Here is a 56611-nt window from a genome sequence, read left to right as displayed (position 1 = left end):
CATCTGGGCGGCGACGAGATGGCGCTGCAATATTCTGACTACGATAAAATCGCGCTGGGGCAGGCACAGTACATCGATTTTGCGGTGAAATACGCTAACAAGGTCGCTTTTATCGATACCGATTTTGTGACCACTCAGGCGTTCTGTAAAAAGTATGAAGGGCGCGAGCATCCGTTCGTGCAGGCGCTGATTGATGAATACCGTTTCGATCTGGTGATCCTGGTTGAAAACAACGTGCCCTGGATAGCGGACGGCCTGCGTAGCCTGGGCAGTTCGGTAGATCGCAAGGAGTTTCAGGCGCTGCTGGTGTCTATGCTGAAAGCGAACAATATCGAGTTCGTGCACGTCGAGCAGGATAACTACGATGAACGTTTCCTGCGCTGTGTCGAGCTGGTACAGGAGATGCTGGGCACGAAATCCACGGCCAGCCAGGGATAGCGAGAATATCGGGAGCGCCGCAGCGCTCCCGGTTTGGCGCTTATGCCAGCGCCCGTAGCGCGTTTACGCTGCGCTGATGCACAAACAGTCCCAGCAGCGCCATACCGGTTAAAGCCAGCACGCTGGCCAGCAGGAAGGCCGAGGAGTAGCCGCCGCCGTACTGGATCAAAAAGCCGGTAATACCCGGCGATAAAATCCCCGCCAGATTTGCCAGCAGATGCACAAAGCCGCCAGCGGTGCCGATACGCTCGGCAGGCACAATATCCTGCAGCAGCGACCAGCACGCCTGCGGCGTCATATAGGCGAAGACGCTGGCCAGAGTAATCAGCGAGACGGCAATAGTCACGCTGCTCGCCCAGGCAGTCAGCATTACGCAAACGGCCGCTACCGCCAGCCCGAAGAAAATCACCAGTTTACGCGACAGCAGAAAATTGCCGGTGCGGCGGAACAGCGCGTCGGAGATCACGCCGCCGCCGATAAAGCCGACGGTAGCGCCCAGCCAGGGCAGAATGCCGATTAAACTCATGCTTTTGATATCCAGATGCTGAAAATCAGTCAGATAGCTGGGCAGCCATGACAGAAAGAAGAACTGGATATAGTTAAAGCAGAAAAAGGCCGCCGCCACGCCAAGCACCGGTAGGGAAAGCACATAATGCCAGAGCGGCGTTTTGCTGGCGTCGCCCGTTTTGGTTACGCGCGTGGCGGGACGCTGGGCGGCAATCATCTGCCGTTCCGGCTCGCCAACGCGCGGATGCTGTTCCGGCCGGTCGCGAAACAACCATAGCCAGAAAGCCAGCCAGACGAAGCCCAGCGCGGCAATTACCATGAAAGAGACACGCCAGCCGAAATGCAGCCCGACCAGCCCAACCACGGGCGCGGCAATAGCAGCACCCAGCGGCTGGCCTGCGTTAGTGAAGCCAACGGCGCGGCCCACTTCCTTACGGGGAAACCAGTTAGAGATAGATTTATTGGTAGTGGTGCCCATTGGCCCTTCGCCAATGCCGAACAGCACGCGCACAATCAGCAGATGGGCGAAGCTGCCTGCCAGCGCGGTCGCGCCGCAAAACAGCGACCAGATAGCCGCTGCCCAGCCGAATACCTTGCGCGGGCCGTAACGGTCAGCCGCCCAGCCGCCCAGAAAGCAGAACAGGCAGTAACCAATAAAAAAGCAGCTGAACAGGATGCCCATCTGCGCATCGTCAATCTGCAAATCTTTTTTTACCAGCGGCGCCATCACCGACAGCGCGGCGCGATCCAGATAATTCAGCACACCGGCGAAAAAGAGCAGCAGGGCCACAACGCTACGATAGTTTTTAAACATGATTTGCCTCCGTGCTTAAAGTGATGTGGCTGAGCGTGTACTCTTTCAGCACATCGGCGTCCGGCTGGAAACCCAAGCCTGGCGTGGCGGGTAGCTGCATTGTTGGTTTGAAATCCAGCTGCGGATAAAGCAGCGGCGAGAAGCGGATATAGGGTACTTCCAGCTGAATGTCAGCGGGCAAAGCGGCGACCAGATGTGCCGTCGCCAGTAAGCCCGCGCCGTAGTAGAAGCAGTGCGGCACCACTTTGATACCGTAGCTGGCGGCCTGCTCCATTACGCGCAGCGCGGCTGTAATACCGCCGACTTTGGCTACGCTGGGCTGCAGAACATCCACAGCACCAGCGCTATAGTAAGTCTCGAATCCCCATTCGCCGGAAATGTTTTCGCCTGCGGCTATTGGCGTGCCCGCGCGGCGCACTTCCGCCAGGCCTGCTATATCATCCGGCGGCCAGATCGGCTCTTCCAGCCAGCCCAGCTTCAGCTCAGCCAGCTGGCGAGCGCGGCTACTGGCTTCCGCGACCGTCCACGGGCAGTTTACATCCACCATTAGCCTTGCCTCTGCGGGCAGCGCGGCTTTAGCGGCGGCAATGGCGGCATATTCGGTTTCGTGCAGTTTCAGCGTGCGGAATCCTGCCTGCCATGCGCGTTTTACCTGGTGGGCAACTTCTTCGGGCTGGTTGTTATAGCTGACCAGGCTGGCGTACAAACCGATTTCGCTGCGCGTGGCGCCCAGCAGTTGCCAGAGCGGCTGTTGCAAATGTTGCCCCAGCAAATCCCACAGCGCGATATCTATTGCTGACAGCGCGTAGCGTACAGGCCCGCTGCGGCCAAAGGCATGCAGGGCTTTTTCCGCCTCGCTGACCAATGCCGCCAGCGCTTCACGGCTTTCGGGCACCTTCTTACCCAGGAAAAGCGGGATCGCCAGCGATTCCAGCGCCTGCGCCGTTACCGGATTACACAAGTGGCCGAAGCCTTCTCCCCAGCCCTGGTGACCGTCGTCGGTGGTGATGCGCACCAGCAGCGTTTCCATCCTGGTTAACGCGGGCGAAGCGGCGTTCCATGCCGTTTCCGCCACTGGCGTCTGGCGATCGCTGGCGAAAGGAATAGCGAGGCGAATCACCTCAATGTGACTGATTTTCATGCCATAAACCTCTTTTGTAGGAGGGCCGGCGGCTTATAATCGGCTATAGGAGCGCCGCTGGCCGGACAGGATAAGCATGCTGCCGGTTCAGTATAAAAAGGCGTTCGGGCTGCGGCATCGTACAGCCGCCCAGGGATGGCGGAAGAAGTTGAGTTAAAATTTGGCAACTGGCTAAGCGGCTGAGGGATGGGTCACAGAAGCGGGCCGCCGCAGACAGCGGCGGCCCTGAGGCTGGTAACTACAATCAGTAAACCATTACCACTTTGCCGCGCATATGGCCTTCCAGCACCAACCGGTGGGCTTCGGTCAGCGTTTCCACGCTCAGGCCGTGTAGCGTTTTGCTCAGTGAAGTCGTGACTTTGCCTTCGTCCAGCAATTTCGCGGTCGCCGCCAGAACCTCTCCCTGACGGGCGATATCCGGCGTGTTGTACATGCTGCGGGTATACATAAATTCCCAGTGCAGCGCGGCGCTTTTCAGCTTGAGCTGATCCATATTAAGCGGCTTCTCGTTTTCCACGATGGTGCAGATCTGGCCCTGTGGCGCAATCAGCTGCGCCAGCGTTTCCCAGTGGCCGTCGGTGTCGTTCAGGCAAAAGATATAGTCCACCTGCTTCAGGTTATGCTTTTCCAGTTCCGCAGGCATATCTTTGTAATCGATCACCAGGTCGGCGCCGCGATCTTTACACCACTGCGCCGAATCAGGACGCGAAGCGGTAGCGATGATTTTAACCTTGCTGTGCAGCTTAGCGAACGGGATCGCCAGCGAGCCGACGCCGCCCGCGCCGCCCACTATTAACAAAGTTTTGCCTTCTTCAGCCTTATCAATATGCAGACGGTCGAAAAGACCTTCCCAGGCCGTCAGCGCGGTAAGCGGAATAGCTGCGGCTTCCGCCCAGTTCAGCGAGGCAGGTTTATGACCGACAATGCGGGAATCGATAAGTTGCTGAGTCGCATTGCTGCCCGGACGGGTAATATCGCCCGCATAGTAAACCTCGTCGCCTGGCTTAAAGCCGCTGGCCTGGCTGCCCACTTCCAGCACCACGCCGCTGGCGTCCCAGCCCAGGATACGTGGCTCATCGAGACCCTTTTTCTGCGCGCCTTTATGTACTTTCGTATCAACCGGGTTTACCGAGGCGGCTTTTACCTCAACCAGCAGATCGTAGCCTTCAGGTCCACGCTTATCTGTTTGTATTTCAATAAATTGATCCGGTTTTTCTGGATTAACGGCAATAGCTCGGATTGTCATAGCGCATCTCCTTTAAGTTGTGCTATTGAGTGTAGAAGCTAAGCAGGCTAATGATAAGCCGTACAATTACTAATTCAGTGTTCGTTTCAGGTGAACAATTATGTTTAAGCAGCTACAGGACATGGCTCTTTTTGCCATGGTAGCCGAGTGCGGTAGTTTTACCGGCGCGGCGAAACGCGCGGGGCTTCCTAAATCAAGCGTCAGCCAGCGCATTAGTCAGCTTGAGCAGGCGCTGGGATTGCGCCTGATTAACCGCACCACCCGTCAGCTCAATCTGACCTTTGCCGGCGAGCGTTATCTGGTGCATTGCCGGGAGATGCTACAGGCCAGCGAAAGGGCTGGCATGACCATAGATCGGCTGCGGGACAATCCCAGCGGGCGATTGCGTATTACTTCACCCGCTGGCATTGGCGCTACGCTGCTGGCGCGCTTCAATGCCGCTTTTCAGAAGACTTATCCGGATGTCACGCTGGAAGTTTCCGTCTCCGATCAGGTGCACGACATCGTACAAGAGGGTTTTGATATTGCGTTGCGCACCGGACAGCCACAGGAATCGTCGTTGATTGGGCGGCGGGTCGGCTACTGCAAGCGTCTGCTGGTGGCTTCGCCAGCCTATCTGGCGCGCTATGAGGCTTTGACGCATCCGCAGCAGCTGGCCGATCATCGCTGTATCGCTCATCGGGTATGGAACGAGTGGCCGCTAAGAAAAGAAGATGAATATTACCGCTGGCAGCTCCCGCCGGTGCACACCACGGATAATCTGCTCTATGCGCGGGAGTGCGCGCTGGCCGACGCAGGTATTACGCTGCTGCCGGAAATGCTGGCTAAAGAGATGCTGGCCGAAGGCAAGCTGGTAGAGGTATTACAGGAGTGGAAAGCGCTGGGTAGTGAACTGTGGCTGGTGTACCCAAGCCGCAAACTGAATTCGCCTGCGCTGGTGCGCTTTGTGGATTTTGCGCTGGAGTCAGAGATATTCAGAGAGTTTTATAAATAGGAAAATGCCGCGCCCGTAATGAACTGGGCGCGGTGCAGGCTTTTACTTGGTCATACGCTTGTACTTGATGCGTTTTGGCTCCAGGGCTTCGGCGCCCAGGGTACGCTTCTTGTACTCTTCGTATTCGGTAAAGTTACCTTCAAAGAACTCGATCTTGCCTTCGTCCTGGTAATCCAGGATATGGGTAGCGATACGGTCCAGGAACCAGCGGTCATGCGAGATCACCATCGCGCAGCCCGGGAATTCCAGCAGGGCGTTTTCCAGCGCGCGCAGGGTTTCGATATCCAGGTCGTTGGTTGGCTCATCAAGCAGCAGCATGTTGCCGCCAACCTGCAGCAGCTTGGCCAGATGCAGACGACCGCGCTCGCCGCCGGAAAGTTCGCCCACGCGTTTGCCCTGATCGACGCCTTTAAAGTTAAAGCGGCCAACATAGGCGCGGCTTGGCATCTCGGTGTTGCCGATACGCATAATATCCTGGCCGCCGGAAACTTCTTCCCAAACGGTTTTGGAATTATCCATGCTGTCGCGGAACTGATCGACCGAGGCCAGCTTCACGGTATCGCCCAGCACGATGCTGCCGGAATCCGGCTGTTCCTGACCGGACATCATGCGGAACAGCGTGGATTTACCCGCGCCGTTCGGGCCGATGATGCCGACAATAGCGCCTTTCGGTACTGAGAAGGAAAGATCGTCAATCAACACGCGATCGCCATAAGATTTGCGCAGGTTGCTGACCTCCAGCACTTTATCGCCCAGGCGCGCGCCTGGCGGAATAAACAGCTCGTTGGTCTCGTTACGCTTCTGGTAATCGGTGTTGTTCAGCTCTTCAAAGCGTGCCAGACGGGCTTTGCCTTTAGACTGACGGCCTTTGGTGCCGGCGCGCACCCACTCCAGCTCTTTCTCAATCGATTTACGGCGGGCCGCTTCGCTTGAGGCTTCCTGCGCCAGACGAGCATCTTTCTGCTCCAGCCAGGAAGAGTAGTTGCCTTCCCACGGAATGCCTTCACCACGGTCCAGCTCCAGGATCCAGCCTGCCACATTGTCCAGGAAGTAACGGTCGTGGGTAATCGCAACCACGGTGCCTTCGAAGTCGTGCAGGAAACGCTCCAGCCAGGCCACGGATTCCGCATCCAGGTGGTTGGTTGGTTCGTCCAGCAGCAGCATATCTGGTTTTTCCAGCAGCAGACGGCAGAGCGCGACGCGGCGGCGCTCACCACCGGAAAGATTCGCAACTTTGGCATCCCAGTCCGGCAGACGCAGCGCATCGGCGGCGCGTTCCAGCTGAGTATTCAGGTTGTGACCGTCGTGCGCCTGGATAATCTCTTCCAGACGGCCCTGTTCAGCGGCCAGCTTGTCGAAGTCCGCATCTTCTTCTGCGTAGAGCGCGTAGACCTCGTCCAGGCGCTTCAGCGCGCCGACGACTTCGGCCAGCGCTTCCTCTACCGATTCACGAACGGTGTGCTCCAGGTTGAGCTGCGGCTCCTGCGGCAGATAGCCGATTTTGATGCCGGGCTGCGGGCGAGCTTCCCCTTCGATATCTTTATCGATGCCGGCCATAATGCGCAGCAGCGTTGATTTACCCGCGCCGTTTAAACCCAGTACGCCGATTTTCGCGCCCGGGAAAAAGCTCAGGGAGATATTTTTCAGGATATGACGCTTCGGCGGAACCACTTTGCCGACGCGATGCATGCTATAGACGAATTGAGCCACGTAGGATGAGCCTCTTGGTGTCTGTGTAATAACCGGGCAGTCGCTGCCCTTTCAGATAGCGAAGTTTAGCTGGTTTCACCCGGCAATCACAGACGCAGACGGCAGATTATGCTCAGAGTGTCGGGTAGCGCAGCGCGACGTCCGCCTGTGCCAGCTGGCTTGCAAGCGCTTCCGGCGCGGCTGCGTCGCTGATTAACATATCAAACAAAGCGAGATCGCCGATGCGCGCAGGCAGCACTTTGCCGAATTTGCTGCTGTCCGCCACCAGGATTTTTTGGCTGGCGCGCTGTAAAGCCTGATGCTTCATCGGCAGCTCGTTAAGGTTGAAGCAGGTAACCCCTTGTTCGGTATCGATGCCCGCCGCGGAGATAAATGCTTTTTCCGGGCAGAGATTATCGATAACCGATCCCTGGCCAAGCGGCGTAAAAATCGCATTGTCGGCATGAAACTCGCCGCCGTTGAGGATCACTTTGCAGCGAGGCTTCTCCTTGAGCGCCAGGAAGGTATTGACCGCGCAGCAGATAGCGATAAATTCCAGTTCATTATCAATAGCATCAATAATCCACGGCATCGTGGTGCCGCAATCGAAGAAAACAGTGTCGCCAGGCTGGATCAGCGTAGCCGCCAGCTGGCCCAGCAGCCGCTTTTTCTCTACGTTGTGCGTCTGCTGGTCGGTAACGAAATAGTGACGCTGGCTGCTTTTGGGATCGTTAACGATATAGCCGCCAAGCAGCGCCACGGAAGAAGGCTGCTCGCCCAGATCGCGGCGAATAGTCATTTCGGAAACGCCCAGCAGCGCCGCCGCCTCTTTCAGATGGATCTTGTCGGTACGCTTTAATGCGTGAGCCAGTTTTTTTACTCGCTCGCTGCTGCGGGTTTCCATAAGAAGTTGTTCCTGCATGGCAATGTCGAAGGCCGCTTTCTCGCATAAAAAGCTGCTATTTTAGTAGGTTGCGCAAAGAAGCGGGCAGATAGGCTATCTTACCCGCATTGGGAAAAGGCCGCAAACGGCAGCGCCTGCGAATCTGCCGCCAGACTATTTTTTAAGCTCTCGTCTTAACAGCAATTTCTCCAGCTCAAACGCGGTAAAGAGCAGTGCGCCAGAGGCCAGCGCAATCAGCCAGAAATCCAGCGGCAGCGGCGTGGTGCCAAAAAGTTTGTTCATTGGCGGCCAGGCGGTTACGGCCAGCTGAAGCAGTACCAGCAGGCCGCCGGTCAGCCAGATACAGTGGCTTTTCAGCAGTCCGGTATGCAGCGGGAAACCTTCTGGTTCATGGCAGCTGACTATCCAGGCGATCTGCGCCACTACTATGACCTGCAGCAGTAGGGTATGGATAAATGCTGGCTCGTGGCCGTATGCCTGCAGCCAGTCTTCTACGGCGAATGCGAACAACATAATCAGCACGCCAACCAGACAGCTCTGCCAAAACAGACGGCTCTTCTCCGAAGAGGTCGTTTCGCACCGTCCGGTACGCATTGCTTGCGCATCGGTTTTTCTAAAAATCAGGCTAAGGGCAAGCGTAATCGACGCGATAATATTTATCCAAAGGATCTGTAGCGGCATCAGCGGCGTCATTTTTCCCGCCATCGTGGCGAAGATAAACAACAGCGTCTGCGCCAGGCAAACTGGCAGAACAAACCGCACAATTTTTTTCAGGCTATCACGAATGCGCTGGCCTTCCTGAACGGCATCCGCGAGAGAGGCAAAGCTGCCGTTGCCCGTTATTATATCGGCGACTTCTTTTGCCGCTTCGGCGCTGTTATCGCCCAGAGCGATGCCGACGTCGGCCTGTTTCAGCGCTGGCGTATCGTAAACGCCATGCCCGGTTATGGCGACTGTTTCGCCCTGGCTTTGCAGCGCTTCGACCAGGCGCCGTTTATGCTGAGGCTGGAAATTCAGAAAGATATCGTGACGGCTTGCCGCCAGCGCCAGTTCGGCGTCGGTCATTGCCTCCAGATGGCGGCTATCAAGCGCGCTGCGGCCATCGCCGATGCCCAACATTCGGCCCATTACCAGCGCCGTCGCTGGTCGCTCGTCGGCAAACATTTTGACCTGAACGCCAGCCCGGTGGCAGCGAGCAATTGCCTCGGTCACCTCCTGGCGTGGCGGGTCGATCAGGGTTGCCATCCCGCAAAAAATCAGGCCTTGTTGCAGGTAGTCGTGATCAAGGCCTGGCTGATTTTCATCAGCCAGGCGCCAGGCGCTGGCGATCGCCTGTAGCCCTTCGCCAGCATGCTGCGCCAGCCGCTGCCGCCAGAAGTCGATATCCAGCGGCGCCAGGCCCTGCGCGGTTTGTTGAAAGTCGCACAGCGATAAAAGCGCTTCTGGTTCACCGGTTGCCAGCAGATAGTCGACACCGTTAATCAGATGGCGCGTTGCCTGATATTTTCTGGCGTTGTCGAACGGAAGCTTAGCCAGCAGCCGTACTTCGGATCCCGGTATATGCGCTTTAGCTGCCGCTACCTTAAGCGCGCCCAGTTCCGGATTGCCGGTAATGCGCCATTTTCCTTGTTTATCCTGCAATAGCGCACTGTCGTTGCACAGGTCCAGATTTTGCAGCAGGCGGCTAAGCTGAGCATGCGCCGCAGGTTCCACTACACTATAGCCCTTTTCCTGCAGGAAACGTCCTTCCGGTCTGTAGCCGTTTCCCTCCACGCGGATCGTCTCGTTGTGCAGTATCAGCGCTTTAACCGTCATTTCGTTGCTTGTCAGCACGCCTTTTTTATCGCTACAAATCACGCTTACTGCTCCCAGCTTCTCTGTCGCAGGCAGCTTGCGGATAAGGATATTTTTCTTCGCCATCGTGCGTGCGCCCATCATTAACGTCAGGACGATAATTGTGGGCAATCCCGCAGGGATGGCGGCAAGAATCAGGCCGGATAGCCTCGGCAACAGCTCGATTAAGGGCAAGCCATGTCTTAGCAGTGAGTAAAAAAACAGAAAAGCGATCGTCGTCGTAACCGTCAACAAAAAGCCTTTGCAAAGCCGTTTTAATAGCGGGCCTGGCGATGGCTTAATAGCTGTCAGCATGCAACAAATTTTGCCCAATTCCATTTTACTGCCGGTTGCCACCGCAATCCCGGTGGCGCTGCCAGAAACGATCGTCGAGCCGGAAAAAAGCATATTGCTGCACTGGCCCGCAGGCGTTTCGCTAATGATTGCGGCCGCCTGTTTGGCGACGAAGCCGCATCTGCCGGTCAGGAGAGTTTCGTCTACCTGTAAATCGTGCGTGGTGATCAACCGGAGATCGGCAGGCGCTTTATCGCCTGCATTTAATATAACTATGTCGCCCGGCACCAGTTCGCTGGTAGCCAGCAGCGCGACTATGCCGTCACGCCTTACCAGCGTTTGCTCAGGAAGCAGCCCCGCAAGGTTTTTTAACGCGTTCTCTTCGTCGCTGTGCTGCAGCCAGCCAGCGAGCGCGTTTATCGTAATAACGGCAAGGATAATGGCGGTCTCCAGCCAGCGTTCAGCCGTAGCTGTTAATGTTGCAGCTAGCAGCAAGCTGCAGCTCAGCGCATCGGTAGAGTGGGCCAGAAAGCGGACTGGCACGTTTTTCCTTTTGCGCGAGGGCAGCTTATTAGGGCCGATGCCGCTCAAACGTTTGCGCGCCTCTTCTGTGGAAAGGCCGGACTCATGGCTTTGCATTCTTCTTATTACGCCAGCCGCATCGTAGCGATGCCAGGCGGGCGCCTGGTTTATTTTTTGCGTCACTGGTAATCCTTGCAGAAAAAATAACAACGGAAGCTCTTTGCAAACGGCCAGAAACCCTGGGTTAACTAACCGCCATTTTGTTGGTGATGCATAAAACGACTAACGTTGGCGTGAGCAGAGGGAGGTCATGCTGAAGGAAAGCGCAGCGGAGGAAATTGATCTTAATTAACCTTTAAATGAGAAAAATCAGCTACCTGCGCATAATTTAATAACAGTTTAAAAAGGTCAGGCTACGTAAATTTACGGGCCTGACATAGCGGGAGTCGCCAGGCCTGGTTAGCATGTTAAGAGCTTAAGTGTTGAGAACAGGACAAAGAGAGGCGTTAACGTGGGAAAAGTCATGGCGGACAAGTGGCAGGTTTGGATTGCGGGCGCCTGCCTGGCGATAGTAGCAGGCACGGCACAGGCGGACTCGCTGGATGCGCAGCGTACGCGCTATCTGCAAATCAAACAGGCCTGGGATAATAAACAAATGGATCAGGTTGCGGAGCTGATGCCCACGCTGCGCGATTACCCGCTTTATCCTTATCTTGAATATCGCGAGCTGGCGCAAAATCTCGATCAGCAAAGCAGCTTTGTGATTAACGACTTCATTAAAAAATATCCGACGCTGCCGCCGGTACGCACGCTTTCATCTCGCTTTATCAACGAGCTGGCACGGCGGGAAGACTGGCGCGGGCTGCTGGTATTCAGCCCTACTGAACCGAAGCCGGTAGCCGCCCGCTGTAACTGGTACTATGCCAAATGGGCTACTGGCGAGCAGCAGGTCGCCTGGCAAGGTGCTAAATCGATCTGGCTGCGCGGCACCTCGCTGCCTTCTGCCTGCGATAAATTGTTTACAGTCTGGCAGGCGGCAGGCGAACAGACACCGATTACCACGCTGGAACGCATTCGCCTGGCGATGGTAGCCGGTGACAGTAACCTGGTGAACTTCCTGGCTAAACAACTACCGGAGGATTACCAGACCATCGCCAACGCGGTGATGGATCTACAAAACAATCCGCAGAACGTAGAGGCGTTTGCCCGCATCGCAGGCCCCACTGACTTTACCCGCCAGGCAACGGCTATCGCCTTCGCCCGCGTCGCGCGCGAAGATGCTGAAAACGCCCGTGCGATGATCCCGTCGCTGGTGCGGCTACAGAAGCTGAGCGAGCAGGAAGAGCAATCTTTAAAAGAGGCCGTTGCCTGGCGGCTGATGGGCAACGATGTGACCACAGAGCAGGGCCGCTGGCGGGATGATGTCATCATGCGCAGCGATTCGGATTCGCTGATTGAGCGCCGCGTAAGGATGTCGCTGGGCAATAACGATCGGCGCGGGCTAAATACCTGGATTGCGCGCCTGCCGGTCGAAAGCAAACAGAAAGATGAATGGCAATACTGGCAGGCCGATCTGCTGCTGGAGAAAGGCCGTAAAGAAGAGGCCGATAAGATCCTGCGCCGCCTGATGCAGGAGCGCGGCTTCTATCCAATGGTTGCGGCTCAGCGCCTTGGCGTCGCTTTCCCTTTGCAGGTTGATGAGGCGCCAGCGGTCGACAGCAGTTTGACGCAGGGACCGGAAATCGCCCGCGTGCGTGAGCTGATGTACTGGAATATGGATAACCTGGCGCGCACCGAATGGAGCTATCTGGTCGGCAGCAAAAATCGTAGCCAGCAACAGCAGCTGGCGCGCTACGCCTACGAGCAAAACTGGTGGGTACTTAGCGTGCAGGCGACTATTTCAGGCAAACTATGGAACAGCCTGAAAGAGCGTTTCCCGCTGGCTTACCAGGAGCAGTTCAGGCGCTATACGCAGGGCAAAGCCATCCCGATCAGCTATGCCATGGCGATCGCCCGCCAGGAAAGCGCCTGGAATCCTAAAGCCCGTTCGCCGGTCGGCGCGTCTGGCCTGATGCAGGTTATGCCTGCCACCGCGCAGCACACCGTTAAAACCTATAGCCTGCCGGGCTACGGCAACAGCAGCCAATTACTGGATGCGGAAACCAACATCCAGATTGGCACGCAGTACCTGGAATCTGTCTACCAGCAGTTCGGCCAGAACCGTATTTTCTCTTCGGCTGCCTATAACGCCGGGCCGTCGCGGGTAAGGACCTGGCTGGGCAACAGCGCCGGACGGCTGGACGCGGTAGCCTTTATCGAAACCATCCCTTTTTCGGAAACGCGTAACTACGTTAAAAACGTGCTGGCTTATGATGCCTACTACCGACACTTTATGCAGCAGTCGGATAATATCCTCTCTGACGGCGAGTGGCAGCGGCGCTATTGATTCGGCCCGGCCTGTGCTATGCTGCTGTACTAGTTAAAGAGTATGGGCTGACTATGACCGAACCTTCCGTTCCCGTAACCATGGAACCGCACAATGAAGAGTGGCAGCGCTTTGTGGCGCTGCTGCAGCACGCCTTTGACAAGGGGCTGCATCTGCCGCTGCTGCAATTGATGATGACGCCGGACGAGCGCGAGGCTCTGGGCACGCGTCTGCGCATTATTGAAGAGCTGATGCGCGGCGAGATGAGCCAGCGCGAGCTGAAAAACGATCTGGGCGTGGGCATTGCTACCATCACGCGGGGATCCAATAGCCTGAAAAGCGCACCGCCAGCGTTAAAAAGCTGGCTGGAAGCGCAGTTGCTAAGCGGTTCAGATAAGCGCTGAGTCGTCCGCGTCCTGCTGGTAGACGGCATTATGAAAAGGACAGAGCGCCAGGATTAGCGCCTGATGATAAACGCTGGTACGGCTCAGGCGGCCTGCGGTAAAAGCACCAATAGCGCCGCCTTTTTGCTTGATATTCTCGATGCCGGTCAGGCTTGCCATCACTTCGCCCAGCTCGCGTCCGGCCGCGATGCCTTTTACCACTACCGGCGGCAGCGTAAAGCTGGCCGAGCGCGATTCACCACGCTGCTGCCGGTTTTCAATCACCATCCAGGCGAAAGCGCTTTCGCCTTCAATCCCGGCTTCAACGGCTACCCAAAAATCCGCTTCTGGCCGAAGCTGCCGGGCATTCTGTACGCGCTGGCGTGCGCCAGTTCTCGTTTCTGCATCAGTAAGGGGCTGGGCAGCCACGCCACTGTCGACCTCAATGCCTTCCATATGGCAGGATCCCTCACCGAAAATATCGCTGAACGCCTGAGAAATTGCCTTAATTTTTGCCGGATTAATGGTTGCAGCGACAACATGGTACATAATTATTTGAACCCCTTACGCAAATTTGCCGCAGTATAACGGAAAAAAGCAATGTTACAGGTCTATCTTGTTCGCCACGGAGAAACGCTTTGGAATGCAGCGAGACGCATTCAGGGACAGTCGGACAGCGCGCTGACGGCTAAAGGAGAGCACCAGGCGAGACAGGTGGGTGAGCGGATGAAACATCTGGGCATCACTCACGTTATCGCCAGTGACCTGGGCCGCACCAGGCGGACGGCGGAAATCATCGCCGACGCCTGCGGCTGCGATGTCGCGCTGGATCCACGCCTGCGCGAGCTGAATATGGGCGTGCTGGAGCAGCGTCCGCTGGACTCGCTGACGCCGGAAGAAGAGGGCTGGCGCGCTACGCTGGTTAACGGCACGGAAAATGGGCGTATCCCAAACGGCGAGTCGATGACGGAGATGGCCGCCCGCATGCAAGAGGCGCTGAATGCCTGCCTGAAGCTGCCTGCCGGAAGCCGTCCGCTGCTGGTCAGCCACGGCATGGCGCTGGGCGTGCTGGTCAGCACCTTACTGGGCTTGCCGGCCCATGCCGAACGGCGGCTGCGGCTGCGTAACTGCTCGATCTCCCGCGTTGATCACCAGCAGAGCGCGTGGCTGGCGTCCGGCTGGGTCGTGGAAACGGCAGGAGATATCTCGCATCTGGACGAGCCGTCGCTGGACGAGCTGCAGCGCTAGCGGCTGGTTACTCGGGCTGGCGGCGGATCGGAATCAGATACTCACAGCGGATATCTTTTGGCGGCTCCGGCAGCTTTTTGCCGCCGTGCGTGTAAAAGCGCTCGATGTCCTGGCCGTGTCGGCGCGTTAGCTGCAGCGTCGGCATACAGGTGCCGTAAATCTGTAGGATAAACTCCTGCAGGTTGGTTCTTGGCCCTTCGTAGGTAAACTGCACGTACTCGCCGCCTTCCAGCAGCACCGTCTGCGTGGCGGGTACGGGCTGAAACAGCTTGTCGGACGGCACGGCGGTGGTATAGAGGATCTCCTGCTCGTCGTCTTTCTCCAGGCTCGGGCGTGACTGGTGCAGGCCGTACAGCACCGGCGGAATCATATCCGTTTCGGTCAGAAACTGGCGCCAGAAATGCAGCCGCATCTCATCGCGATAGCTGGAGATCTGCTCCAGCGTACAGGTATAGCTCTGCGTTTGCCCCACCAGCACCGTTTCCGGCAGGCTGACGTAGGTTGCTTCCGGTAGCTGAACATCATCCAGCCGAATTGGCGGACGCAGCCCAAAAGAGTGCCAGTCGGAAGCGCGGCGGTACCAGGCTGGCGTTTGGTTAAACTGCTTCTTGAAAGCGCGCGTAAAGGTTTGCTGAGAGTCAAAGCGGTACTGTAGGGCGATATCCAGAATCGGACGACTGGTAAGACGCAGTGCAACCGCTGCCTTTGACAGCCTGCGCGCACGAATATAGGCGCCGATGGCATGACCCGTGACCTCTTTAAACATCCTTTGTAAATGCCATTTTGAGTAGCCCGCTCGGGCGGCGACATGGTCCAAAGAGAGCGGCTGGTCAAGGTGGCTTTCAAGCCAGACAAGCAAATCGCGAATGATACCGGCTTGATCCATAAATCGTCCTCATCCTGGTTAATGTTGATCAGTAACAGTTCGACAAAATGCTGATGGCGCACGAACCTTTTTCAGTGCTGTATGCTATACCAGGGCGCGCCAGGGCCGCCAGTGTAAAAACGCTAAGCGGGTTAACTTACAATGTCAGCTATTTTCTTTGCAATGGTAACGTTATGATAATGAAAAAATTGTTAATAGTCACAGCCGTGATTTTTGCCTCTGTTGCCGCACGCGCTGAGGTAGTAGGCTCGGTAGATACTACCTTTAAAGTGTTCGGGCCGGATCACAAAATTGTGGTCGAAGCTTTCGACGATCCCGATGTACAGAACGTGACCTGCTATCTTAGCCGCGCCAAAACCGGCGGAATCAAAGGGGGATTAGGGCTGGCGGAAGATACCTCAGATGCGGCGATATCCTGTCAGCAGGTTGGGCCAATAACGCTCAGCGATAAAATCGCCCAGGGAAAAGCGGAAGGCGAAGTGGTTTTTCGCAAGCGCACGTCGCTGGTATTTAAAAAGCTGCAGGTGGTGCGTTTTTACGATCGTAAACGCAACGCGCTCATTTACCTTAGCTACTCAGACAAGGTTGTAGACGGCTCGCCTAAAAACGCTCTGAGTGCCGTGCCGATTATGCCGTGGAACCGCTAAGGAAAAACGGAACAGGGCCGCGGTAAGCGGCCCTTTAGCGCGGCACTGGCTATTCCTGCAGGTCGCCGCAGAAGCGGTAACCCTCGCCGTGAATAGTAGCGATGATTTCCGGTGTATCCGGCGTAGACTCAAAATGCTTACGAATACGACGGATAGTAACGTCCACGGTGCGATCGTGTGGCTTCAGCTCGCGGCCGGTCATCTTCTTCAGCAGATCGGCGCGGGTCTGGATCTTGCCCGGATTCTCGCAGAAGTGCAGCATGGCACGAAACTCGCTGCGCGGCAGTTTATACTGCTCGCCCTGCGGGCTGATCAGAGAGCGGCTGTTGATATCCAGTTCCCAACCGTTGAAGCGATAGCTTTCAACCAGCTTGCGCTCTTCGCTGTGCGGTGCCAGGTTCATGGTACGTGACAGCAGGTTACGGGCGCGAATAGTCAGCTCGCGTGGATTAAAAGGCTTGGTTATGTAGTCATCCGCACCGATTTCGAGGCCAAGAATTTTGTCGACTTCATTATCTCTGCCAGTCAGGAACATCAGCGCCACGTTGGCCTGCTCGCGCAGCTCGCGCGCCAGCAGCAGGCCGTTTTTGCCGGGAAGGTTGATGTCCATAATGACCAGATTGACGTCGTTCTCGGTCAAAACCTGATGCATCTCTGCACCGTCCGTAGCTTCATAAACCATGTAGCCTTCGGCCTCAAAAATACTTTTGAGAGTATTGCGAGTAACTAATTCGTCTTCAACGATAAGTATGTGCGGGGTCTGCATGTGTTTGCTACCTAAAATTGCCAAAAAACGATATGGGCATACAGCGGTTACCGTATTGATAATACGCAGGCATCAGCTGATGCGTAACGCGGGCTGTACGGAATATGTTCACAAGCCATTCATGGACCGGAACATCCCAGGTAAAAAGGGTATATTCCCTGTCTCGGCAAGGTCAAAAATGGCGTATATCCTAACCTCATTAACAGCAACATAACAGCACAAGCCACGGCCAACAGCCAATAAATAAAGCTTAATTGACTTATATCAAACCAATTGTAGCACGTTGAGGTGCTGTTGAAAAATGCCTCACGGCAGGGCGGTTTAGCGCAGAAAGCACCGTCTGTTGATGGAGTATTTAGGGCAATTATCTGAGAAGAGTATAGCTAAATTTTAACATTTCTTAATTGACTGAAGTAAATGAGTTTATCTGTAGATAAATGTTTTTATCACTAAAATTTACCGATCGGCGCCGTAGTTTTCAATTATGGCTGGTCAGATTCACTGTTATTATGTTGTTGATTTGTTAAAATCAGCATAAGGGTTTCGCGACCACTTTATGCCGTAGTCATTGTAAAAATTCCGTTCATTAGCACTTAAGAAGGCCGTTATGCGTTTTTCCCTGATACTTGTTGCACCCGCCCGACCAGAAAACGTCGGGGCGGCGGCTCGCGCCATGAAAACCATGGGATTTGAAGAATTAAGGATCGTGGAGAGTCAGGCGCATCTGGATCCGGCTGCGCGCCGGGTAGCCCACGGTGCTGGCGAGATCCTGGATAAAGCGACGCAATGGCCGTCGCTGGCTGCGGCGCTGGAGGATATTGATTTTAGCATCGCCACAACCGCGCGCAGCCGGGCAAAATTTCGCTACTACGCTACGCCACAACAGGTAGAAAGCCAGCTGGCCGAAAAACAGCAGTGGCTAGGCAGCGCGGCGCTGGTGTTTGGCCGGGAAGATACCGGACTGACCAATGAAGAACTTGAACTGGTGGATTTACTAACCGGCATCCCGATGGCGGCGGATTACCCTTCGCTCAATTTGGGACAGGCGGTGATGGTTTACTGCTATCAGCTCTCCGCGCTGCGTCAGGTTACCGCGGCGCAGGCGACGCCAGCGGATGGGCAGCAGCTTGCCGCGCTGCGCCAGCGGGTAAATTTGCTGGTCGCCAGGCTTGAAGTCAGCGATGACCAGAAGCTGGTTGACTGGCTGGATCAGCGTCTTGGCCTGCTGCAACAGCGGGATACCGCTATGCTGCACCGTCTGCTGCATGACATAGAAAAAAAACTTATAGATAAAAACGCCTGATAATAACTTAATTCCAGGGATAAATGCTAAGGATAAGCGGGTTTCACCCTGATTAAGATCTGTTTTTAGCGTGGATCCCTGGCAACCGTTTTGCTGGCGGTTTTTCGCCAGCGGATAAAAAAATTGACTTAGCAGAGGCTTTGCTTTACTTCTGAAAGCGGACAAATTCGAGACAGACAGTAAAATCTAAAATGCGTACTCACAGCCTGATGACAACAATCATTATTACCACCACCACCATTACCACAGGTAAAGGTGCGGGCTGACGCATACAGGAAAAAATAAAAAAAGCCCGCACCTTAAACAGTGCGGGCTTTTTTTTCGGCAAAAATTCAGGAGATGATTATGCGAGTGCTGAAATTCGGTGGAACCTCAGTCGCCAACGCGGAAAGATTTTTGCGCGTGGCAGATATTCTGGAGAGCAATGCTAAGCAGGGACAGGTCGCTACCGTATTGTCCGCGCCAGCGAAAATCACCAACCATCTGGTGGCGATGATCGAAAAAACCATCAGCGGGCAGGATGCCCAGGCTAACCTGCTTGATGCCGAGACCATTTTCGACGCCCTGCTGAAAGGCCTGGCCGCAGCAGAGCCTGATTTTGGCTATGACCGTCTGAAAGCGGTAGTGGATGCGGAGTTCGCCCAGCTAAAACAGGTGCTGCACGGTATCAGCCTGCTGGGCCAGTGTCCGGACAGTGTCAATGCCGCTATTATCTGCCGTGGCGAAAAGCTCTCCATCGCCATTATGGAAGAACTGCTGCGCGCTCGCGGCTACGGCGTCAGCGTAATCGATCCTGTAGAGAAACTGCTGGCCGTAGGTCACTATCTTGAATCTACAGTAGATATTCCTGAATCTACTCGCCGCATTGCTGCCGGACAGATCCCGGTGGAAAATATGATCCTGATGGCGGGCTTTACCGCTGGCAACGATAAGGGCGAACTGGTGGTGTTGGGCCGTAACGGTTCCGATTATTCCGCTGCCGTGCTGGCCGCCTGTCTGCGCGCCGACTGCTGCGAAATCTGGACGGATGTCGATGGCGTGTATACCTGCGATCCCCGTCAGGTTCCCGATGCCCGCCTGCTTAAAACTATGTCCTATCAGGAGGCGATGGAGCTTTCCTACTTTGGTGCCAAAGTGCTGCATCCGCGCACTATCGCGCCAATCGCCCAGTTCCAGATCCCCTGTCTGATCAAAAACACTGCTAATCCGCAGGCGCCCGGCACGCTGATCGGCGGCGACAGCGGCGATGATGATAATCCGGTAAAAGGCATCACCAACCTGAACAATATGGCGATGTTTAACGTCTCCGGGCCGGGCATGAAAGGGATGATCGGCATGGCAGCCCGCGTTTTTGCGGCGATGTCCCGCAGCGGCATCTCCGTAGTGCTGATTACGCAATCCTCTTCTGAATACAGCATTAGTTTCTGTGTGCCACAGAGCGACCAGCTACGCGCTCGCCGCGTGCTGGAAGATGAGTTTTTCCTTGAGCTGAAAGATGGCCTGCTGGAGCCGCTGGACGTGATGGAAAACCTGGCCGTTATCTCCGTGGTAGGCGACGGCATGCGCACGCTACGCGGCCTTTCAGCGAAGTTTTTCTCCGCGCTGGCGCGAGCCAATATCAATATCGTCGCCATCGCGCAGGGCTCTTCTGAGCGCTCTATTTCAGTTGTTGTGAACAATGACGACGCCACTACCGGCGTGCGCGTGGTGCATCAGATGCTGTTCGCCACCGATCAGGTGATTGAAGTCTTTGTAATCGGTGTCGGCGGCGTTGGCGCGGCGCTTATCGATCAGCTTTCCCGTCAGCAGGCGTGGCTGAAAAACAAGCATATCGATCTGCGCGTCTGCGGCATCGCCAATTCCAAAGCGCTGCTGACCAACGTACACGGCATCCCGCTGGATAACTGGCAGGCGGCACTGAAAGAAGCGAAAGAGCCTTTTAACCTTGCGCGCCTGAACCGGCTGGTGAAAGAGTATCATCTGCTGAACCCGGTGATCGTTGACTGCACCTCCAGCCAGGCCGTGGCCGATCAATACGCAGATTTCCTGGCGGATGGTTTCCACGTAGTTACGCCAAACAAAAAGGCCAACACTTCTTCGTGGCATTACTATCAGCAAATGCGCGCGGCGGCGGCGAAATCGCGCCGCAAATTCCTGTACGATACCAATGTTGGCGCAGGCCTGCCGGTAATTGAAAATCTGCAAAACTTGCTCAACGCTGGCGACGAGCTGCTGCGCTTCTCCGGCATTCTTTCCGGCTCGCTGTCGTTTATTTTCGGCAAGCTGGACGAGGGCGTCTCGCTTTCGGAAGCGACGCGCATGGCGCGCGATATGGGCTTTACCGAGCCGGATCCGCGCGACGATCTCTCTGGTATGGATGTGGCACGCAAGCTGCTAATCCTGGCGCGTGAGGCGGGCCACCAGTTAGAGCTGAGCGATATTGAAATTGAGGCCGTGCTGCCGTCAGAATTCACCTCGCTGGATGTAGAAACCTTTATGCAGCGTTTGCCAGAGCTGGACAATGCCTTTGCTACGCGGGTACGCAGCGCGGCAGAAGAGGGCAAGGTGCTGCGTTTTGTCGGCGTAATTGAAGAGGGCGGACGCTGCCGCGTAAAAATCGATGCCGTCGACGGCAACGATCCGCTGTATAAAGTGAAAAACGGCGAAAACGCACTGGCGTTTTACAGCCGCTACTATCAGCCTATTCCGCTGGTACTGCGCGGTTACGGTGCCGGTAACGATGTGACCGCCGCAGGCGTGTTCGCCGATCTGTTACGCACCTTGTCATGGAAGTTGGGAGTTTAAACATGGTTAAGATCTATGCCCCTGCCTCAATCGGCAATGTCAGCGTGGGCTTTGACGTGCTGGGCGCGGCAGTGTCGCCCGTAGATGGTTCACTATTGGGCGACTGCGTAACGGTGGAGGCGGCCAGCGAATTTAGCCTGCGCAACGAGGGGCGCTTTGTCAGCAAACTGCCTGCCGATCCGCAGGAAAATATTGTCTGGCAGTGCTGGGATCGTTTCTGCGAAGCGATTGGCAAACGCGTGCCGGTCGCCATTACGCTGGAAAAAAATATGCCGATCGGCTCCGGGCTGGGCTCAAGCGCCTGTTCGGTGGTAGCCGGGCTGATGGCGATGAATGAATATTGCGACAGGCCGTTAAGCGATAATGAGCTGCTGGCGCTGATGGGCGAGCTGGAAGGCCGGGTTTCCGGCAGCGTCCACTTTGATAACGTAGCGCCCTGTTTTCTCGGCGGTCTTCAGCTGATGCTGGAAGAAAACGGCATCATCAGCCAGTCGGTGCCAGGCTTTGACGACTGGCTATGGGTGATGGCCTATCCGGGGATCAAAGTCTCTACCGCTGAGGCAAGAGCGATCCTGCCTGCGCAATATCGTAAAGAGGATATCGTTAAACATGGCCGCTATCTGGGCGGCTTTATTCACGCCTGCCACACGCAGCAGCCGGAGCTGGCGGCAAAACTGATGCGCGACGTGGTGGCGGAACCCTATCGTACCAAACTGCTGCCGGGCTTTGCCGAGGCGCGCCGGGCTGCGCAGGATATCGGCGCGCTGGCGTGCGGTATTTCCGGCTCCGGGCCGACGCTGTTCGCCGTCTGCAATCAGGCAGGCACGGCGCAGCGCATGGCGGACTGGCTCCGTCAGCATTACCTGCAAAACGAAGAAGGCTTCGTCCATATTTGCCGCTTAGACACGGCTGGCGCACGTAAACTGGGATAACGCATGAAACTTTATAATCTGAAAGATCACAACGAGCAGGTCAGCTTTTCGCAGGCGGTTAAACAGGGCCTGGGTAAACAGCAGGGGCTGTTTTTTCCGCTGGAGCTGCCGGAGTTTGAGCTGACCGATATCGACGCCATGCTGGAGATGGATTTCGTCAGCCGCAGCAGCAAAATTCTCTCCGCTTTTATCGGCGATGAAATCGACGCGCACCATCTGCACGAGCGCGTAAAAAACGCTTTTGCGTTTCCGGCACCGGTAGCTAAGGTTACCGATGACATCTCCTCACTGGAGCTGTTTCACGGGCCGACGCTGGCTTTTAAAGACTTCGGCGGCCGCTTTATGGCGCAGATGCTCTCTTACGTCAGCGGCGCAGATGAGAAAATTACCATTCTGACCGCCACTTCCGGCGATACAGGCGCCGCCGTAGCCCATGCGTTTTACGGTATGGAGAACGTGCGCGTCGTGATCCTCTACCCGCAAGGCAAAATCAGCCCGCTACAGGAAAAACTTTTCTGCACGCTGGGCGGCAATATCCAGACCATCGCTATCGACGGCGATTTCGATACCTGCCAGTCGCTGGTTAAGCAGGCTTTCGACGACGAGCTGTTGAAAAAAGCTATTGGCCTGAACTCGGCCAACTCGATCAATATCAGCCGCCTGCTGGCACAGATCTGCTACTACTTCGAAGCGGTAGCGCAGCTACCGCAGGAGAAGCGCAACCAGCTGGTGGTTTCCGTACCAAGCGGTAACTTTGGCGATCTGACCGCTGGCCTGCTGGCAAAATCGCTGGGCCTGCCGGTAAAACGTTTTATCGCTGCGACCAACGCCAACGATACCGTACCGCGCTTCCTGAAAGGCGGCGAGTGGCTGCCAGCGGCCACGGTATCCACGTTGTCTAACGCCATGGACGTCAGCCAGCCGAACAACTGGCCGCGCGTTGAGGAGCTGTTCCGCCGCAAAACCTGGCGTCTGACCGACCTGGGCTTCGGCGCAGTCGATGATGAAACCACCCGCGCCACTATGCGCGAGCTGGCGGATCTGGGCTATATCTCCGAGCCGCACGCCGCCATCGCTTACCGTCTGCTGCGCGATCAGCTGCAGGAAGGCGAATTCGGCCTGTTCCTGGGCACGGCGCATCCTGCCAAGTTCAAAGAGAGCGTAGAAGAAATTCTGGGCCAGCAGCTACCGTTGCCGAAAGAGCTGGCGGATCGGGCGGAACTGCCGTTGCTGTCGCACAAAATGGCAGCCGATTTTGCCGAGCTGCGCGAATTCCTGCTCTATAAATAATGCTGCCGGCCCTTATTCCTTAAGGGCCGTATTTTCTCCCCGCTGTTACCCGGAAGCGCCTCCGGCATTATTCGTTGCCTGCTGTGACCCTGAAGGCTGCTGGCTTTGCGTAGTTGCGGCTTGCTGTGCTGGCGCGGGCGGCGCGGTGATAGCCTGCTGTCCCTGTATGGCTGCCGCCGGATTGGGTTGCCCCGCTGCGGTAATATTCGCTGGCCCGTTTGTGGCAGCGGCCACCGCGCCGCGTACTTTGCTGTGTGCCTGATAGATCTGATTCACCATCTTGTAAGTCAGGCCAAAAGCGGCCGCGGTGCCAGCGTTGTTTAACAAACTGGAGAGCAGCGGCGAGATGTTGCCTTTGGTCGCTGCGTTCAGCACCTGCTGTGCGGCCAGGGTGCTGCCGTTGGCGAAGTTATTCCAGCTTAGTCGGGCAATGGAGTGATCCAGCAGGCGGCCGTAATCCTTCATCGGCAACGAAGGCGAGAATTTTTGCGAGTCGCCTGCGCGTTTGGCGTCGTAGTGTTTGCCGAGAAACGCATCGCCCGTTTCAATCACGGTATTGCAGGCGGCGCGGATCCCCGACACCAGCGCGCCCATCTGGTGCAGCTCTTTGCCGCTAAGCCGCTGGCCGGAGGCATCGCGAATTTCCGGCCCGGAAACGGTATAGCCCTGCGGCAGCGCTTTTTGGATCAGGGCATCCTGCAGCATGCCCATCGCCAGCGTATTCAGCGTGTACCAGGCGCCATTGGTGCTCATATCGCCATCGCTGACGCCGTGGCTGGCTTTGCCGTCGCGTGAGGCGACCATGCTTCCGGTAGCCTGCAAAGACTCGCGAGAAACGGCGTAGAGCACGTTGCGTAGCTGGGTGCTGAGCACGCGAGCCGTTAAACCCGAATTGCCGGTTAGCGCGCCTGCTGCCGACATGCCGACGTTCAGTAGCTCGGCCATAACCTGCTGTCCACTCACACGCTTTGAATCACTCTGGTGCTGGTCTACCAGGCTTTGCCACTCCTGAGGTTTATCGCGCTTCATAACAGCACCCTGACTGGGGCTCAGGCCGAACTGGCCACGCACGGCGACGTCATTCTGTAGCGGATCGCGGGCCAGGCGCGGTTCCCTGACACGGCTATGGGCGGCGATATTGACCAGGGAGGCGGCGACCTGTAAGCCAACGGCTGCCGCCGGATGTTTCTCTGCCAGGTGCGGTAACATCATGTTATAGGCTTCGATAAAAGCTTCTTCGCGCATCAGCGTCGGCAGGCCGCAGGTGATCATCTGCTGCAGCGCATGCCCGCCCAGCGCACCCCATGCCTTGTTTTGCAGCGGCGCAGAGGCGAATTTCCCCAACGTGACGGCGGAGTGTTTGGTTTCATCCCAGCCCGCTTTTCCGACGACTTTCGCGCCCTGCCAGCTTTTGTTGCCGACATATTTTGTGCCCTGCCAGCCCGCTTTGCCAGCCACGTTCAGCTTATCGCCAGCATAGCTGCCGCCGGTTTTCAGGCCATTCCAGGTTGTATTGCCCAAGGTTTGCAGTCCGCCGGAAGCGCTTTTTAAGCCTGATTTTGCGCCGTCGGCCATGCCGGAAAAAAATTGACCGGCGTTATGGCTGACTCTGGCTGCACGTGCCGGATTTGCATCGGGCAGTGGGCCGCTTTCGATATCGCCCCGGCTGTTCTGCACCGTCATTTGCTGACGCACGGGCGCGCGCTGAATTGGATCGCTCATAAAGTGCCTCGCTGGTTGTCGTTATTGAATGCCTGGGTCAGCGTCATAAAATTTGCCAGCCATTCGGCGAAATCAATGCCGTCCAGACCGAACGAATCCCAGCGCGAAAGCAGGCTGACCTGCTCATCGTATAAACCCAGCGAGCAGTGCGTCAGCAGCTGTAAATCGCCATTGGCGAGCAAAAACTGCCTGGCTGAATCAGGATTTAAATCGAGCGGTGTAGCCAGGAAAAGATGGCGGCCATTGCCGTCGGCAGTCACAGCAATATCGCGTTCGGGGAAACGCAGTGAACAAAGGCAACCGTTCAAACTGTATTGTGCCGCGGGCAACTGTAGCGCGGTGATGGTCTGCTGCATCAGCGGATAGTGCCACTGAGCGGCCAGTGCTTTTTCCGCCAGCGCGTCGATTTTCAGTGCCGTTTGCTGTTGCCAGCCAGCGACCCAATCGGGCGGCGAAGGCTCTTCACTGGCTTCCTGCGTGGCATCGGGTTGGCCAGGTGAAAATAGTAGATCGATCAGGCTGGCAGCCAGCGCGTCGAGATCGTTCATTATCTCCGCCAACGCCACGGCGTTATCGATTGCGTCGAAAGCCAGCCGCCGGGTCAGTAGCGTGGTGCCTTGCTCATCCAGCGAGAGACTAATGCCGTTCATCGCCATAGCGATGCCGTTGGCGCGCAACAAGAGCTGTTGCCAGGTTTCAGGATGAATGGCCTGCGGCGTTCGCAGATAGCCTACAGCCAGCCACAGCGGCACAGGTTCTTCGCTCTGACAGATCACGACTACATGTAACGCGTCGAGTTGCAGCAGACCCGTTTCGGCGAATTGCTGTTGTGCTGGTTCGTCTGCATCAAATTGCGCCGCCGCCGCCCGTAGCCAGGCATGTGAGGCTACCGGCAGCGGGTTTTGCAGCGTGGGCGTTACAGGCGATTCTGCTGACGGATGCGAGGCCTGCCAGGCCCGTTCCGCCACGGTTTTTAGAAGTGTTTGCCGATCCATACTTACCTCGCGGCTGATTGAGACAGGCCTTGAGTGGTGTGGCGGGAGTCATGGTTCTGTTACTGCGGGTTTTATAACAAAAAGCTATGGCTGGAGAGGAAACAGGCGGCCAGCCAGAGGCCGCCAGCGGGGTCAGGCGATTTCGCGGCGTTTAAACACCAGTTCGCGCTCGCTGCTTTCGTCGGCGGCAAAGAAGTAGCCGTCAACGTCAAAGGCTTTTAGCTGTTCTGGCTGAGTTAAGCGTTTCTCAATGATATAGCGGCTCATCAGGCCGCGCGCCTTTTTGGCATAGAAGCTGATGATTTTGAACTTGCCGTTTTTCTCATCCAGAAACACCGGCTTAACAATGCGGCCCTGAATTTTTGCTGGTTTTACCGCTTTAAAATATTCATCGGAAGCCAGATTGATCAGCACGTCGTCGCCCTGATCCGCCAGCGCCGCATTCAATGCTTCGGTCAGCTTATCGCCCCAGAAGGCATAGAGATCTTTACCGGCAGGATTAGCCAGCTTCGTGCCCATCTCCAGACGGTAAGGCTGCATTAAATCCAGCGGTCGCAGCAGGCCGTAAAGCCCGGAAAGCATGCGCAGATGCTGCTGGGCGAAAGCGAAATCCTCTTCCTGCAGCGTTTCTGCGGCAAGGCCGGTATAGACATCGCCTTTAAAGGCCAGGATCGCCTGGCGCGCATTATCCGGCGTAAAAGGCGTTTGCCAGTTCTGAAAGCGGCCCGCGTTTAAATCGGCCAGCTTATCGCTGATGCTCATTAGCGAGCCGATCTGCGCAGGCGTCAGCTCGCGCGCTACTTCGATTAAGGCTCTGGCGTCATCCAGCAGCGCAGGTTGCGTAAAGCGCTCGGTCGCCAGCGGGCTTGCAAAATCCAGCGTCTTGGCCGGGGAGATCACCATCAACATTGCAGAATCCTTATGTAAAACGCCGTCTGAAGGCGGAAAAAAGCGGGAGCAGTGTAGCAAAAAAGCGTGCTTGCATAACAAATCGCTGCTATCGGCCCGGACAAACCTGCTAAAAAACGGCACGATTTAGCACTCAGTGGCCTTGCCGCAAGCTTACCTTGCATGGCCGGTCTCGCGTGATATTATCCGTGGCAGACAGTTTCAAGAACCCGATAACTCTTCTGAGAGAATGACAACCATGACGGATAAACTGACTTCCCTGCGCCAGCTCACCACCGTTGTCGCCGATACCGGCGATATCGCAGCGATGAAGCTGTACCAGCCGCAAGACGCCACCACCAACCCTTCACTGATCCTGAACGCCGCCCAGATCCCGGAATACCGTAAGCTGATCGATGAAGCAGTGGTCTGGGCGCGCGAGCAGAGCAGCAAGAAAGAAGAGCAGATCCAGTACGCGGCCGATATGCTGAACGTGAAAATCGGTCTGGAAATCCTGAAGCTGGTGCCTGGCCGTATCTCAACAGAAGTCGATGCGCGTCTCTCTTATGATACCGAAGGCAGCATCAATAAAGCACGCGCGCTGATCAAGCTCTACAACGATGCCGGTATCAGCAACGATCGCATCCTGATCAAGCTGGCTTCTACCTGGCAGGGCATCCGCGCTGCCGAGCAGCTCGAAAAAGAAGGCATCAACTGTAACCTGACGCTGCTGTTCTCTTTTGCTCAGGCTCGCGCCTGCGCCGAAGCGGGCGTTTACCTGATTTCGCCGTTCGTGGGTCGTATTCTGGACTGGTACAAAGCCAATACCGACAAAAAAGAGTACGCGGCACATGAAGATCCGGGCGTAATCTCCGTTTCCGAAATTTACCAGTATTACAAGCAGCACGGTTACGAAACCGTAGTGATGGGCGCCAGCTTCCGTAACGTTGGCGAGATCATCGAGCTGGCGGGCTGCGATCGCCTGACGATTTCTCCGGCACTGCTGAAAGAGCTGGCAGAGAGCGAAGGCACGCTGGAGCGCAAACTCTCTTACACTGGCGAAGTAAAAGCGCGTCCGGCCAAAATGACCGAAGCTGAATTCCTGTGGGAGCACAACCAGGATCCAATGGCGGTAGATAAGCTGGCGCAGGGCATTCGCAACTTCGCGCTGGATCAGGCTAAGCTCGATAAAATGCTGGCCGAACTGCTGTAATTCTCGCGCGCGGCCGGTTCTCCGGCCGCGTTCTGTACTTCAGGCACGGCAATGTTTATCCTTTCTCTATTCCCCTTTTAAAGCCACGCCCTGCTGCGGCGGCATCACAGTGATAACACCATGAATACTTTACGCATAGGACTGATCTCCGTTTCGGATCGCGCCGCCAACGGCATTTATCAGGATGAGGGATTGCCCGCGCTGGAAGCCTGGCTCTCTCAGGCGCTGGCAACGCCTTTTACCGTTGAAAAACGGCTGGTGCCGGATGAACAGCCGATGATTGAGCACGCCATTTGCGAGCTGGTGGACGAGATGTTCTGTCATCTGGTGTTGACCACTGGCGGCACCGGCCCGGCGCGTCGCGACGTAACGCCCGATGCGACGCTGGCTATAGCTGACCGTGAAATGCCAGGCTTTGGCGAGCAGATGCGCCAGATCAGCCTTAACTTTGTACCGACCGCAATCCTTTCGCGCCAGGTCGGCGTGATCCGCAAACAGTCGCTGGTAATCAATTTGCCGGGACAGCCAAAATCGATTAAAGAGACGCTGGAAGGCCTGAAAGACAGCGAGGGCAAAACCAAAGTGCACGGCATTTTCGCCAGCGTGCCTTATTGTATTCAGCTGTTGGACGGCCCTTATGTAGAGACGCATGAAAAGGTGGTAGCAGCATTTCGCCCGAAAAGCGCCAGGCGCGAAACAAACGGCTAAAGTCAGGCAGATTCAGGCATAAAATTCAGCGTCGCTGGCATAGCGGAAAATGAACGGTATAGTCATGCAGACCTACTTCTGGCTATGCGATCGCTATGCACGATAACAATACGCGTCGGTTAACCCGACAGGACTACAAAACTTTATCTCTGGCCGCGCTGGGCGGCGCGCTGGAGTTTTACGATTTTATCATCTTTGTTTTCTTCGCTGCGGTAATCGGCGAGCTTTTCTTTCCGGCTGATATTCCCGACTGGCTGCGCCAGGCGCAGACTTTCGCTATTTTTGCAGCGGGCTATCTGGCGCGTCCGCTTGGCGGCATTATCATGGCGCACTTTGGCGACAGCAAAGGGCGTAAAAAAATGTTCAGCCTGAGCATCCTGCTGATGGCGCTGCCGACGCTGGCGATGGGGCTGCTGCCGACCTACGCCTCATGGGGCATTGCAGCGCCTGTTCTGCTATTGCTGCTGCGTATCCTACAGGGCGCGGCCATCGGCGGCGAAGTGCCTGGCGCCTGGGTTTTTGTGGCCGAACACGTACCGGAAAAACGTATCGGTTTCGCCTGCGGCACGCTGACCGCCGGGCTGACGGCGGGTATTCTGTTGGGCTCGCTGGTCGCCACCTTTATCACCACCACGCTTTCAGCTCACAGCATCGCGCAGTTTGGCTGGCGCATTCCTTTCTTTCTGGGCGGCATATTCGGCCTGATTGCACTTTATTTGCGGCGCTGGCTGCATGAAACACCGGTCTTTACCGAAATGCAGACGCGCAAAGCGCTGGCGCAAGAGCTGCCGCTGAAGACTGTCGTTATGGCGCACCGTCAGGGCGTAGCCGTCTCTATGCTACTGACCTGGCTGCTTTCAGCCTGCATTGTGGTGGTGATTTTAATGGCGCCCGCGCTGCTGCAAAAAACCTACGGGCTGCCAGCAGCGCAGACCTTGCAGGCCAATAGCCTGGCAACAGTGATGCTACTAATTGGCTGCGTTATAGCGGGATTAGCGGCGGATCGTTTTGGCGCAGGCAAGACATTAATGGCAGGCAGCCTGTTGCTGGCGGGCGGCTGCGCCTGCTTTTTCAATGCTGCCGCCACCGCGCCGCACTACCTTTATGCCGCTTATGCGCTGGCCGGGCTCAGCGTGGGTGTGGTAGGCGTAACGCCTTTTATTATGGTGAAAGCTTTTCCGGCGGAAGTGCGTTTTACCGGCATCTCTTTTTCCTACAACGTCGCCTACGCCATCTTCGGCGGCCTGACGCCGATTTCGGTTACTTTTATTATGAAGCTGACACCGATGGCACCGCTCTGGTATGTGCTGAGCCTGGCCGCGATGGGCTGCGTGCTTGGTGGCTGGCTGCTGCGCAGCGGCAAACGGCCATTGTTAAGCCAGATTAGCATTCGCTGAAAAATAGCCCCGGCTTCGGGGCTAACTTTTAGGCTTTTGCGGGCTCGCCCGTGGGCAGCGCCGTACGGCCAAGCTGCTCATTAATCACTTCCGCCATAGCCAGGTAGATAGCGCTGGCGCCGCAGATAATACCCTCAAAACCGGCAAAGGCCAGAACAGCCTCGTTGCCGGTAATATTACCGATAGCTAATAGTGCGAACAGCACCGTCAGGCTGGCAAAAACAAATTGCAGCGCCCGGCTGGCTTTGAGCGTGCCGAAGAACATAAACAGCGTAAAAATGCCCCACAGCGCCAGCCAGATGCCCAGGAAAACCGCATCGGTCGGCATCGCCAGGCCCATTTGCGGCAGCAGCAGGACGCCGACCAGGCTTAGCCAGAAGCAGCCGTAGGCGGTAAAGGCAGTCAGGCCGAACGTATTTCCTTTTTTATACTCCAGCAGGCCTGCCAGAATCTGCGCCAGGCCGCCGAAAAAGATGCCCATACTCAGCACCACGGAGGCCAGTGGAAAAAATCCTGCATTATGTAGATTCAGCAGGATGGTGGTCATCCCAAACCCCATCAGGCCCAGCGGGCCCGGATTCGCCAGTTTATTGTTATGCATAAGTCCTCTGCTATAACGAAAAATTAAAATAAAAACGTGCGAGCAGGGCGGTTAACCGCCGCTTTCCTGCAAAGCGCGCGGCATCATAAAGAGCCGCAGGCAGAGGAACATTGATCTGAAGAAGGATAAAAACGAAATTTTTTTGCCCCTGCCCCTTGATGCCAGGCGCGCAGGCCCCATCTTATTTGGCATCCAAGGCTGTGTAGCGAAAAAAAGCGCGGGGCCGGGAGTTGAAACGGCAGAAACCGCCCGCATTAAGTGTGCATAACCTGATTTGAAACGAATTTAAGTGGGAGACGTTTAGATGGGCAAGATTATTGGTATTGACTTAGGTACAACTAACTCTTGTGTCGCCATTATGGATGGCGGCAAAGCGCGTGTACTGGAGAATGCGGAAGGCGATCGCACCACGCCATCCATCATCGCTTATACCCAGGATGGTGAAACCTTGGTGGGTCAGCCTGCTAAACGCCAGGCGGTGACGAACCCACAGAATACCCTGTTTGCGATCAAGCGCCTGATTGGCCGTCGCTTCCAGGACGAAGAAGTGCAGCGCGACATTAAAATCATGCCTTACCAGATCGTCGGCGCCGACAACGGCGACGCATGGCTGGACGTGAAAGGCCAGAAAATGGCACCGCCGCAGGTTTCTGCGGAAGTGCTGAAGAAAATGAAAAAGACGGCAGAAGATTACCTGGGCGAGCCGGTAACAGAAGCGGTCATCACCGTACCAGCCTACTTTAACGATGCGCAGCGTCAGGCGACCAAAGATGCCGGCCGTATCGCAGGTCTGGACGTAAAACGTATCATCAACGAACCCACCGCAGCCGCGTTGGCTTACGGTATGGACAAAGGCCAGGGCAACCGTACTATCGCGGTTTATGACCTGGGCGGCGGTACTTTCGATATCTCTATTATCGAAATCGACGAAGTTGACGGCGAAAAAACCTTTGAAGTTCTGGCGACCAACGGTGACACCCACCTGGGCGGCGAAGACTTCGACAGCCGTATGATCAACTATCTGGTCGCAGAATTTAAGAAAGATCAGGGCATCGATCTGCACAACGATCCGCTGGCGATGCAGCGTCTGAAAGAAGCGGCAGAAAAAGCGAAAATCGAGCTTTCTTCCGCGCAGCAGACTGACGTAAACCTGCCGTACATCACTGCTGATGCTACTGGTCCTAAGCACCTGAACATCAAAGTGACCCGTGCGAAGCTGGAATCGCTGGTAGAAGATCTGGTGACCCGTTCTATCGAGCCGCTGAAAGTTGCTCTGCAGGACGCAGGCCTGTCCGTCTCCGATATCAACGACGTGATCCTGGTCGGCGGTCAGACTCGTATGCCAATGGTGCAGGCGAAAGTGGCCGAGTTCTTTGGCAAAGAGCCGCGTAAAGATGTGAACCCGGACGAAGCGGTAGCGGTAGGCGCAGCGGTACAGGGCGGCGTGCTGGCAGGCGACGTAAAAGACGTACTGCTGCTGGACGTAACCCCGCTGTCGCTGGGTATCGAAACCATGGGCGGCGTGATGACTTCGCTGATCGCGAAGAACACCACTATCCCGACCAAGCACAGCCAGGTGTTCTCTACCGCAGAAGACAACCAGTCTGCAGTAACCATTCACGTGGTGCAGGGTGAGCGTAAGCGTGCGGCGGATAACAAATCGCTGGGCCAGTTCAACCTGGATGGTATTCAGGCAGCACCGCGCGGTATGCCGCAGATCGAAGTGACCTTCGATATCGATGCGGACGGTATTCTGCACGTTTCCGCTAAAGATAAGAACAGCGGTAAAGAGCAGAAGATTACCATCAAGGCGTCTTCTGGCCTGAACGACGACGAAATCGAAAAAATGGTTCGCGATGCAGAGGCTAACGCCGAAGCCGACCGTAAGTTCGAAGAGCTGGTGCAGATCCGCAACCAGGCCGATCATCTGTCGCACAGCACCCGTAAGCAGCTGGACGAAGCGGGCGACAAACTGCCTGCGGACGACAAGGCGCCAATCGAAGCGGCCCTGACCGATTTGAACACCGCGCTGAAAGGCGAAGACAAAGCGGAAATCGAAGCGAAAATGCAGGCGCTGATGGAAGTCTCCAGCAAGCTGATGGAGTTCGCTCAGCAGCAGCAGGCCGCTGGCGGCGCAGCTGATGCGGCAGACGCTTCCGCGAAGAAAGACGACGACGTGGTTGACGCTGAGTTCGAAGAAGTTAAAGACAAAAAATAATCGCCCTTGAGCGGGCACGGCGGGCCGCAAGGCCCCCAGTGAAACCTACGGGCGTCGGAGTTTTCTCCACGCCCGTTCACGCATGTTGAGGGCAGGATCACCATAATGGCGAAGCAAGACTACTACGAGATTTTGGGCGTTTCGCGATCGGCGGACGAGCGCGAAATCAAAAAGGCTTATAAACGTCTGGCGATGAAGCATCACCCCGATCGCAATCCGGGCGATAAAGAATCAGAAGCCAAATTTAAAGAGGTCAAGGAAGCCTACGAAATCCTGACCGACGCGCAGAAGCGAGCGGCTTACGATCAGTACGGCCACGCAGCTTTTGAACAGGGCGGCATGGGCGGCGGCGGCGGTTTCGGCGGCGGCGGCGCGGACTTCAGCGATATCTTTGGCGACGTGTTCGGCGATATCTTCGGCGGAGGACGCCGTCAGCAGCGTGCCGCTCGCGGTGCCGATTTGCGCTACAACATGGAGCTGACGCTTGAAGAAGCCGTCCGCGGCGTGTCCAAAGAGATCCGCATCCCGACGCTGGAAGAGTGCGATGTCTGCCACGGCAGCGGTGCCAAGGCGGGTACGCAGCCGCAAACCTGTCCAACCTGTCACGGCCAGGGCCAGGTACAGATGCGTCAGGGCTTTTTCACCGTGCAGCAGGCGTGTCCGACCTGTCACGGCCGCGGTTCCGTGATTAAAGATCCCTGCAACGCCTGTCACGGACATGGCCGTGTAGAGCGTTCAAAAACCCTGTCGGTTAAAATTCCGGCGGGCGTGGACACCGGTGACCGCATCCGTCTTTCCGGTGAAGGCGAGGCGGGCGAGCACGGTGCGCCAGCGGGCGATCTTTACGTTCAGGTGCAGGTGCGCAAACACCCAATCTTTGAGCGCGAAGAGAACAACCTTTATTGCGAAGTGCCCATCAACTTCGCCATGGCGGCGCTGGGCGGCGAAATCGAAGTGCCAACGCTGGACGGCCGCGTCAAGCTGAAGGTGCCTGCAGAGACGCAGACCGGCAAGCTGTTCCGTATGCGCGGCAAGGGCGTTAAGTCCGTACGCGGCGGCGCGCAGGGCGACCTGCTGTGTCGCGTAGTGGTAGAGACGCCGGTAAGCCTGAGCGAGAAGCAGAAAAACCTGCTGCGCGAGCTGGAAGAGAGCTTTGGCGGCGCGGGCGGGGAGAAAAACAGCCCGCGGTCGAAAAGCTTTTTCGACGGCGTGAAGAAGTTTTTTGACGATTTAACCCGTTAACTCGCTTCTTACTGAAAAGGCAGCCGTAAGGCTGCCTTTTTACGTTACGGGCACCGTTCGAGGCTCAGCTGGCCTGCTGCAGCTCGACAAGCTCCTGTTCCGACAGGCCGGTAGTTTTTAACACCGTGGCTGAGTCGATGCCGTTTTGTAACAAGGCGCGGGCAATTTTCAGCGTGGCCTCGTGCTCGCCTTGCGTACGACCTTTTTGTTCAAGGTATTCGGCAATAGTCATTAACACTTCCTCCTGTGATGATGAGCAATTGGCGAGATCCTGCAGAAGCTGTTCCGGTTTAATTGCTGAGCCGGTCTGTACCATCCAGTTCATTAAGGTTACTAATTGCTCGCCTGTAGTGTAACCGTCAAACAACAAGGCCACCAGTCTTTTGCTCAGCTCCGCCAGATCGCGAGTGTGTGCATGTTTTAGTAGTAGCTCCAGCATTGCCATTTTCCGGTGCTGCATGATTTCATCATCGTCCAGCGCGCCCGTATCTATCAGGGGAAAGCTGCTGCTATAGAGCTGACGGGCAAGCTCTGGTTCGGCAAACAGCGCTGTCCAGTCGGTAGTGTAAGGCCAGGGACTGGCGCGTCCGTGACAGAACAAAAGAGGGATAACCAGCGGCAATTCTTCATGGCCTGCTTTGAGATGCCGCTGCATAACGGCAACAGCGTAGCGCATCAGGCGAAAAGCCATATGCTTATCCGGACTACTTTGATGTTCAATCAGCGTATAGATATAGCCCGTGCCGCTGCTCGTCTGCAGCGAATAGAGTACATCGGCAAAATAAGTGCTCAGGTCCTCTTCGATAAAGCTACCTGACTCAAGTTGTAGCGTAGAAAGATCACAAGTTTCCAGCAGCCGTGCGGGCAAATGGAAAGTCAGAAAATCTCGCGCGGTAGCGGGATCGGTCAGAAAAGCTTTAAAGAGCCCGTCGTGGGGCACTGGGGTCATGGGTTTCATCATCGTTCCTGAATCAGAAAGTAATGCCGCCACTCTGCCACAGAACGTCAGGCGGACTAAAATCAGGATTGCCACTCTGCGGCGCGTCTCGTAAAGAATTGTCCGGCGGCTACTTTTTGCCCGTGAAACGGCCGTAAATCGTTTTTCTCATCGCCGTAAGCGCGTATGCTGTCAGGCCGCATAATCATCTCTGTAGCAGGAAAGACTCCGATGAAATCCGCGCTTAAGCGTCTATTGAATAATGAAGCAACCGGCGGCGTAGTACTGATTATCGCCGCCGCTATCGCCATGTTTCTGGCTAATAATGCCAGCACTCAACAAACCTACCAGGCTATTCTCGCCACGCCAGTCGAGTTCCGTTTTGGGCCACTGGATATCAGTAAAGATCTGCTGCTGTGGATCAACGATGCCCTGATGGCGCTGTTTTTCCTGATGATCGGGCTGGAAGTTAAACACGAGCTGGTTTCGGGGTCGCTGGCCACGCGTGAGCGCGCCATGTTCCCGCTGATTGCGGCAATCGGTGGGATGATCGCACCAGGCGCGATTTTTGCCCTGCTAAACCATAACGATCCACTGGCTATCCACGGCTGGGCTATTCCTACCGCAACGGATATTGCTTTTGCATTGGGTATTCTGGCGCTGCTGGGCAGTCGCGTGCCGCCAGCGTTGAAAATGTTTCTGATGGCGCTGGCGGTGATTGACGATCTCGGCGCTATCCTGATTATCGCTTTTTTCTATACGCAGGATTTGTCGCTGGCTTCGCTGGGCGTCGCTGCTGGTGCGATCGTGGTGCTGGCTTTGCTGAACAGGCTGGGCGTACGCAATATCGCTATCTACATGCTGGTTGGCATGGTGTTGTGGGTCGCAGTGTTGAAGTCAGGCGTGCATGCCACGCTGGCAGGCGTTATCGTTGGCTTTTTTGTGCCGCTGGAGAAGCAGAACGGTCATTCGCCAGCGATCCATCTGGCTCACGGCCTTGCGCCCTGGGTAAGCTGGCTGATCCTGCCGCTGTTCGCTTTTGCTAATGCGGGCGTTTCGCTGAGCGGCGTTTCGCCGGAAGGTCTACTCTCTGCGGTGCCGCTGGGCATTATTCTGGGGCTGTTTGTCGGCAAGCCGCTGGGCATTACGTTAATCTGCTGGCTGGCCGTCAAGCTGCGCATCGCAGCACTGCCGGAAAGCACGCGTATGCAGGATATTTCGGCAATTGGCGTCCTGTGCGGCATTGGCTTTACCATGTCGATTTTCATCGCTTCGCTGGCTTTTGACGCGCAGCATGAAGAAATGGTGACGCTGGCGAAGCTGGGCATTCTTACCGGTTCGATTGTTTCTGCGATTGTGGGCTATACGCTGCTGCGTATCAAGCTGCGCTAGCGCAAACGAGGTTCCCGGAGCGCTGTGTCCGGGAACCTGAAAAACGCCAGGTTTATCCAAACGGCAGGCATAAAAAAACCTGCCTGGGCAGGTTTCTTTATCAAAGCTGATAAACAGACAGGCGATTAAGCCAGTTTGTTTATCTGAGCAGTCAGGTTTGCTTTATGACGTGCCGCTTTGTTTTTGTGGATCAGGCCTTTAGCTGCCTGACGGTCCACGATTGGCTGCATTTCGTTAAATGCCGCCTGCGCAGCTGCTTTATCGCCAGTAGCGATAGCCGCGTATACTTTCTTGATAAAAGTACGCATCATTGAACGACGGCTAGCGTTGTGCTTACGACGCTTCTCAGACGTTACGGCGCGTTTCTTAGCTGATTTGATATTAGCCAAGGTCCAACTCCCAAATAGTTCTATGAGGACAATTCAAAGGCCGAGGAATATGCCTCTTTAGCCCGTGGTTGTCAATGGATTTGTGCAAATAAGCGCCGCTGAAACAACGACGCCTGGTTACGTTTCGATGGCGCAAGATTCTACCAGCTTCACAGCTATGAATACAGCTTATTCACAAGAAAAATGGCATTGCCCGCCCGCCGCGGCAGAAAAACCCGGCATTAAAGCGGTAAAGGCGCATTCGCGGGTTAACCTTCCTCGCTGTACAAGGTATAATCCGCCGATTTCCACAAACCTGAGCCAGCCATGAAGTTTATCCGCGGCATACATAATCTCCGGGAGCAGCATCGCGGCTGCGTACTGACCATCGGTAACTTCGATGGCGTGCATCGCGGCCATCAGTCGCTGCTGACCCGTCTGTGTGAAGAAGGACGCAAGCGTAACCTGCCGGTAGTCGTAATGCTATTCGAGCCGCAGCCGCTGGAACTATTCGCCGCCGAGAAAGCGCCTGCGCGATTAACGCGGCTGCGCGAAAAGCTGCGCTATCTGAGCGAAGCGGGCGTGGACGCGGTGCTGTGCCTGCGTTTCGATCGTCGGTTCGCGGCGCTGTCGGCGCAAAGTTTCGTGGCCGATCTGCTGGTCGACAAGCTGGACGTACGCTTTCTGGCGGTCGGCGATGATTTCCGTTTTGGCGCTGGTCGCCAGGGCGATTTCCTGTTATTACAGAAAGCGGGCGCCGATTACGGCTTTGAAGTAATGAGTACCCAGACCTTTTGCGACGACGGCAAGCGCATCAGCAGCACGGCGGTGCGCCAGGCGCTGGCAGAAGACGACCTGCCGCTGGCGGCCACGCTTCTGGGGCATCCTTTCAGCATATCGGGCCGCGTGGTGCACGGCGACGCGCTGGGCCGCACCATCGGCTTTCCTACGGCTAATCTGCCGTTAAGGCGCTACGTTTCGCCGGTAAAAGGCGTTTATGCCGTTGAGGTTTATGGCCTCGGCGACAGGCCTTATCCCGGCGTCGCTAATATTGGCACCCGGCCCACGGTGGCGGGTATACGGCAGCAGCTTGAAGTGCATCTGCTGGACGTTGCAATTGACCTGTACGGGCGCCATATAGAAGTGGTGCTGTGTGAAAAAATACGAAACGAGCAGCGTTTTGCCTCACTTGACGCGCTCAAAGAGCAAATTGCTAAAGACGTGGTGGCGGCCCGAACTTTTTTTGGGCTGAACGCACCGGTTTAAACAGAAGCGAAATACGGAATCGAGAATCTGATGAGTGACTATAAATCTACCCTGAATTTGCCGGAAACGGGGTTCCCGATGCGTGGCGATCTGGCCAAACGCGAACCGGGAATGCTGCAACGTTGGTATGCCGACAATCTGTACGGCCTTATCCGCGAAGCCAAAAAAGGGAAAAAAACCTTTATCCTGCATGATGGCCCTCCGTACGCGAACGGCAGCATTCATATTGGTCACTCAGTAAACAAGATTCTGAAAGACATTATCGTTAAGTCCAAAGGCCTGGCGGGCTTTGATTCGCCTTACGTGCCGGGCTGGGACTGTCACGGTCTGCCGATCGAACACAAAGTCGAGCAGATGATCGGCAAGCCGGGCGAGAAAGTGACACCGGCGGAATTCCGCGAGGCGTGCCGCAACTACGCCGCAGAGCAGGTCGAAGGCCAGAAAAAAGATTTTATCCGTCTGGGCGTGCTGGGCGACTGGGATCGCCCTTATCTGACCATGAATTTCCAGACCGAAGCCAATATCATCCGCGCGCTGGGCAAAATCATCGGCAACGGCCACCTGCATAAAGGCGCCAAGCCGGTGCACTGGTGCCTGGACTGCCGCTCCGCGCTGGCGGAAGCGGAAGTGGAGTACTACGACAAAACTTCGCCTTCTATCGACGTGATGTTCAATGCGGTTGATGCCGATGCCGTGCGCGCTAAATTTGGCGCCGATAAGGTCGAAGGGCCGATCTCGCTGGTGATCTGGACTACCACGCCGTGGACGATGCCGGCTAACCGCGCTATCTCTCTGCATCCGGAGTTCGACTATCAGCTGGTGCAAATCGAAGGCCGCGCGCTGATCCTGGCGAAAGATCTGGTGGAAAGCGTAATGAAGCGCGCCGGTATTGCGAAATGGCAGGTTCTGGGCGAAACCAAAGGCGCCACGCTGGAACTGCTGCCTTTCCAGCATCCTTTCCTCGCTATCACTTCGCCTGTAGTGCTGGGTGAACACGTTACTCTGGAAGCGGGTACCGGCGCCGTTCACACCGCGCCAGGCCATGGCCCGGACGACTACGTAATCGGCCAGAAATACGGCATCGAAGCGGCTAACCCGGTTGGCCCGGACGGGCGCTATCTGCCAGGCACTTACCCAACGCTGGACGGCGTCAACGTCTTTAAAGCCAACGATATGATCGTTGAGCTGCTGCGTGAAAAAGGCGCGCTGCTGCACCTTGAGAAACTGCTGCACAGCTACCCGCACTGCTGGCGTCATAAAACGCCAATTATCTTCCGCGCCACGCCGCAGTGGTTTATCAGCATGGATCAGAAAGGCCTGCGCGAGCAGTCGCTGAAAGAGATCAAAGGCGTGCAGTGGATCCCGGACTGGGGCCAGGCGCGTATTGAGTCTATGGTCGCCAACCGCCCGGACTGGTGTATTTCGCGCCAGCGTACCTGGGGCGTGCCGATGGCGCTGTTCGTGCATAAAGAGACGGAGCAGCTGCACCCGGATACGCTGGAGCTGATGGAGAAAGTCGCGCAGCGCGTCGAGCAGGACGGCATCCAGGCCTGGTGGGATCTGGACGCGAAAGAGCTGATGGGCGACGACGCGGAAAACTACGTCAAGGTGCCGGATACGCTGGATGTCTGGTTCGATTCAGGATCCACCAGCTACTCGGTAGTGGATGCGCGTCCGGAGTTCGAAGGCCACGCGCCAGATATGTATCTGGAAGGATCGGATCAGCATCGCGGCTGGTTTATGTCCTCACTGATGATCTCCACGGCGATGAAAGGCAAAGCGCCTTATCGTCAGGTGCTGACGCATGGCTTCACCGTCGACGGCCAGGGCCGCAAAATGTCCAAGTCGATCGGCAATACCGTTTCGCCGCAGGACGTGATGAATAAGCTGGGCGGCGATATCCTGCGCCTGTGGGTTGCCTCAACGGATTACTCCGGCGAGATGGCGGTGTCCGATGAGATCCTCAAGCGTTCTGCGGATGCCTATCGCCGTATTCGCAACACCGCGCGTTTCCTGCTGGCTAACCTGAACGGCTTTAATCCGGAAACGGATATGGTCAGCCCGGAAGAGATGGTAGTGCTGGATCGCTGGGCTGTAGGCCGTGCCAAAGCGGCACAGGACGATATCATCGCCTCTTACGAGAACTACGACTTCCACGAAGTGGTGCAGCGTCTGATGCAGTTCTGTTCGATCGAGATGGGCTCTTTCTATCTGGATATCATCAAAGATCGCCAGTACACCGCTAAGGCCGATGGCCTGGCGCGCCGTAGCTGCCAGACCGCGCTCTACTATATTGCCGAGGCGCTGGTGCGCTGGATGGCCCCGATCATGTCCTTTACTGCGGATGAGATCTGGAACGAGCTGCCGGGTAAGCGTGCGAAGTATGTGTTTACCGAAGAGTGGTTCGATGGCCTGTTTGGCCTGGCGGAAAGCGAGCCGATGAACGACGCTTTCTGGGCGGAGCTGCTGAAAGTGCGCGGCGAAGTCAACAAGGCAATCGAGCAGGCGCGCGCCGACAAGCGTTTAGGCGGCTCGCTGGAAGCGACCGTAACGCTCTATGCGGATGCCGAACTGGCGCAGAAGCTGACCAGCCTGAGCGACGAGTTACGCTTTGTGCTGCTGACTTCCGGTGCGCAGGTAGCGGACTACGCGCTGGCAACAGAAGAAGCGCAGCAAAGCGAGCTGGTAAAAGGCCTGAAGATCGCGCTGCATAAAGCAGAAGGCGAGAAGTGCCCGCGCTGCTGGCATTACGCTACCGATATCGATCGGGAAGCGGGGATCTGTGGCCGCTGCGTCACTAACGTTAGTGGCGCTGGCGAACAGCGTAAGTTCGCCTGATGAGCAGGCCAATCCTCTCAACCGGGCTGCGCTGGCTATGGCTGGTGCTGGTGGTGATCGCCGTCGACTTCGGCAGCAAGCAGTGGATTATGAACACGCTGATGCTGCACGAGTCGATGTCGGTAATGCCGTTCTTCAACTTTTTCTATGCGCATAACTATGGCGCGGCGTTCAGCTTCCTGGCGGATAAAGGCGGCTGGCAGCGCTGGTTCTTCGCTGCTATCGCCGTGGCTATTGCCGTAGCGCTGCTGGTGATGATGTACCGCACCGAAGCCAGCAAAAAGCTGAACAACATCGCCTATGCGCTGATCATCGGCGGCGCGCTGGGCAATTTGTTCGATCGCGCGTATCACGGTTTCGTGGTCGATTTTATCGACTTCTACGTGGGCGACTGGCATTTCGCCACCTTTAATATCGCAGACTGCGGCATCTGTATCGGTGCCGCGCTGATCGTGCTGGAGGGCTTTTTAACGCCCGCCGGCAAAGCGAAAAGGGCAGGACATGACTGATTCCGTACAGCGCAACAGCGCGGTGCTGGTGCATTTCACATTAAAACTGGCCGATGGCTCTACGGCGGAATCCACGCGCAATAACGGCAAGCCCGCGCTGTTCAGCCTGGGCGACGGCAGCCTTTCCGCTGAGCTGGAAGAGCAGCTGCTCGGCCTCGCGCCTGGCGACAAAAAAGCGTTCTCGCTTGGCCCGGAAGCCGCTTTCGGCCAGACCAGTCCGGATCTGATCCAGTATTTCTCGCGCCGCGATTTCACCGAAGCGGGCGAACCGGAGATTGGCGCCATCATGCTGTTCAGCGGCATGGACGGCAATGAAATGCCGGGCGTAATCCGCGAAATCTCCGGGGATTCCATTACCGTAGATTTCAACCATCCACTGGCCGGACAAACTATTTATTTCGATGTAGAAGTGCTGGAAATCGATCCGGTACTGGAGGCGACCAATGCAAATCCTGCTGGCTAATCCGCGCGGCTTCTGCGCCGGCGTCGATCGTGCCATCAGCATCGTGGAGCGCGCGCTGGAGATGTACGGCGCGCCTATCTATGTGCGGCACGAAGTGGTGCACAACCGCTACGTCGTTAACAGCCTGCGCGAGCGCGGCGCAATCTTTATCGAAAAGATTAGCGAAGTGCCGGACGATTCAATTCTGATCTTTTCCGCGCACGGCGTTTCTCAGGCCGTGCGGGCAGAAGCCAAAGCGCGCAATCTCACTATGCTGTTCGATGCCACCTGTCCGCTGGTAACTAAAGTGCATATGGAAGTGGCGCGCGCCAGCCGTAAAGGCACAGAAGCGATTCTGATCGGTCACGCCGGCCATCCGGAAGTAGAAGGCACCATGGGGCAGTACAGTAATCCGGCTGGCGGCATGTATCTGGTTGAGTCGCCCGCGGACGTTTATAAGCTCCAGGTTAAAAACGAAGATAACCTCTGCTTTATGACGCAGACCACGCTGTCTGTGGACGATACTTCGGAAGTTATCGATGCACTGCGCGATCGCTTTCCTAAAATTATCGGGCCGCGTAAAGACGATATCTGCTATGCCACTACCAACCGTCAGGAAGCGGTGCGTACGCTGGCGAAAGATGCGGATGTGGTGCTGGTGGTCGGCTCGCGTAACTCTTCCAACTCAAATCGTCTGGCAGAGCTGGCGCAGCGCGCGGGCAAACTTGCGCGGCTAATTGATTCGGCTGATGATATTCAGGAAGAGTGGATCAAAGGTGTCAGCTGCGTCGGCGTTACGGCTGGCGCCTCCGCGCCGGATATTCTGGTGCAGCAGGTAATCCAGCGTCTGCGCGAGCTGGGCGGCGAAGTAGCGATCGAGCTGATTGGCCGCGAAGAAAACATCGTTTTTGAAGTGCCGAAAGAGCTGCGGGTTGACGTTAAAATGGTCAACTGATTGCTTATCGATCGGCTGGCCTGTTGGTTCAGATTACTCACTCATTTATTAAAAAAACTGTATTGTTGTTCTCTTGTGCGCGATCTTGTTGCATAATTTGTATGCACATTATCGCTGCCTCAGGGCCAGGATAAATGTGAAGGATGAGTATTTACATTAGAAGGAGTTAATGATGAAAGAACTGACGTTAACAGAGGTCCAGGCCGTGAGTGGCGGTGGCCTGATAGGCCTGGGTTTGGTGGGCGCAGGCGGACTGGGCCTTCTGGTTTCTATTCCGGTTATTGTGGGCGGCGCAATCTTAGGTGTCCCAACGCTTGGCTTAGGTTTTGTCGCTATGGCAGCAGGCATCGTCGGTACGGCGCTTTCCGGCGCCAAAATGATTGTCGGGATCAGCCTGCCAGTATGATCCGTTATCGCCAGCGGGCGCAAGAACGCTGGCGAAGGATAAGGCACAGAAAGATATCTGCTGTAACTTGTCCTGTTTTAAATGTCGGGCTGAACTGGCCCGGCATATCAATTTGCCCGAGCCTGTCCTGAAAGCGTGATGCAAAACATTTCCCGGCGCCAGCAGTAAATCCTCTCTCTATTCCGTAAAAGCATTAACCCTTCTGTTTCTATTGGCTGTTTTATATAGCCTGAATGCTCTCTGTAAAACACGATTCCCCCTGGCTTAAGAAAGCAGAATAGATCAAGTTTTTTAATGATTTGACTTGATAACAGTGATAAAACCGTTTTCTATAGAGTTGGGAACAAAAAAACAACAGGAGCTAAAAATGGGTCACTACGAAATTCGCAAATCACACAAGCAGACAGATCAACCCTGGTACTTTGTGCTGGTGGCTAATAATCATGAGATTATCGCCACCAGCGAAATGTACGCCAGTAAACAGGGCGCGCTGAACGGGATTAAATCGGTACGCACCAATGCCCCTTCAGAGGAGGTACGCGATAAAAGCTGAACCGCAGCGGAGGCGATTTTCCTGCCTCCGCCGCCTGATTTCGCTATGCTTACTCCTTGCCGTCATTCTGAGGAGTCTGCATTGAATATTATCGCGATCATGGGCCCGCACCATGCGTTCTATAAAGATGAACCCATCCGCGAGCTGGCTGGCGCGCTTACCGCCCAGGGCTTTCAAACTATTTATCCCAACAACGCCAGCGATCTGCTCAAGCTGATTGAACACAACCCACGTATTTGCGGCGTGATTTTCGACTGGGACGAGTACGGTTTCGATCTGTGCAGCGAAATCAACCAGCTGAATGAATATCTACCGCTGTATGCTTTTATCAATACGCACTCCACGATGGATGTCAGCGTTAACCAGATGCGTATGGCGATTTGGTTTTTTGAATATGGTTTGGGCGCAGCGGAAGAAATAGGCCAGCGTATCCGCCAGTATACCGATGAATATATCGATACCATTACGCCGCCGCTGACCAGGGCGCTGTTCACCTATGTCAAAGAAGGAAAGTACACCTTCTGTACGCCGGGCCATATGGCGGGCACGGCATTTCAGAAAAGCCCGGTCGGCAGTTTGTTTTATGATTTTTTCGGCGGCAACGCGCTCAAGGCGGATGTTTCTATCTCCGTAACCGAGCTGGGCTCGCTGCTCGATCACACCGGCCCGCATTTGGAGGCGGAAGAGTATATTGCGCGCACCTTTGGCGCAGAGCAAAGCTATATGGTGACCAACGGCACCTCAACCTCCAATAAAATCGTCGGCATGTATGCCGCGCCTGCGGGCAGCACGGTGCTGATTGACCGTAACTGCCATAAGTCGCTGACGCATTTGCTGATGATGAGCGATATCATCCCGATCTGGCTGAAGCCGACCCGCAACGCGCTGGGCATCCTCGGCGGCATCCCTAAAAAAGAGTTTACCCGTGAAAGCATTACGCAGAAGGTTGAGCAAACCGAGCGGGCCAGCTGGCCGGTACACGCGGTTATCACCAACTCTACCTATGACGGCCTGCTCTACAACACGAAATATATCAAAGAGACGCTGGACGTGCCGTCAATCCACTTTGATTCCGCCTGGGTGCCTTATACCAATTTCCATCCGATCTATCGGGGGCTAAGCGGCATGAGCGGCGACCGCACGCCGGGCAAGGTCATCTATGAAACCCAGTCCACGCATAAGCTGCTGGCCGCTTTTTCCCAGGCTTCGCTAATCCATATTAAAGGCGAGTACGACGAACAAACCTTTAATGAAGCCTATATGATGCATACCACCACTTCGCCAAACTATCCGATTGTCGCCTCTATAGAAACGGCGGCGGCGATGCTGCGCGGCAATCCAGGCAAACGCTTGATCAACCGTTCCGTAGAGCGTGCTTTGCACTTCCGCCGTGAGGTTCAGCGTCTGCGGGAAGAGTCGGAAGGCTGGTTCTTTGATATCTGGCAGCCGGAAGGCGTGGACGAGCCGCGCTGCTGGCCGATTCAGCCGGGAGAAGAAGACTGGCACGGCTTTAACGATGCCGACGCCGACCATATGTACCTCGATCCCATCAAAGTCACTATCCTGACGCCAGGCATGAGCGAGCAGGGCGAGATGGCGGACGAAGGCATCCCGGCGGCGCTGGTGGCAAAATTTTTAGACGAGCGCGGCGTAGTGGTGGAGAAAACCGGGCCTTATAACCTGCTGTTCCTGTTTAGCATCGGCATTGATAAAACCAAGGCGATGAGCGTGCTGCGTGGCCTGACAGAGTTTAAGCGCGGCTACGATCTTAATCTGCGAGTCAGGAACATGTTGCCGGATCTCTACGCGCAGGCGCCGGAGTTTTACCGCAATATGCGTATTCAGACGCTGGCGAAAGGCATCCATACGCTAATCCGCGACCATGATTTGCCAAGGCTGATGTTACAGGCATTCGACCGGCTGCCGGAGATGAAGCTGACGCCGCACCAGATGTTCCAGCAGCAGGTGAAAGGCAATGTGGAAACGGTAGATATCAGTAAGCTGGTGGGCCGGGTTTCGGCCAATATGATCCTGCCTTATCCGCCGGGCGTGCCGGTAGTGATGCCGGGCGAGATGATTACCGAAGAGAGCCGCGCAGTGCTCGACTTCCTGCTGATGCTCTGCACTATCGGACGGCATTATCCGGGATTCGAAACCGATATCCACGGTGCCACCTTGACAGAAGAAGGCGAATATCTGGTTCGCGTGCTTAAGGCATAATTACGGAATAGTGCCATTGCCGCGCGCTTCCGGCCTGCGTAAGGTAGCCGGAAGCACTATTCAAGGAGACAGCATGTTTATCAGGCAGATTCATCATATCGCCATCATCGCCAGCCACTACGAGACCAGCAAAGCGTTTTACTGTGATGTACTGGGTTTTACCCTGATGGGCGAAGTCTATCGGGAAGCGCGGGATTCCTGGAAAGGCGACCTCGCGCTAAACGGCGAGTACGCTATCGAGCTGTTCTCTTTTCCTTTCCCGCCTGAACGGCCCAATGGGCCGGAAGCCTGCGGCCTACGCCATCTGGCGTTCAGCGTGGACGATATCGACGCGGCGAAAAAACAGCTGGAGGAAAAGGGCGTAGTTTGCGAAGCAATCCGTGTCGATCCGCTGACCGATAAGCGCTACACCTTCTTTAAAGATCCGGATGGTTTGCCGCTGGAGCTTTACCAGGCGTAAAATAGCGCCCGGCCGCTTTTGGCCGGGCCTTTTTGCTTCAGGGAGTTGCATGTCACTTTCCGATCTTCGGCATCAGCTTGCCGGGCAACGACAGCTGCTGGTGGGCTACAGCGGCGGGCTGGACTCCAGCGTGCTGCTGCATCAGCTGGTCTGCCTGCGTCAGCAGCAGGATCTTTCCATCCGCGCTATCCATATTCATCACGGGCTTAATCCACTGGCAGATAGCTGGGCAGAGCACTGCCGACAGCAGTGCGCGCAATGGCAGGTAGAGCTGATCGTGGCGCGCGTGCAGGTTGATGGCCGGGAAAAAGGCATCGAAGCGGCTGCCCGCGAAGCACGCTATCAGGCTTTTCGCCAATATATTCAGCCTGGCGAGAGCCTGCTGACAGCGCAGCACCTGGACGATCAGTGCGAAACGCTGCTGCTGGCGTTGAAAAGAGGCAGCGGACCTGCCGGGCTAGCCGCGATGCCGCGCAGCGCGAAATTTGCCGAACATCTGCATTTAAGACCTTTGCTTGCACAAACGCGCGAGCAGCTGGAGCAGTGGGCGGCAGAGCATCATCTGAGCTGGATTGAGGATGACAGCAATCAGGATACGCGCTACGACCGCAACTTTTTGCGTCAGGTTATTCTTCCCGAGCTGACCGCACGCTGGCCTCATTTCGCCTGCGCGACGGCGCGTAGTGCGGCATTATGCGGAGAGCAGGAGCAGCTATTAGATGAGCTGCTGGCGGAATCCCTGAACGCGCTTATCGATGAACAAGGCGCGCTGGCGATTGCGCCGCTGGCAGCGATGAGCGAGAACCGCCGCGCCGCGCTGCTACGTCGCTGGATTGGGCGACAACAAGGATTAATGCCATCGCGGGACGCGCTGACGCGTATCTGGCAGGAAGTAGCCTGTAGCCGTGAAGATGCGGAGCCGCGGCTTCAGCTGGGCAATTTTGAGATTAGAAGGTTTCGCGACAGGCTATATTGGCTGGCGCGAGCCGTTTCCCTGCGCGATGAGGTTATCGACTGGCCCGTAACTGTTCCAGACCTGGTTTTGCCTGCCAACATGGGCAAGCTGGTTCGGGGCAACAGCGGCGTGGCGGTGCGAGCGCCGAACGCAGATGAAACAGTTAGCGTACGTTTTCAGGCACAGGGGAAATTCCATATCGTTGGGCGAGCGGGCAGCCGACCAATAAAAAAAATCTGGCAGGAGCTTGGCGTAGCGCCCTGGCTGCGCGAACGCACGCCGCTGCTGTTTTATAACGAGCAATTGATCGCCGCCATAGGCATCTTCGTTACCCGCGAAGGCGATCCGCAAGAACAATTTGGCTGGCAGATTTGCTGGCAAAAGGAAGAGCAATGAAAAACAGAATAATGCTGGCGGCGCTGCTGCTGAGCAGCCTGCCCGCGCTGGCGGACGGCAACGCGCAGGCTGGTGCGCAAAAGGCGGCCAGCTGTCAGGGCTGTCACGGCGCGGAAGGCAAAGCAGCCGTGGCGCTTTATCCTAATCTTGCCGGGCAGAATGCGGGTTATCTGGAGCATGCGCTACATGCCTATAAACAGGGCGATCGTAGCAATGGCCAGGCAGAAGTCATGAAAGCTTTTGTAGCGGGCCTTAGCGATGAGGATATGGCGGATTTGGCGGCTTATTATGCGGGGCTGAAGCCCTGATAGCTATGGGCGGAAGAGTTTCCGCCCGGTTGGAGTTAATCAGACGCGCTGACTACTACGGTACCCAGTTCAGGATGGCTGAAACTGACGATGTGATCCAGACGCAGCTCGCGGATCTCGCCCGAGAATTCGACTACCAGATATTCTACCTTCTTGCGCAACAGCATATCTGTCGCCTTTGCCTTCAGCTGTTCGCCGTCTTTCAGCGTCAGCGCCAGCGTGAGCTGTTTCTGACAGGCAAGTTCCAGATTGTCGTAGTCATCGCAGTTGATCGGTTGGTATTCATTCGTCAACATAATCGCTCACCAATAAGTTAGCAGCAGCAAAAGCTGCCTGTTCCCTGATTGAAGAGTGTAGCTCAGGATTGGCGGCTACCTCATTCAGCGCTTTCAAAACGCAACCTAATGCGTCCGGCACGTATCCCAGATCGCCGCTGCCGATTTCAGCGTATTTACGACGAACTAATTCACAATAATGCACAGGCACCTCAAGAATTTTATGGCGACCTGACGACTATAACACAGCATTTCAGGGGAAATCAGCCGGGCGGAGCGTGATTTGCGGCCCGTGCGGGTTACAATGTCCGGCGACACTATAAGGAATCCCATGGCACTTAAAGCAACTATCTATAAAGCTACCGTCAACGTGGCGGATATGGACAAAAATGTCTTTCTCGACAGCGCGCTGACGCTGGCCCGTCATCCTTCCGAAACAGAAGAGCGGTTGATGCTGCGGCTGCTGGCATGGCTGGTTAACGCCCATGAACGGCTAACCTTTACCCGTGGGCTAAGCGCAGAAGAGGAGCCGGAAATCTGGCTGATGAACGACCACAACGGCATTGAAGTGTGGATTGAGCTGGGGCTGCCGGACGAAAGACGGCTAAAAAAAGCGTGCAATCGCTCAGCCCAGGTATACTTGTATACTTATAACGCTCGCGCCGCGCAGATCTGGCGGCAGCAGAACCTGAGTAAATTTCAGCAGGAGAATCTGACCGTGCGCTTCCTGGACGATGCACAGCTGCAGGCGCTGACCCGGCTCGCCTCGCGCTCCATGACGCTACAGGCGACTATTCAGGACGGCACCGTCTGGCTTTCCGACGAGCAGCACCACCTTGAGCTGCGGTTTGAAGACTGGCTGATTAACGGCAAACCGGCATGATAGTGCTGTCCCGCAACGCGACTATAGCAGACAGCGAGCTGGAGCTAACCGCTATCCGGGCGCAGGGCAACGGCGGCCAGCACGTGAATAAAAGCTCGACGGCGATCCACCTGCGTTTTGATATTCGCGCTTCAAGCCTGCCTGAATTTTATAAAGAGCGGCTGCTGTCGGCCAGCCACCACCTGATTACCCCGGAAGGCGTAGTCATTATTAAGGCGCAGGAGTATCGAAGCCAGGAGATGAATCGCGAGGCGGCGCTAAAACGCCTGGAAAATCTTATCCAGGAGCTGACGGTGCCAGAAAAAACGCGGCGAGCCACGCGGCCTACGCTGGCTTCAAAAAAACGGCGGCTGGAAGGCAAAGCGCGTAAAGCCGCAACCAAATCGCTGCGCGGTAAAATGCGGGGCGCGCCTGACTGAGCCGTAGAAGGAGAAGAAGTGAAAAAAATCCTGATTGTACTGATGGCTTCGCTGTTTTTCGGTCCGCTGATGGGCTGCCAGAACTATGATGCGGCAGCCACGGTGCAGCCGCGCGAAGCGAAAGTGCAGACTTATCGGGGCGTTATTCCCTGCGCCGACTGTGCCGGCATTCAGGTCAGGCTCTCGTTACGGCAGGGCGGCCGCTATAGCCTGGATGAGACTTACCTGGGCACGGAGCATCCGCTAATCAGCCAGCAGGGAAGCTGGTCACGTACGGCAGAAAAGCTGGTGCTGGTTTCGGATAAAGGCGAGAAGCGCTATTTTCGGCCGCGCGACAGCGGGCTGGAGATGACGGATGCAAACGGAGAGGCGGCGCCGGGTTACCGGCTACAGGCAGAGGCGGGAAGCTGAAGCGGCGGGACGCAGCCCGCCGCCAGTTTATCAGCTGTTGATTTCAGCCAGCAGGAAATCCAGGATTTCGCCGGTTTTGATCATCTTCTTCTCGCCAGCGCGGCGGGATTTATACTCTACTTCTTCGCTGTCGAGGTTGCGGTCGCCAATCACTACGGTGTGCGGCACGCCAATCAGTTCCATATCGGCAAACATCACGCCCGGACGCTCTTTGCGATCGTCGAGAATTACGTCAATGCCTTTAGCGCGCAGCTGGCCGTACAGCTCTTCTGCCAGTTCCTTCACGCGGAAAGATTTGTGCATATTCATTGGCAGAATAGCTACCTGGAACGGCGCCAGCGCCGCAGGCCAGATGATGCCGCGCTCGTCATGGTTCTGCTCAATGGCGGCGGCCACGATACGCGTGATGCCGATGCCGTAGCAGCCCATAGTCAGCGTCTGGTTGCGACCATCTTCGCCCTGTACGGAAGCTTTCATCGCCTCAGAATATTTGGTGCCCAGCTGGAAGATATGGCCTACTTCGATACCGCGCTTGATCAGCAGCGTGCCTTTACCATCCGGGCTGGCATCGCCTTCTACTACCTTACGCAGATCGGCCACGCGCGGCAGCGGCAGATCGCGCTGCCAGTTGATGCCGGTCAGATGCTTGCCGTCTTTGTTAGCGCCGGCACAGAAATCGCTCATCATCGCTACGGTGCGATCGACAACAAGTGGCAGCGACAGGCCGACCGGGCCTAGCGAGCCAGGGCCAGCGCCCGTTGCCGCACGAATATCTTCCTCCGTAGCGAAAGTCAGCGGCGCAGCCACGATATCCACTTTTTCTGCTTTGATTTCGTTCAGTTCATGATCGCCGCGTACCATCAGCGCAACCAACGCGTGTCCGCTCTCTTTGGTCGCTTTAACCAACAGCGTTTTCACGGTTTTTTCGATCGGCAATTTATGTTGCTCAACCAGCGCCGCGATAGTCTTCGCGTTCGGCGTATCGATCTCTACCATTGGCTGGGTGGCATCCGCACGGCTGCCAGCTGGCGCGACAGCTTCCGCCAGTTCGATGTTTGCCGCGTAATCGGATTCGGTAGAGAAAACGATGTCGTCTTCGCCGCTCTCGGCCAGTACCTGGAACTCATGCGAAGCGCTGCCGCCGATAGAACCGGTATCTGCCTGTACCGCACGGAAATCCAGCCCCATACGGGCAAAGCTCTGGCTGTAGGCGCGATACATATCGTCGTAGGTCGCCTGGAGCGATTCCTGAGAGGTATGGAAAGAGTAGGCATCTTTCATGATGAACTCACGCGAGCGCATCACGCCAAAACGTGGGCGAACCTCGTCGCGGAATTTGGTCTGGATCTGGAACAGATTCAGCGGCAGCTGCTTGTAGGAGCTCAGCTCGTTACGGATCAGGTCAGTAATAACTTCCTCGTGCGTTGGGCCAAGCACGAAAGGGCGCTCGCCGCGATCGACAAAGCGCAGCAGCTCAGGCCCGTACTGCTCCCAGCGTCCGCTTTCCTGCCAGAGATCGGCGGGCTGTACAACCGGCATAGAGATCTCGATAGCGCCGGCGTTGTTCATCTCTTCACGCACGATGTTTTCGACTTTTTTCAGGACGCGCAGGCCGGTCGGCAGCCAGGTATAGAGACCTGAAGCCAGCTTGCGGATCATCCCGGCGCGCAGCATCAGCTGGTGGCTGATCACTTCGGCGTCGGCAGGCGTCTCCTTCTGGGTGGAGAGCAGATATTGAGTAGTACGCATGAGTTACGGTTCCAGTTAAGCAGAAAGCGGCATTAAGCCAGGCCAAATAATTGCTGGCGGCTAGTGTACCAGCGTGATCGGCGACTCAAAAGAGACAGAAGAGAAATTAACGGCGCTCTATGGCGGTCACCAGCGTACCCGAGGCGTCCACGCGCCAGCGCACGTTAAAATCCAGCAGCCAGGCAGCGTATTCTCGTTCCGTTTCTTCGCCTTTGCGGTAAGCCGGACGCGGATCCTGAGCAAGTACTTCGCTGATAAAGCGTTCAAGGTGCGGATAGCGTTGGCCGTGCTGAGCTATCTGCTGCGCCGCCTGCGGCGAAAAGGCCACCGGCATAGAGGCTGGCGGTGCTTCCTGGGCGAAACCAGCACGCGCATCAGGTACGGCTTCGGCAAAAGGCAGGTAGGGTTTGATATCTACTATTGGCGTACCATCGACCAAATCCAGACTGCCTAACTCAAGAACCACCTCACCTTTTTGCGTGCGGATGCCTCTCAGCTCAACCAGTGACATGCCGATGGGATTGGGGCGAAAGGTGGAACGGGTAGCGAACACGCCCATACGGGCATTGCCGCCAAGCCGGGGAGGCCGCACCGTAGGGCGCCAGCCGCCTGCCATCGTCTGATGAAACACAAACAGCAGCCACAGATGACTGAACGCTTCTAACCCTCTGACCGCTTCCGGCTGGTTATAAGGCGGCAGCAGCAGCAGCTCGCCACCGCCGTCCTGAATCAGGCCTGGCTGGCGCGGCACGGCAAACTTCTCTTTCCACGGCGAATGGATGGTGCCGATCGGCTGAAAGGTGAAACTCATTGGCCGCTGACTTTCAGGGCGGAGCCCTGGCAGACCGCCTGACGGTAGCAGCCCTGGGAATTCGTGACGATTTCGCATTTGTGCAGAAGTACCGCATTGGCTTTCATGCCGGAAGCGCGGATCTGCATTCTTTTACGTGCGGTAGCGATATTGGGCGGCGAGCTTTGTCTGCTGCTCTGGCAATCTTCGCCATAAACTTCGCCCAGATCGCGGAAAGGTTTGCTGACCAGGTCGCTGGCGTCGCTGTAAAGTTTTACCGGCGCGGGGCGCGGCGCAGGCTTGATCCTGGCTGGCTCAGTCTGGGTTGGCTGCTTGAAAGGCTCGACAGGCTTATAAGGCTTGTGCAGCAATGAACACCCGGTTAGCGAAAGCGCTAACAAACAGAGCGGTACAACACGCATGGGAACATCCTCATTGTCGGTAAAAGAGGCGTTATTGAAGCAAGCCCGGCGGCAAATAACAAGCGCACATAAATGAACAAAGCGGGCTAATGCCCGCTTTGTTGAGGATAAAGTGATTTTTGGCGGGGAGTAAAAATTACCAGCCTTTCACCGCACCGCCGTTGAAAATTTTGTCCGCGGCCTGTTCCACTTCGTCAGACTGATAAGCCTGAACGAATTTCTTCACGTTCTCCGCATCTTTATTATCTTCGCGCGAAACGATGATATTGACGTAAGGAGAGTCTTTATCCTCTACGAAGATACCGTCTTTGGCTGGCGTCAGGTTAATCTGGCTGGCATAGGTTGTGTTGATAACGGCCAGCGCAATTTGCTGATCGTCCAGTGAACGCGGCAGCTGCGGCGCTTCCAGCTCGACCAGCTTGATGTTTTTCGGGTTCTCGACCACGTCCAGTACGGTTGGCAGCAGGCCAACGCCCGCTTTCAGCTTGATCAAACCTACTTTCTGCAACAGCAGCAGCGAGCGACCCAGGTTGGTAGGATCGTTAGGAATCGCTACCTGCGCGCCATTTTGCAGCTCGTCCAGCGACTTAATTTTTTTCGAATAGCCGGCAATCGGATAAACGAAGGTATTGCCGACAGGCACCAGCTTATAGTTACGATCCTTGATCTGCTGATCGAGATAAGGCTTGTGCTGGAAAGCGTTGACGTCGATATCACCTTTGCTCAGCGCCTCGTTTGGCAGCACGTAGTCGCTAAAAGTCACCAGCTCAACATCCAGCCCGTACTTATCTTTGGCGACTTTTTTTGCTACCTCGGCAACCTGCTGCTCCGCGCCGACGATAACGCCAACTTTAATATGGTTGGGATCTTTTGCTTTCTGATCGCATCCAGCCAGCGCCAGCGAACCAATCAGCGCACCCACAGCGACAATCGTTTTAAAGTTAAAAGACATATCCTTTCCTTAATCTGTAAGAACGTTATTTACTTGTGGGTGACTGCACGAACAATGCGGTCGCCACAGAACTGAATCAAATAAACCAGAACCACTAACAGCACCAGTACGGTATTCATCACCGTAGCGTTATAACCAATATAGCCATATTGGATACCAATCTGTCCTAAACCGCCTGCGCCGACGGCACCGCCCATCGCGGAATAACCTACTAAAGTAATCAGCGTAATGGTCGCTGCGTTAATCAGGCCCGGCAGCGCTTCCGGCAGCAGCACCTTTTTCACAATCTGCAACGGCGTGGCACCCATCGCGCGCGAGGCTTCAATCAAACCGTGTGGCAGCTCCAGCAGCGTGTTTTCCACCATGCGGGCAATAAAGGGCGCGGCGCCAATAGTCAGGGGTACGATAGCTGCCTGCAAGCCAATAGAGGTGCCGACAATCATGCGGGTAAACGGAATCATCCACACCAGCAGGATAATAAAAGGTATGGCGCGGAAAATATTGACCACCGCCGACAGAAAACGATACAGCCCACGGTTCTCTATGATCTGGCCCGGACGAGTAACATACAGCAATACGCCCAGCGGCAGCCCCAGCACGAAACCAAAGAAACCGGAAACAAAGGTCATCACCAGCGTTTCCCATACGCCGCGGCAGAGCAGAAGAATCATTGCCTCAGACATAACCTAATACCTCTACCTTTACGTGGTGTTCCTGCAGGAAAACAATCGCGGCCTGCGTATCCTCTGCCTCGCCGTGCATTTCCGCCAGCATAATGCCGAACTTCACGCCGCCTGCGTAATCCATCTGCGCACTGATAATATTGTTGTTAACGTTAAAGCGACGGGCGGCTTCCGAAAGCAGCGGAGCGTCGACGGACTGCCCGGTAAACTCCAGACGTAATAAAGGTACGCTGTCTGGCTTCACGGTAGTCGAGAGCCGGGCGGCATAATCCTCCGGAATATCCAGATGCAGCGTGGACTGAATAAACTGCTGCGCCAGCGGCGTCTTGGGATGGGAAAAGACTTCGCTCACCGTATCCTGTTCAATAAGCTGACCGTGACTGATTACGGCCACACGATCGCAAATGCGCTTCACTACATCCATTTCGTGCGTGATCAGCAGAATAGTAATCCCCAATCGGCGATTAATATCTTTTAACAGCTCCAGAATCGCTCGGGTTGTCGCCGGGTCAAGTGCGCTGGTGGCTTCATCGCACAGCAGTACTTTGGGATTGGTTGCCAGCGCGCGGGCAATGGCGACGCGCTGCTTCTGACCGCCTGAGAGGTTAGCGGGCCAGGCGTCCTGCTTGTCTGCCAGACCTACCAGCTCCAGTAATTCGCTAACACGCGCGTTAATCTCGCTGCGGGAAAGCTTGCCCAGCTCCAGCGGCAGCGCCACATTACCTGCGACGGTGCGGGAATTCAGCAGATTAAAATGTTGGAAAATCATGCCGATTTGGCGGCGGGCCTGGGTTAGCTGACTTTCGGAAAAGGCGGTCAGATCCTGGTTATCAACCAGAACGGTACCGGAAGTCGGGCGCTCTAACAGGTTCACGCAGCGGATAAGCGTGCTTTTCCCGGCGCCGGACGAGCCGATAACGCCATAAATCTGTCCGGCAGGCACTTCCAGGCTGACATCCGACAGCGCGGTAATGGTGCGAGTGCCCTGACGGAACACTTTGCTGATATTTTGAAGTTTTATCATTTTATTATCGTAATAGAGTTTACCGTGGCGAATATTCGTCTGCGTTTAACAGCAGCGAGCTGCGAGTGGATGGTAAGGCATCCAGACGTCTGAATCAATCAATGCGCGCTTAAGGGGCATTCTCTCCTGCCGGAGAAACGTGCGATACTCTGTCATAACATTAGTAGCAGGAGTTTCTACGTGACGAACAAAGTCCCCGCAATATTTCTTGACCGTGACGGCACCATGAATGTCGATCATGGCTATGTCCACGAAATAGATAACTTTCAGTTTATCGATGGCGTTATTGAAGCGATGCGCGAGCTAAAGAAGATGGGCTTCGCATTAGTGATGGTCACTAACCAGTCTGGCATCGCCCGCGGTATCTTTTCCGAAGATACCTTTATGCAGCTTACGGAATGGATGGACTGGTCGCTGGCCGATCGCGAAGTGGATCTGGATGGTATCTATTATTGTCCTCATCATCCTGAAGGCGCAGTAGAAGAGTATCGTCAGGAGTGTGACTGTCGTAAGCCGCAGCCTGGCATGTTGCTCTCCGCGCAGAAAGAACTGAATATCGATATGGCCGCTTCTTATATGGTAGGCGACAAAATTGATGACATGCTGGCAGGTAAAGCGGCAGGCGTAGGAATAAAGGTTTTAGTGCGCAGCGGCAAGCCGGTTACCGAAGAGGGCGAAAATGCAGCAGATTGGGTGATTGATAGCCTGGCTGACCTGCCTTCCCGTATCAAAAAGCGTTAAAAAGAAGCGTTGCGAGCAAAATTACAGCGAACGATAAAAAAGTTTGTTTTTATGCTTGCCTTCCCGCGGCGCATCCCTATAATGCGCCTCCATCGACACGGAGCAACGGCTTACAGGCCGCCGGGTTGAGAGGTTCAGGAAGCTGAACCGCCGGAGAAAAACTTCTGAAAAAGAAGTTGACTCTGAAGGAGGAAAGCGTATTATAC

General features: G+C 55.9%; 54 protein-coding genes and 1 other annotated feature (1 of these 55 cut by a window edge). Of the genes, 31 read left to right on the top strand and 23 right to left on the bottom strand.

The features are described from left to right. A protein-coding gene (gene nadR / locus ACETPC_RS21985) for a multifunctional transcriptional regulator/nicotinamide-nucleotide adenylyltransferase/ribosylnicotinamide kinase NadR (protein WP_380184596.1) crosses the window boundary here: on the top strand, positions 1 to 438 show its final stretch. It extends 810 nt beyond the left edge of the window; 438 of the gene's 1248 nt are visible here — the last part of the coding sequence; its start codon lies beyond the left edge, outside the window; the stop codon is at positions 436 to 438. A gap of 40 nt (positions 439 to 478) precedes the next feature. Here the strand turns inward: nadR and ACETPC_RS21980 are convergent, their stop codons facing one another. The 3 genes from ACETPC_RS21980 to ACETPC_RS21970 all read right to left on the bottom strand — a co-directional run bounded on the left by ACETPC_RS21980 (position 479) and on the right by ACETPC_RS21970 (position 4146). Further along, positions 479 to 1759 carry an MFS transporter gene (locus ACETPC_RS21980; protein WP_380184595.1) on the bottom strand — a complete coding sequence of 427 codons (1281 nt, stop codon included), beginning with the start codon at positions 1757 to 1759 and terminating at the stop codon, positions 479 to 481. Further along, positions 1752 to 2900: a mandelate racemase/muconate lactonizing enzyme family protein gene (locus ACETPC_RS21975; RefSeq protein ID WP_380184594.1), complete on the bottom strand. Its 1149-nt coding sequence runs from the start codon at positions 2898 to 2900 to the stop codon at positions 1752 to 1754. Before ACETPC_RS21975 ends, ACETPC_RS21980 begins: the two co-directional genes overlap by 8 nt. 244 nt (positions 2901 to 3144) lie before the next feature. Continuing rightward, the gene (locus ACETPC_RS21970) at positions 3145 to 4146 is read right to left on the bottom strand and encodes a zinc-binding alcohol dehydrogenase family protein (protein WP_380184593.1); all 1002 of its coding nucleotides are present in this window, start codon (positions 4144 to 4146) and stop codon (positions 3145 to 3147) included. 97 nt (positions 4147 to 4243) lie between these two features. On the opposite strand from ACETPC_RS21970, the gene ACETPC_RS21965 reads away from it, so the two are divergent. Then, entirely contained in the window at positions 4244 to 5140 is an 897-nt protein-coding gene (locus tag ACETPC_RS21965; protein ID WP_380184623.1) for a LysR family transcriptional regulator, read from the top strand. A 42-nt stretch (positions 5141 to 5182) separates the two neighbouring features. Here the strand turns inward: ACETPC_RS21965 and ettA are convergent, their stop codons facing one another. The 3 genes from ettA to ACETPC_RS21950 form a co-directional block, all read right to left on the bottom strand. Continuing rightward, positions 5183 to 6850, bottom strand: coding sequence for an energy-dependent translational throttle protein EttA (ettA, locus tag ACETPC_RS21960; RefSeq protein ID WP_380184592.1), 1668 nt, complete (start codon positions 6848 to 6850; stop codon positions 5183 to 5185). Positions 6851 to 6962: 112 nt separating this feature from the next. Next, on the bottom strand, positions 6963 to 7733 hold the full coding sequence (gene deoR, locus ACETPC_RS21955; protein WP_380184591.1) for a DNA-binding transcriptional repressor DeoR: 771 nt from the start codon (positions 7731 to 7733) through the stop codon (positions 6963 to 6965). A 153-nt stretch (positions 7734 to 7886) separates the two neighbouring features. Continuing rightward, the gene (locus tag ACETPC_RS21950) at positions 7887 to 10565 is read right to left on the bottom strand and encodes an HAD-IC family P-type ATPase (RefSeq protein ID WP_380184590.1); all 2679 of its coding nucleotides are present in this window, start codon (positions 10563 to 10565) and stop codon (positions 7887 to 7889) included. Between the two features lie 340 nt (positions 10566 to 10905). Here ACETPC_RS21950 and sltY point away from each other — a divergent pair, with 340 nt between their 5' ends. Then, positions 10906 to 12828: a murein transglycosylase gene (gene sltY / locus ACETPC_RS21945; RefSeq protein ID WP_380184622.1), complete on the top strand. Its 1923-nt coding sequence runs from the start codon at positions 10906 to 10908 to the stop codon at positions 12826 to 12828. A gap of 53 nt (positions 12829 to 12881) precedes the next feature. Beyond that, entirely contained in the window at positions 12882 to 13211 is a 330-nt protein-coding gene (gene trpR, locus ACETPC_RS21940; RefSeq protein WP_380184589.1) for a trp operon repressor, read from the top strand. Here trpR and yjjX read toward each other — a convergent pair. Next, positions 13197 to 13739: an inosine/xanthosine triphosphatase gene (gene yjjX / locus ACETPC_RS21935; protein WP_380184588.1), complete on the bottom strand. Its 543-nt coding sequence runs from the start codon at positions 13737 to 13739 to the stop codon at positions 13197 to 13199. The two genes, trpR and yjjX, sit on opposite strands and share 15 nt — an antisense overlap. A 51-nt stretch (positions 13740 to 13790) precedes the next feature. On the opposite strand from yjjX, the gene gpmB reads away from it, so the two are divergent. Then, entirely contained in the window at positions 13791 to 14438 is a 648-nt protein-coding gene (gene gpmB / locus ACETPC_RS21930) for a 2,3-diphosphoglycerate-dependent phosphoglycerate mutase GpmB (protein ID WP_380184587.1), read from the top strand. Positions 14439 to 14445: 7 nt separating this feature from the next. On the opposite strand, the gene robA is transcribed toward gpmB, so the two are convergent. Continuing rightward, complete coding sequence (gene robA / locus ACETPC_RS21925; RefSeq protein WP_380184586.1) at positions 14446 to 15324, bottom strand: MDR efflux pump AcrAB transcriptional activator RobA; 879 nt, start codon at positions 15322 to 15324, stop codon at positions 14446 to 14448. Between the two features lie 173 nt (positions 15325 to 15497). Here robA and creA point away from each other — a divergent pair, with 173 nt between their 5' ends. Then, positions 15498 to 15971, top strand: a complete 474-nt coding sequence (gene creA / locus ACETPC_RS21920; protein WP_380184585.1) for a protein CreA — start codon at positions 15498 to 15500, stop codon at positions 15969 to 15971. Between the two features lie 49 nt (positions 15972 to 16020). On the opposite strand, the gene arcA is transcribed toward creA, so the two are convergent. Further along, positions 16021 to 16737, bottom strand: a complete 717-nt coding sequence (gene arcA, locus ACETPC_RS21915; protein ID WP_336142790.1) for a two-component system response regulator ArcA — start codon at positions 16735 to 16737, stop codon at positions 16021 to 16023. 607 nt (positions 16738 to 17344) lie between these two features. Here arcA and ACETPC_RS21910 point away from each other — a divergent pair. The 4 genes from ACETPC_RS21910 to thrC all read left to right on the top strand — a co-directional run bounded on the left by ACETPC_RS21910 (position 17345) and on the right by thrC (position 23067). Beyond that, positions 17345 to 18040: a tRNA/rRNA methyltransferase gene (locus ACETPC_RS21910; protein WP_380184584.1), complete on the top strand. Its 696-nt coding sequence runs from the start codon at positions 17345 to 17347 to the stop codon at positions 18038 to 18040. A gap of 198 nt (positions 18041 to 18238) precedes the next feature. Continuing rightward, positions 18239 to 18363: a sequence feature (Thr leader region), on the top strand. A 22-nt stretch (positions 18364 to 18385) separates the two neighbouring features. Next, positions 18386 to 20845 carry a bifunctional aspartate kinase/homoserine dehydrogenase I gene (gene thrA / locus ACETPC_RS21905; protein ID WP_380184583.1) on the top strand — a complete coding sequence of 820 codons (2460 nt, stop codon included), beginning with the start codon at positions 18386 to 18388 and terminating at the stop codon, positions 20843 to 20845. A 2-nt stretch (positions 20846 to 20847) separates the two neighbouring features. Then, positions 20848 to 21777, top strand: a complete 930-nt coding sequence (thrB, locus tag ACETPC_RS21900) for a homoserine kinase (RefSeq protein ID WP_380184582.1) — start codon at positions 20848 to 20850, stop codon at positions 21775 to 21777. Positions 21778 to 21780: 3 nt separating this feature from the next. Continuing rightward, a complete protein-coding gene (gene thrC, locus ACETPC_RS21895) occupies positions 21781 to 23067 on the top strand; it encodes a threonine synthase (protein WP_380184581.1) in 1287 nt (428 codons plus the stop codon). A 45-nt stretch (positions 23068 to 23112) separates the two neighbouring features. Here thrC and ACETPC_RS21890 read toward each other — a convergent pair whose 3' ends face one another. From ACETPC_RS21890 to yaaA, 3 genes are all read right to left on the bottom strand, one after another. Then, entirely contained in the window at positions 23113 to 24789 is a 1677-nt protein-coding gene (locus ACETPC_RS21890; protein ID WP_380184580.1) for a hypothetical protein, read from the bottom strand. Next, on the bottom strand, positions 24786 to 25784 hold the full coding sequence (locus ACETPC_RS21885; RefSeq protein WP_380184579.1) for a type III secretion system chaperone: 999 nt from the start codon (positions 25782 to 25784) through the stop codon (positions 24786 to 24788). The genes ACETPC_RS21890 and ACETPC_RS21885 overlap by 4 nt, the downstream gene beginning before the upstream one ends. 132 nt (positions 25785 to 25916) lie before the next feature. Then, positions 25917 to 26693: a peroxide stress protein YaaA gene (yaaA, locus tag ACETPC_RS21880; RefSeq protein WP_380184578.1), complete on the bottom strand. Its 777-nt coding sequence runs from the start codon at positions 26691 to 26693 to the stop codon at positions 25917 to 25919. Positions 26694 to 26931: 238 nt separating this feature from the next. On the opposite strand from yaaA, the gene tal reads away from it, so the two are divergent. The 3 genes from tal to ACETPC_RS21865 all read left to right on the top strand — a co-directional run bounded on the left by tal (position 26932) and on the right by ACETPC_RS21865 (position 29990). Next, positions 26932 to 27885, top strand: a complete 954-nt coding sequence (gene tal / locus ACETPC_RS21875) for a transaldolase (RefSeq protein ID WP_380184577.1) — start codon at positions 26932 to 26934, stop codon at positions 27883 to 27885. A 120-nt stretch (positions 27886 to 28005) separates the two neighbouring features. Further along, positions 28006 to 28593 carry a molybdopterin adenylyltransferase gene (mog, locus tag ACETPC_RS21870; protein WP_380184576.1) on the top strand — a complete coding sequence of 196 codons (588 nt, stop codon included), beginning with the start codon at positions 28006 to 28008 and terminating at the stop codon, positions 28591 to 28593. Positions 28594 to 28688: 95 nt separating this feature from the next. After that, positions 28689 to 29990, top strand: coding sequence for an MFS transporter (locus ACETPC_RS21865; RefSeq protein ID WP_380184575.1), 1302 nt, complete (start codon positions 28689 to 28691; stop codon positions 29988 to 29990). Between the two features lie 28 nt (positions 29991 to 30018). On the opposite strand, the gene satP is transcribed toward ACETPC_RS21865, so the two are convergent. Next, positions 30019 to 30591 carry an acetate uptake transporter gene (gene satP / locus ACETPC_RS21860; RefSeq protein ID WP_380184574.1) on the bottom strand — a complete coding sequence of 191 codons (573 nt, stop codon included), beginning with the start codon at positions 30589 to 30591 and terminating at the stop codon, positions 30019 to 30021. Between the two features lie 304 nt (positions 30592 to 30895). Here satP and dnaK point away from each other — a divergent pair, with 304 nt between their 5' ends. Both dnaK and dnaJ read left to right on the top strand, forming a co-directional pair. Further along, positions 30896 to 32809 carry a molecular chaperone DnaK gene (dnaK, locus tag ACETPC_RS21855; protein WP_380184573.1) on the top strand — a complete coding sequence of 638 codons (1914 nt, stop codon included), beginning with the start codon at positions 30896 to 30898 and terminating at the stop codon, positions 32807 to 32809. Between the two features lie 105 nt (positions 32810 to 32914). After that, entirely contained in the window at positions 32915 to 34051 is a 1137-nt protein-coding gene (dnaJ, locus tag ACETPC_RS21850) for a molecular chaperone DnaJ (protein WP_380184572.1), read from the top strand. A 64-nt stretch (positions 34052 to 34115) separates the two neighbouring features. Here the strand turns inward: dnaJ and ACETPC_RS21845 are convergent, their stop codons facing one another. After that, positions 34116 to 35012: an Rpn family recombination-promoting nuclease/putative transposase gene (locus ACETPC_RS21845; protein ID WP_380184571.1), complete on the bottom strand. Its 897-nt coding sequence runs from the start codon at positions 35010 to 35012 to the stop codon at positions 34116 to 34118. A 207-nt stretch (positions 35013 to 35219) separates the two neighbouring features. On the opposite strand from ACETPC_RS21845, the gene nhaA reads away from it, so the two are divergent. Next, entirely contained in the window at positions 35220 to 36380 is a 1161-nt protein-coding gene (nhaA, locus tag ACETPC_RS21840) for a Na+/H+ antiporter NhaA (RefSeq protein WP_380184570.1), read from the top strand. Positions 36381 to 36505: 125 nt separating this feature from the next. Here the strand turns inward: nhaA and rpsT are convergent, their stop codons facing one another. Beyond that, a complete protein-coding gene (gene rpsT, locus ACETPC_RS21835) occupies positions 36506 to 36769 on the bottom strand; it encodes a 30S ribosomal protein S20 (protein WP_380184569.1) in 264 nt (87 codons plus the stop codon). A 306-nt stretch (positions 36770 to 37075) separates the two neighbouring features. Here rpsT and ribF point away from each other — a divergent pair, with 306 nt between their 5' ends. From ribF to ACETPC_RS21780, 11 genes are all read left to right on the top strand, one after another. Beyond that, positions 37076 to 38014, top strand: a complete 939-nt coding sequence (gene ribF, locus ACETPC_RS21830) for a bifunctional riboflavin kinase/FAD synthetase (RefSeq protein ID WP_380184568.1) — start codon at positions 37076 to 37078, stop codon at positions 38012 to 38014. Positions 38015 to 38044: 30 nt separating this feature from the next. Next, on the top strand, positions 38045 to 40852 hold the full coding sequence (gene ileS, locus ACETPC_RS21825; RefSeq protein ID WP_380184567.1) for an isoleucine--tRNA ligase: 2808 nt from the start codon (positions 38045 to 38047) through the stop codon (positions 40850 to 40852). Continuing rightward, on the top strand, positions 40852 to 41361 hold the full coding sequence (gene lspA, locus ACETPC_RS21820) for a signal peptidase II (RefSeq protein WP_380184566.1): 510 nt from the start codon (positions 40852 to 40854) through the stop codon (positions 41359 to 41361). Before ileS ends, lspA begins: the two co-directional genes overlap by 1 nt. Beyond that, the gene (fkpB, locus tag ACETPC_RS21815) at positions 41354 to 41824 is read left to right on the top strand and encodes an FKBP-type peptidyl-prolyl cis-trans isomerase (RefSeq protein ID WP_380184565.1); all 471 of its coding nucleotides are present in this window, start codon (positions 41354 to 41356) and stop codon (positions 41822 to 41824) included. Before lspA ends, fkpB begins: the two co-directional genes overlap by 8 nt. Further along, positions 41805 to 42758 (top strand): 4-hydroxy-3-methylbut-2-enyl diphosphate reductase, encoded by a 954-nt coding sequence (ispH, locus tag ACETPC_RS21810; RefSeq protein WP_380184564.1) that lies wholly within the window; start codon positions 41805 to 41807, stop codon positions 42756 to 42758. The genes fkpB and ispH overlap by 20 nt, the downstream gene beginning before the upstream one ends. Before the next feature lie 169 nt (positions 42759 to 42927). Then, positions 42928 to 43164: a hypothetical protein gene (locus ACETPC_RS21805; protein ID WP_380184563.1), complete on the top strand. Its 237-nt coding sequence runs from the start codon at positions 42928 to 42930 to the stop codon at positions 43162 to 43164. 367 nt (positions 43165 to 43531) lie between these two features. Further along, positions 43532 to 43717 carry a YegP family protein gene (locus tag ACETPC_RS21800; protein WP_380184562.1) on the top strand — a complete coding sequence of 62 codons (186 nt, stop codon included), beginning with the start codon at positions 43532 to 43534 and terminating at the stop codon, positions 43715 to 43717. 81 nt (positions 43718 to 43798) lie between these two features. Then, positions 43799 to 45937: a lysine decarboxylase LdcC gene (locus ACETPC_RS21795; protein ID WP_380184561.1), complete on the top strand. Its 2139-nt coding sequence runs from the start codon at positions 43799 to 43801 to the stop codon at positions 45935 to 45937. 73 nt (positions 45938 to 46010) lie between these two features. Beyond that, positions 46011 to 46397, top strand: coding sequence for a VOC family protein (locus ACETPC_RS21790; RefSeq protein WP_380184560.1), 387 nt, complete (start codon positions 46011 to 46013; stop codon positions 46395 to 46397). Between the two features lie 49 nt (positions 46398 to 46446). After that, entirely contained in the window at positions 46447 to 47748 is a 1302-nt protein-coding gene (gene tilS, locus ACETPC_RS21785) for a tRNA lysidine(34) synthetase TilS (RefSeq protein WP_380184559.1), read from the top strand. Further along, entirely contained in the window at positions 47745 to 48056 is a 312-nt protein-coding gene (locus ACETPC_RS21780) for a c-type cytochrome (RefSeq protein ID WP_380184558.1), read from the top strand. Before tilS ends, ACETPC_RS21780 begins: the two co-directional genes overlap by 4 nt. Before the next feature lie 35 nt (positions 48057 to 48091). On the opposite strand, the gene rof is transcribed toward ACETPC_RS21780, so the two are convergent. Together rof and ACETPC_RS21770 are read right to left on the bottom strand one after the other, a co-directional pair. Further along, positions 48092 to 48352 carry a Rho-binding antiterminator gene (rof, locus tag ACETPC_RS21775; RefSeq protein WP_380184557.1) on the bottom strand — a complete coding sequence of 87 codons (261 nt, stop codon included), beginning with the start codon at positions 48350 to 48352 and terminating at the stop codon, positions 48092 to 48094. After that, a complete protein-coding gene (locus tag ACETPC_RS21770; protein ID WP_380184556.1) occupies positions 48339 to 48536 on the bottom strand; it encodes a YaeP family protein in 198 nt (65 codons plus the stop codon). Before ACETPC_RS21770 ends, rof begins: the two co-directional genes overlap by 14 nt. Positions 48537 to 48662: 126 nt before the next feature. Here ACETPC_RS21770 and ACETPC_RS21765 point away from each other — a divergent pair, with 126 nt between their 5' ends. Genes ACETPC_RS21765 through ACETPC_RS21755 form a run of 3 tightly spaced genes read left to right on the top strand, consistent with a single transcriptional unit; the run spans position 48663 to position 50044 of the window. Then, entirely contained in the window at positions 48663 to 49214 is a 552-nt protein-coding gene (locus ACETPC_RS21765; RefSeq protein WP_380184555.1) for a YaeQ family protein, read from the top strand. Next, positions 49211 to 49633: an alternative ribosome rescue aminoacyl-tRNA hydrolase ArfB gene (gene arfB, locus ACETPC_RS21760; protein WP_380184554.1), complete on the top strand. Its 423-nt coding sequence runs from the start codon at positions 49211 to 49213 to the stop codon at positions 49631 to 49633. The genes ACETPC_RS21765 and arfB overlap by 4 nt, the downstream gene beginning before the upstream one ends. Before the next feature lie 18 nt (positions 49634 to 49651). After that, on the top strand, positions 49652 to 50044 hold the full coding sequence (locus ACETPC_RS21755; RefSeq protein WP_380184553.1) for a copper resistance protein NlpE: 393 nt from the start codon (positions 49652 to 49654) through the stop codon (positions 50042 to 50044). Between the two features lie 30 nt (positions 50045 to 50074). On the opposite strand, the gene proS is transcribed toward ACETPC_RS21755, so the two are convergent. The 6 genes from proS to metN all read right to left on the bottom strand — a co-directional run bounded on the left by proS (position 50075) and on the right by metN (position 55664). Further along, on the bottom strand, positions 50075 to 51793 hold the full coding sequence (gene proS / locus ACETPC_RS21750) for a proline--tRNA ligase (RefSeq protein ID WP_380184552.1): 1719 nt from the start codon (positions 51791 to 51793) through the stop codon (positions 50075 to 50077). A gap of 106 nt (positions 51794 to 51899) precedes the next feature. Next, positions 51900 to 52604, bottom strand: a complete 705-nt coding sequence (gene tsaA / locus ACETPC_RS21745) for a tRNA (N6-threonylcarbamoyladenosine(37)-N6)-methyltransferase TrmO (RefSeq protein WP_380184551.1) — start codon at positions 52602 to 52604, stop codon at positions 51900 to 51902. Further along, a complete protein-coding gene (gene rcsF / locus ACETPC_RS21740; RefSeq protein WP_380184550.1) occupies positions 52601 to 53005 on the bottom strand; it encodes an Rcs stress response system protein RcsF in 405 nt (134 codons plus the stop codon). The genes tsaA and rcsF overlap by 4 nt, the downstream gene beginning before the upstream one ends. A 136-nt stretch (positions 53006 to 53141) precedes the next feature. Continuing rightward, positions 53142 to 53957, bottom strand: coding sequence for a MetQ/NlpA family lipoprotein (locus ACETPC_RS21735; RefSeq protein ID WP_380184549.1), 816 nt, complete (start codon positions 53955 to 53957; stop codon positions 53142 to 53144). 29 nt (positions 53958 to 53986) lie between these two features. Beyond that, the gene (locus ACETPC_RS21730; protein ID WP_380184548.1) at positions 53987 to 54640 is read right to left on the bottom strand and encodes a methionine ABC transporter permease MetI; all 654 of its coding nucleotides are present in this window, start codon (positions 54638 to 54640) and stop codon (positions 53987 to 53989) included. Next, positions 54633 to 55664, bottom strand: coding sequence for a methionine ABC transporter ATP-binding protein MetN (metN, locus tag ACETPC_RS21725; RefSeq protein ID WP_380184547.1), 1032 nt, complete (start codon positions 55662 to 55664; stop codon positions 54633 to 54635). The genes ACETPC_RS21730 and metN overlap by 8 nt, the downstream gene beginning before the upstream one ends. A gap of 180 nt (positions 55665 to 55844) precedes the next feature. Between metN and gmhB the strand changes: the two genes are divergently transcribed. After that, positions 55845 to 56405 carry a D-glycero-beta-D-manno-heptose 1,7-bisphosphate 7-phosphatase gene (gmhB, locus tag ACETPC_RS21720; protein ID WP_380184546.1) on the top strand — a complete coding sequence of 187 codons (561 nt, stop codon included), beginning with the start codon at positions 55845 to 55847 and terminating at the stop codon, positions 56403 to 56405. Positions 56406 to 56611: the final 206 nt, after the last annotated feature.

Source organism: Pantoea sp. sgz302252, from assembly GCF_042610525.1.
Classification (GTDB): Bacteria; Pseudomonadota; Gammaproteobacteria; order Enterobacterales; family Enterobacteriaceae; genus Erwinia.
The sequence above is the reverse complement of the archived record's forward strand: the minus strand, read 5'-3'. Positions and strand labels throughout refer to the sequence as shown.

Excerpts from the sequence above, each read along its gene's own strand:
- ACETPC_RS21980 (WP_380184595.1), bottom strand. The coding sequence starts at position 1,759 with ATGTTTAAAAACTATCGTAGCGTTGTGGCCCTGCTGCTCTTTTTCGCC.
- ACETPC_RS21975 (WP_380184594.1), bottom strand. The coding sequence starts at position 2,900 with ATGAAAATCAGTCACATTGAGGTGATTCGCCTCGCTATTCCTTTCGCC.
- ACETPC_RS21970 (WP_380184593.1), bottom strand. The coding sequence starts at position 4,146 with ATGACAATCCGAGCTATTGCCGTTAATCCAGAAAAACCGGATCAATTT.
- deoR (WP_380184591.1), bottom strand. The coding sequence starts at position 7,733 with ATGGAAACCCGCAGCAGCGAGCGAGTAAAAAAACTGGCTCACGCATTA.
- sltY (WP_380184622.1), top strand. The coding sequence starts at position 10,906 with ATGGCGGACAAGTGGCAGGTTTGGATTGCGGGCGCCTGCCTGGCGATA.
- trpR (WP_380184589.1), top strand. The coding sequence starts at position 12,882 with ATGACCGAACCTTCCGTTCCCGTAACCATGGAACCGCACAATGAAGAG.
- yjjX (WP_380184588.1), bottom strand. The coding sequence starts at position 13,739 with ATGTACCATGTTGTCGCTGCAACCATTAATCCGGCAAAAATTAAGGCA.
- gpmB (WP_380184587.1), top strand. The coding sequence starts at position 13,791 with ATGTTACAGGTCTATCTTGTTCGCCACGGAGAAACGCTTTGGAATGCA.
- robA (WP_380184586.1), bottom strand. The coding sequence starts at position 15,324 with ATGGATCAAGCCGGTATCATTCGCGATTTGCTTGTCTGGCTTGAAAGC.
- creA (WP_380184585.1), top strand. The coding sequence starts at position 15,498 with ATGATAATGAAAAAATTGTTAATAGTCACAGCCGTGATTTTTGCCTCT.
- arcA (WP_336142790.1), bottom strand. The coding sequence starts at position 16,737 with ATGCAGACCCCGCACATACTTATCGTTGAAGACGAATTAGTTACTCGC.
- ACETPC_RS21910 (WP_380184584.1), top strand. The coding sequence starts at position 17,345 with ATGCGTTTTTCCCTGATACTTGTTGCACCCGCCCGACCAGAAAACGTC.
- thrA (WP_380184583.1), top strand. The coding sequence starts at position 18,386 with ATGCGAGTGCTGAAATTCGGTGGAACCTCAGTCGCCAACGCGGAAAGA.
- thrB (WP_380184582.1), top strand. The coding sequence starts at position 20,848 with ATGGTTAAGATCTATGCCCCTGCCTCAATCGGCAATGTCAGCGTGGGC.
- thrC (WP_380184581.1), top strand. The coding sequence starts at position 21,781 with ATGAAACTTTATAATCTGAAAGATCACAACGAGCAGGTCAGCTTTTCG.
- ACETPC_RS21890 (WP_380184580.1), bottom strand. The coding sequence starts at position 24,789 with ATGAGCGATCCAATTCAGCGCGCGCCCGTGCGTCAGCAAATGACGGTG.
- ACETPC_RS21885 (WP_380184579.1), bottom strand. The coding sequence starts at position 25,784 with ATGGATCGGCAAACACTTCTAAAAACCGTGGCGGAACGGGCCTGGCAG.
- yaaA (WP_380184578.1), bottom strand. The coding sequence starts at position 26,693 with ATGTTGATGGTGATCTCCCCGGCCAAGACGCTGGATTTTGCAAGCCCG.
- tal (WP_380184577.1), top strand. The coding sequence starts at position 26,932 with ATGACGGATAAACTGACTTCCCTGCGCCAGCTCACCACCGTTGTCGCC.
- mog (WP_380184576.1), top strand. The coding sequence starts at position 28,006 with ATGAATACTTTACGCATAGGACTGATCTCCGTTTCGGATCGCGCCGCC.
- ACETPC_RS21865 (WP_380184575.1), top strand. The coding sequence starts at position 28,689 with ATGCACGATAACAATACGCGTCGGTTAACCCGACAGGACTACAAAACT.
- satP (WP_380184574.1), bottom strand. The coding sequence starts at position 30,591 with ATGCATAACAATAAACTGGCGAATCCGGGCCCGCTGGGCCTGATGGGG.
- dnaK (WP_380184573.1), top strand. The coding sequence starts at position 30,896 with ATGGGCAAGATTATTGGTATTGACTTAGGTACAACTAACTCTTGTGTC.
- dnaJ (WP_380184572.1), top strand. The coding sequence starts at position 32,915 with ATGGCGAAGCAAGACTACTACGAGATTTTGGGCGTTTCGCGATCGGCG.
- ACETPC_RS21845 (WP_380184571.1), bottom strand. The coding sequence starts at position 35,012 with ATGATGAAACCCATGACCCCAGTGCCCCACGACGGGCTCTTTAAAGCT.
- nhaA (WP_380184570.1), top strand. The coding sequence starts at position 35,220 with ATGAAATCCGCGCTTAAGCGTCTATTGAATAATGAAGCAACCGGCGGC.
- ribF (WP_380184568.1), top strand. The coding sequence starts at position 37,076 with ATGAAGTTTATCCGCGGCATACATAATCTCCGGGAGCAGCATCGCGGC.
- ileS (WP_380184567.1), top strand. The coding sequence starts at position 38,045 with ATGAGTGACTATAAATCTACCCTGAATTTGCCGGAAACGGGGTTCCCG.
- lspA (WP_380184566.1), top strand. The coding sequence starts at position 40,852 with ATGAGCAGGCCAATCCTCTCAACCGGGCTGCGCTGGCTATGGCTGGTG.
- fkpB (WP_380184565.1), top strand. The coding sequence starts at position 41,354 with ATGACTGATTCCGTACAGCGCAACAGCGCGGTGCTGGTGCATTTCACA.
- ispH (WP_380184564.1), top strand. The coding sequence starts at position 41,805 with ATGCAAATCCTGCTGGCTAATCCGCGCGGCTTCTGCGCCGGCGTCGAT.
- ACETPC_RS21805 (WP_380184563.1), top strand. The coding sequence starts at position 42,928 with ATGATGAAAGAACTGACGTTAACAGAGGTCCAGGCCGTGAGTGGCGGT.
- ACETPC_RS21800 (WP_380184562.1), top strand. The coding sequence starts at position 43,532 with ATGGGTCACTACGAAATTCGCAAATCACACAAGCAGACAGATCAACCC.
- ACETPC_RS21790 (WP_380184560.1), top strand. The coding sequence starts at position 46,011 with ATGTTTATCAGGCAGATTCATCATATCGCCATCATCGCCAGCCACTAC.
- tilS (WP_380184559.1), top strand. The coding sequence starts at position 46,447 with ATGTCACTTTCCGATCTTCGGCATCAGCTTGCCGGGCAACGACAGCTG.
- ACETPC_RS21780 (WP_380184558.1), top strand. The coding sequence starts at position 47,745 with ATGAAAAACAGAATAATGCTGGCGGCGCTGCTGCTGAGCAGCCTGCCC.
- rof (WP_380184557.1), bottom strand. The coding sequence starts at position 48,352 with ATGTTGACGAATGAATACCAACCGATCAACTGCGATGACTACGACAAT.
- ACETPC_RS21765 (WP_380184555.1), top strand. The coding sequence starts at position 48,663 with ATGGCACTTAAAGCAACTATCTATAAAGCTACCGTCAACGTGGCGGAT.
- arfB (WP_380184554.1), top strand. The coding sequence starts at position 49,211 with ATGATAGTGCTGTCCCGCAACGCGACTATAGCAGACAGCGAGCTGGAG.
- proS (WP_380184552.1), bottom strand. The coding sequence starts at position 51,793 with ATGCGTACTACTCAATATCTGCTCTCCACCCAGAAGGAGACGCCTGCC.
- tsaA (WP_380184551.1), bottom strand. The coding sequence starts at position 52,604 with ATGAGTTTCACCTTTCAGCCGATCGGCACCATCCATTCGCCGTGGAAA.
- rcsF (WP_380184550.1), bottom strand. The coding sequence starts at position 53,005 with ATGCGTGTTGTACCGCTCTGTTTGTTAGCGCTTTCGCTAACCGGGTGT.
- ACETPC_RS21735 (WP_380184549.1), bottom strand. The coding sequence starts at position 53,957 with ATGTCTTTTAACTTTAAAACGATTGTCGCTGTGGGTGCGCTGATTGGT.
- ACETPC_RS21730 (WP_380184548.1), bottom strand. The coding sequence starts at position 54,640 with ATGTCTGAGGCAATGATTCTTCTGCTCTGCCGCGGCGTATGGGAAACG.
- metN (WP_380184547.1), bottom strand. The coding sequence starts at position 55,664 with ATGATAAAACTTCAAAATATCAGCAAAGTGTTCCGTCAGGGCACTCGC.